At 61.1% G+C, this 56,387-nt stretch carries 55 protein-coding genes and 2 tRNA genes (1 of these 57 cut by a window edge); 32 read left to right on the plus strand and 25 right to left on the minus strand.

From position 1 onward, the window contains the following. Positions 1-4 precede the first annotated feature (4 nt). Genes hisF through hisB form a run of 4 tightly spaced genes read right to left on the minus strand, consistent with a single transcriptional unit; the run spans position 5 to position 2,871 of the window. On the minus strand, positions 5-778 hold the full coding sequence (hisF, locus tag D0544_RS11080) for an imidazole glycerol phosphate synthase subunit HisF (protein ID WP_125016130.1): 774 nt from the start codon (positions 776-778) through the stop codon (positions 5-7). 29 nt (positions 779-807) lie between these two features. Next, positions 808-1,539 (minus strand): 1-(5-phosphoribosyl)-5-[(5-phosphoribosylamino)methylideneamino]imidazole-4-carboxamide isomerase, encoded by a 732-nt coding sequence (hisA, locus tag D0544_RS11085; protein WP_125016132.1) that lies wholly within the window; start codon positions 1,537-1,539, stop codon positions 808-810. Between the two features lie 46 nt (positions 1,540-1,585). Further along, positions 1,586-2,227, minus strand: coding sequence for an imidazole glycerol phosphate synthase subunit HisH (gene hisH / locus D0544_RS11090; RefSeq protein ID WP_125016134.1), 642 nt, complete (start codon positions 2,225-2,227; stop codon positions 1,586-1,588). A 50-nt stretch (positions 2,228-2,277) separates the two neighbouring features. After that, positions 2,278-2,871: an imidazoleglycerol-phosphate dehydratase HisB gene (hisB, locus tag D0544_RS11095; protein ID WP_125016136.1), complete on the minus strand. Its 594-nt coding sequence runs from the start codon at positions 2,869-2,871 to the stop codon at positions 2,278-2,280. A gap of 189 nt (positions 2,872-3,060) precedes the next feature. Between hisB and D0544_RS11100 the strand changes: the two genes are divergently transcribed. From D0544_RS11100 to D0544_RS11120, 5 genes are all read left to right on the plus strand, one after another. Beyond that, the gene (locus D0544_RS11100) at positions 3,061-4,179 is read left to right on the plus strand and encodes an NAD(P)/FAD-dependent oxidoreductase (RefSeq protein ID WP_125016138.1); all 1,119 of its coding nucleotides are present in this window, start codon (positions 3,061-3,063) and stop codon (positions 4,177-4,179) included. A gap of 46 nt (positions 4,180-4,225) precedes the next feature. Further along, entirely contained in the window at positions 4,226-6,385 is a 2,160-nt protein-coding gene (locus D0544_RS11105) for an AsmA family protein (RefSeq protein WP_125016140.1), read from the plus strand. Next, complete coding sequence (mutY, locus tag D0544_RS11110; protein WP_243647321.1) at positions 6,382-7,437, plus strand: A/G-specific adenine glycosylase; 1,056 nt, start codon at positions 6,382-6,384, stop codon at positions 7,435-7,437. The genes D0544_RS11105 and mutY overlap by 4 nt, the downstream gene beginning before the upstream one ends. A 50-nt stretch (positions 7,438-7,487) precedes the next feature. Next, on the plus strand, positions 7,488-7,760 hold the full coding sequence (locus D0544_RS11115) for an oxidative damage protection protein (RefSeq protein ID WP_125016142.1): 273 nt from the start codon (positions 7,488-7,490) through the stop codon (positions 7,758-7,760). A 100-nt stretch (positions 7,761-7,860) separates the two neighbouring features. Then, a tRNA-Phe gene (locus tag D0544_RS11120) sits at positions 7,861-7,936 on the plus strand. Positions 7,937-8,120: 184 nt separating this feature from the next. Here D0544_RS11120 and D0544_RS11125 read toward each other — a convergent pair. Beyond that, on the minus strand, positions 8,121-8,867 hold the full coding sequence (locus D0544_RS11125; RefSeq protein WP_125016144.1) for a GGDEF domain-containing protein: 747 nt from the start codon (positions 8,865-8,867) through the stop codon (positions 8,121-8,123). Between the two features lie 39 nt (positions 8,868-8,906). After that, complete coding sequence (locus D0544_RS11130; protein WP_125016146.1) at positions 8,907-9,491, minus strand: NAD(P)H-dependent oxidoreductase; 585 nt, start codon at positions 9,489-9,491, stop codon at positions 8,907-8,909. A gap of 112 nt (positions 9,492-9,603) precedes the next feature. Between D0544_RS11130 and D0544_RS11135 the strand changes: the two genes are divergently transcribed. The 3 genes from D0544_RS11135 (at position 9,604) to D0544_RS11145 (ending at position 13,080) form a co-directional block, all read left to right on the plus strand. Further along, on the plus strand, positions 9,604-10,461 hold the full coding sequence (locus D0544_RS11135; RefSeq protein WP_125016148.1) for a PA4780 family RIO1-like protein kinase: 858 nt from the start codon (positions 9,604-9,606) through the stop codon (positions 10,459-10,461). A gap of 253 nt (positions 10,462-10,714) precedes the next feature. Beyond that, on the plus strand, positions 10,715-12,205 hold the full coding sequence (locus D0544_RS11140; RefSeq protein ID WP_125016150.1) for a SulP family inorganic anion transporter: 1,491 nt from the start codon (positions 10,715-10,717) through the stop codon (positions 12,203-12,205). A gap of 23 nt (positions 12,206-12,228) precedes the next feature. Next, positions 12,229-13,080, plus strand: a complete 852-nt coding sequence (locus tag D0544_RS11145; RefSeq protein WP_125016152.1) for a universal stress protein — start codon at positions 12,229-12,231, stop codon at positions 13,078-13,080. 21 nt (positions 13,081-13,101) lie between these two features. Here D0544_RS11145 and D0544_RS11150 read toward each other — a convergent pair whose 3' ends face one another. Beyond that, on the minus strand, positions 13,102-13,743 hold the full coding sequence (locus D0544_RS11150; protein ID WP_125016154.1) for a DUF4136 domain-containing protein: 642 nt from the start codon (positions 13,741-13,743) through the stop codon (positions 13,102-13,104). Between the two features lie 84 nt (positions 13,744-13,827). Further along, entirely contained in the window at positions 13,828-14,763 is a 936-nt protein-coding gene (locus tag D0544_RS11155) for a 2-hydroxyacid dehydrogenase (protein ID WP_243647322.1), read from the minus strand. Between the two features lie 79 nt (positions 14,764-14,842). Between D0544_RS11155 and D0544_RS11160 the strand changes: the two genes are divergently transcribed. Next, positions 14,843-15,205 carry a DUF2784 domain-containing protein gene (locus D0544_RS11160; protein ID WP_243647323.1) on the plus strand — a complete coding sequence of 121 codons (363 nt, stop codon included), beginning with the start codon at positions 14,843-14,845 and terminating at the stop codon, positions 15,203-15,205. A gap of 43 nt (positions 15,206-15,248) precedes the next feature. After that, on the plus strand, positions 15,249-15,755 hold the full coding sequence (locus tag D0544_RS11165) for a M48 metallopeptidase family protein (RefSeq protein WP_125016160.1): 507 nt from the start codon (positions 15,249-15,251) through the stop codon (positions 15,753-15,755). 6 nt (positions 15,756-15,761) lie between these two features. Here D0544_RS11165 and D0544_RS11170 read toward each other — a convergent pair whose 3' ends face one another. Both D0544_RS11170 and D0544_RS11175 read right to left on the minus strand, forming a co-directional pair. Beyond that, positions 15,762-16,391, minus strand: a complete 630-nt coding sequence (locus D0544_RS11170; protein ID WP_125016162.1) for a LysE family translocator — start codon at positions 16,389-16,391, stop codon at positions 15,762-15,764. An 83-nt stretch (positions 16,392-16,474) separates the two neighbouring features. Continuing rightward, positions 16,475-18,199: a GGDEF domain-containing protein gene (locus D0544_RS11175; protein WP_125016164.1), complete on the minus strand. Its 1,725-nt coding sequence runs from the start codon at positions 18,197-18,199 to the stop codon at positions 16,475-16,477. Between the two features lie 228 nt (positions 18,200-18,427). Here D0544_RS11175 and D0544_RS11180 point away from each other — a divergent pair, with 228 nt between their 5' ends. After that, complete coding sequence (locus D0544_RS11180) at positions 18,428-19,318, plus strand: DMT family transporter (RefSeq protein WP_341538854.1); 891 nt, start codon at positions 18,428-18,430, stop codon at positions 19,316-19,318. A gap of 27 nt (positions 19,319-19,345) precedes the next feature. On the opposite strand, the gene D0544_RS11185 is transcribed toward D0544_RS11180, so the two are convergent. Then, on the minus strand, positions 19,346-19,786 hold the full coding sequence (locus tag D0544_RS11185) for an Lrp/AsnC family transcriptional regulator (protein ID WP_125016166.1): 441 nt from the start codon (positions 19,784-19,786) through the stop codon (positions 19,346-19,348). Between the two features lie 178 nt (positions 19,787-19,964). Beyond that, positions 19,965-20,762 carry an FCD domain-containing protein gene (locus D0544_RS11190; protein ID WP_125016168.1) on the minus strand — a complete coding sequence of 266 codons (798 nt, stop codon included), beginning with the start codon at positions 20,760-20,762 and terminating at the stop codon, positions 19,965-19,967. A gap of 283 nt (positions 20,763-21,045) precedes the next feature. On the opposite strand from D0544_RS11190, the gene dctP reads away from it, so the two are divergent. From dctP to D0544_RS11210, 4 genes are all read left to right on the plus strand, one after another. Further along, a complete protein-coding gene (dctP, locus tag D0544_RS11195) occupies positions 21,046-22,182 on the plus strand; it encodes a TRAP transporter substrate-binding protein DctP (protein WP_125016170.1) in 1,137 nt (378 codons plus the stop codon). A gap of 73 nt (positions 22,183-22,255) precedes the next feature. Beyond that, a complete protein-coding gene (locus tag D0544_RS11200) occupies positions 22,256-22,957 on the plus strand; it encodes a TRAP transporter small permease subunit (RefSeq protein WP_125016172.1) in 702 nt (233 codons plus the stop codon). Beyond that, positions 22,954-24,498, plus strand: a complete 1,545-nt coding sequence (locus D0544_RS11205) for a TRAP transporter large permease (protein ID WP_125016174.1) — start codon at positions 22,954-22,956, stop codon at positions 24,496-24,498. Before D0544_RS11200 ends, D0544_RS11205 begins: the two co-directional genes overlap by 4 nt. 446 nt (positions 24,499-24,944) lie before the next feature. After that, the gene (locus D0544_RS11210; RefSeq protein ID WP_125016176.1) at positions 24,945-26,561 is read left to right on the plus strand and encodes a methyl-accepting chemotaxis protein; all 1,617 of its coding nucleotides are present in this window, start codon (positions 24,945-24,947) and stop codon (positions 26,559-26,561) included. A gap of 65 nt (positions 26,562-26,626) precedes the next feature. Here the strand turns inward: D0544_RS11210 and D0544_RS11215 are convergent, their stop codons facing one another. Then, entirely contained in the window at positions 26,627-27,181 is a 555-nt protein-coding gene (locus tag D0544_RS11215; RefSeq protein ID WP_207905862.1) for a heme-binding beta-barrel domain-containing protein, read from the minus strand. Between the two features lie 277 nt (positions 27,182-27,458). Continuing rightward, positions 27,459-28,214 carry a substrate-binding periplasmic protein gene (locus tag D0544_RS11220; protein ID WP_125016178.1) on the minus strand — a complete coding sequence of 252 codons (756 nt, stop codon included), beginning with the start codon at positions 28,212-28,214 and terminating at the stop codon, positions 27,459-27,461. Positions 28,215-28,365: 151 nt separating this feature from the next. Here D0544_RS11220 and D0544_RS11225 point away from each other — a divergent pair, with 151 nt between their 5' ends. Then, complete coding sequence (locus tag D0544_RS11225) at positions 28,366-29,514, plus strand: MalY/PatB family protein (RefSeq protein WP_125016180.1); 1,149 nt, start codon at positions 28,366-28,368, stop codon at positions 29,512-29,514. A 1-nt stretch (position 29,515) separates the two neighbouring features. On the opposite strand, the gene D0544_RS11230 is transcribed toward D0544_RS11225, so the two are convergent. Both D0544_RS11230 and D0544_RS11235 read right to left on the minus strand, forming a co-directional pair. After that, entirely contained in the window at positions 29,516-30,283 is a 768-nt protein-coding gene (locus D0544_RS11230; RefSeq protein WP_125016182.1) for an SDR family NAD(P)-dependent oxidoreductase, read from the minus strand. 126 nt (positions 30,284-30,409) lie between these two features. After that, on the minus strand, positions 30,410-32,080 hold the full coding sequence (locus tag D0544_RS11235; RefSeq protein ID WP_243647360.1) for an adenylate/guanylate cyclase domain-containing protein: 1,671 nt from the start codon (positions 32,078-32,080) through the stop codon (positions 30,410-30,412). A 137-nt stretch (positions 32,081-32,217) separates the two neighbouring features. Here D0544_RS11235 and D0544_RS11240 point away from each other — a divergent pair, with 137 nt between their 5' ends. Beyond that, on the plus strand, positions 32,218-32,580 hold the full coding sequence (locus tag D0544_RS11240) for a hypothetical protein (RefSeq protein ID WP_125016186.1): 363 nt from the start codon (positions 32,218-32,220) through the stop codon (positions 32,578-32,580). Between the two features lie 99 nt (positions 32,581-32,679). Next, positions 32,680-32,764: transfer RNA gene (locus D0544_RS11245), tRNA-Leu, on the plus strand. Positions 32,765-32,831: 67 nt separating this feature from the next. Here D0544_RS11245 and D0544_RS11250 read toward each other — a convergent pair. The 3 genes from D0544_RS11250 to nudE form a co-directional block, all read right to left on the minus strand. Continuing rightward, entirely contained in the window at positions 32,832-33,575 is a 744-nt protein-coding gene (locus D0544_RS11250; protein WP_164880912.1) for a flagellar brake protein, read from the minus strand. 104 nt (positions 33,576-33,679) lie between these two features. Beyond that, positions 33,680-34,489 (minus strand): 3'(2'),5'-bisphosphate nucleotidase CysQ, encoded by an 810-nt coding sequence (cysQ, locus tag D0544_RS11255; RefSeq protein WP_125016190.1) that lies wholly within the window; start codon positions 34,487-34,489, stop codon positions 33,680-33,682. An 11-nt stretch (positions 34,490-34,500) separates the two neighbouring features. Beyond that, positions 34,501-35,073, minus strand: a complete 573-nt coding sequence (nudE, locus tag D0544_RS11260; protein WP_243647324.1) for an ADP compounds hydrolase NudE — start codon at positions 35,071-35,073, stop codon at positions 34,501-34,503. Positions 35,074-35,148: 75 nt separating this feature from the next. Here nudE and yrfG point away from each other — a divergent pair, with 75 nt between their 5' ends. Both yrfG and D0544_RS11270 read left to right on the plus strand, forming a co-directional pair. Beyond that, the gene (gene yrfG / locus D0544_RS11265) at positions 35,149-35,805 is read left to right on the plus strand and encodes a GMP/IMP nucleotidase (RefSeq protein ID WP_125016194.1); all 657 of its coding nucleotides are present in this window, start codon (positions 35,149-35,151) and stop codon (positions 35,803-35,805) included. 12 nt (positions 35,806-35,817) lie between these two features. Next, positions 35,818-36,216: an RNA-binding S4 domain-containing protein gene (locus D0544_RS11270; protein ID WP_125016196.1), complete on the plus strand. Its 399-nt coding sequence runs from the start codon at positions 35,818-35,820 to the stop codon at positions 36,214-36,216. On the opposite strand, the gene D0544_RS11275 is transcribed toward D0544_RS11270, so the two are convergent. Continuing rightward, entirely contained in the window at positions 36,213-39,269 is a 3,057-nt protein-coding gene (locus D0544_RS11275) for an efflux RND transporter permease subunit (RefSeq protein ID WP_125016198.1), read from the minus strand. The two genes, D0544_RS11270 and D0544_RS11275, sit on opposite strands and share 4 nt — an antisense overlap. Before the next feature lie 15 nt (positions 39,270-39,284). Beyond that, positions 39,285-40,346, minus strand: coding sequence for an efflux RND transporter periplasmic adaptor subunit (locus tag D0544_RS11280; RefSeq protein WP_125016200.1), 1,062 nt, complete (start codon positions 40,344-40,346; stop codon positions 39,285-39,287). 157 nt (positions 40,347-40,503) lie between these two features. Here D0544_RS11280 and hslO point away from each other — a divergent pair, with 157 nt between their 5' ends. The 6 genes from hslO (at position 40,504) to D0544_RS11310 (ending at position 48,295) form a co-directional block, all read left to right on the plus strand. Further along, positions 40,504-41,376 (plus strand): Hsp33 family molecular chaperone HslO, encoded by an 873-nt coding sequence (gene hslO, locus D0544_RS11285; protein WP_125016201.1) that lies wholly within the window; start codon positions 40,504-40,506, stop codon positions 41,374-41,376. A 217-nt stretch (positions 41,377-41,593) separates the two neighbouring features. Beyond that, positions 41,594-43,147: a phosphoenolpyruvate carboxykinase gene (locus D0544_RS11290; RefSeq protein ID WP_125016203.1), complete on the plus strand. Its 1,554-nt coding sequence runs from the start codon at positions 41,594-41,596 to the stop codon at positions 43,145-43,147. A gap of 82 nt (positions 43,148-43,229) precedes the next feature. Then, complete coding sequence (locus D0544_RS11295) at positions 43,230-45,551, plus strand: Tex family protein (RefSeq protein WP_125016205.1); 2,322 nt, start codon at positions 43,230-43,232, stop codon at positions 45,549-45,551. A 65-nt stretch (positions 45,552-45,616) separates the two neighbouring features. Continuing rightward, complete coding sequence (locus D0544_RS11300) at positions 45,617-46,054, plus strand: PaaI family thioesterase (RefSeq protein WP_207905863.1); 438 nt, start codon at positions 45,617-45,619, stop codon at positions 46,052-46,054. A 54-nt stretch (positions 46,055-46,108) separates the two neighbouring features. After that, on the plus strand, positions 46,109-47,680 hold the full coding sequence (gene gshA, locus D0544_RS11305; protein WP_125016207.1) for a glutamate--cysteine ligase: 1,572 nt from the start codon (positions 46,109-46,111) through the stop codon (positions 47,678-47,680). Between the two features lie 12 nt (positions 47,681-47,692). After that, the gene (locus D0544_RS11310; RefSeq protein WP_125016209.1) at positions 47,693-48,295 is read left to right on the plus strand and encodes an acyl carrier protein phosphodiesterase; all 603 of its coding nucleotides are present in this window, start codon (positions 47,693-47,695) and stop codon (positions 48,293-48,295) included. A gap of 16 nt (positions 48,296-48,311) precedes the next feature. Here the strand turns inward: D0544_RS11310 and D0544_RS11315 are convergent, their stop codons facing one another. Next, positions 48,312-48,716 (minus strand): flagellar basal body-associated FliL family protein, encoded by a 405-nt coding sequence (locus D0544_RS11315; protein WP_125016211.1) that lies wholly within the window; start codon positions 48,714-48,716, stop codon positions 48,312-48,314. 173 nt (positions 48,717-48,889) lie between these two features. Here D0544_RS11315 and D0544_RS11320 point away from each other — a divergent pair, with 173 nt between their 5' ends. The 3 genes from D0544_RS11320 (at position 48,890) to D0544_RS11330 (ending at position 51,071) form a co-directional block, all read left to right on the plus strand. Further along, positions 48,890-49,402: a disulfide bond formation protein B gene (locus D0544_RS11320; protein ID WP_125016212.1), complete on the plus strand. Its 513-nt coding sequence runs from the start codon at positions 48,890-48,892 to the stop codon at positions 49,400-49,402. A 143-nt stretch (positions 49,403-49,545) separates the two neighbouring features. Then, on the plus strand, positions 49,546-50,031 hold the full coding sequence (gene rsd, locus D0544_RS11325; protein ID WP_125016214.1) for a sigma D regulator: 486 nt from the start codon (positions 49,546-49,548) through the stop codon (positions 50,029-50,031). A gap of 26 nt (positions 50,032-50,057) precedes the next feature. Then, positions 50,058-51,071 (plus strand): WD40 repeat domain-containing protein, encoded by a 1,014-nt coding sequence (locus D0544_RS11330; protein WP_125016216.1) that lies wholly within the window; start codon positions 50,058-50,060, stop codon positions 51,069-51,071. Positions 51,072-51,309: 238 nt separating this feature from the next. Here the strand turns inward: D0544_RS11330 and bamJ are convergent, their stop codons facing one another. After that, positions 51,310-51,996, minus strand: a complete 687-nt coding sequence (gene bamJ, locus D0544_RS11335) for a BamJ family beta-barrel-assembly machinery protein (RefSeq protein ID WP_243647325.1) — start codon at positions 51,994-51,996, stop codon at positions 51,310-51,312. 188 nt (positions 51,997-52,184) lie between these two features. On the opposite strand from bamJ, the gene D0544_RS11340 reads away from it, so the two are divergent. Further along, complete coding sequence (locus D0544_RS11340) at positions 52,185-52,883, plus strand: ParA family protein (protein WP_125016218.1); 699 nt, start codon at positions 52,185-52,187, stop codon at positions 52,881-52,883. 184 nt (positions 52,884-53,067) lie between these two features. Continuing rightward, complete coding sequence (locus tag D0544_RS11345; protein WP_125016219.1) at positions 53,068-54,975, plus strand: ATP-binding cassette domain-containing protein; 1,908 nt, start codon at positions 53,068-53,070, stop codon at positions 54,973-54,975. Here the strand turns inward: D0544_RS11345 and D0544_RS11350 are convergent. Next, a complete protein-coding gene (locus D0544_RS11350) occupies positions 54,965-55,546 on the minus strand; it encodes a TetR/AcrR family transcriptional regulator (RefSeq protein ID WP_125016221.1) in 582 nt (193 codons plus the stop codon). The two genes, D0544_RS11345 and D0544_RS11350, sit on opposite strands and share 11 nt — an antisense overlap. Positions 55,547-55,665: 119 nt before the next feature. Here D0544_RS11350 and D0544_RS11355 point away from each other — a divergent pair, with 119 nt between their 5' ends. Next, a complete protein-coding gene (locus D0544_RS11355; protein ID WP_125016223.1) occupies positions 55,666-56,304 on the plus strand; it encodes a peroxiredoxin-like family protein in 639 nt (212 codons plus the stop codon). Here the strand turns inward: D0544_RS11355 and D0544_RS11360 are convergent. Further along, positions 56,301-56,387: the 3' portion of a response regulator transcription factor gene (locus tag D0544_RS11360; protein WP_125016225.1), read on the minus strand. Its footprint extends 867 nt past the window's final position; 87 of the gene's 954 nt are visible here — the last part of the coding sequence; its start codon lies beyond the right edge, outside the window — the gene reads right to left on this strand; its stop codon occupies positions 56,301-56,303. The genes D0544_RS11355 and D0544_RS11360 overlap by 4 nt on opposite strands.

A 56,387-nucleotide genomic window follows, 5' to 3' on the forward strand; every position in this document is an offset into this window, starting at 1 on the left:
GCGGTTAAAGGCGCATCTCGATGCCGCGGGCGGCCATATAGGCCTTGGCCTCGGGAACGCTGTACTCGCCGAAGTGAAAAATGCTGGCTGCCAGCACCGCATCGGCGCCCCCTTTGAGGACCCCATCCACCAGGTGGTCCAGGTTACCCACGCCACCGGAAGCGATCACCGGAATGTTGATGCGATCGCTGATCGCCCGGGTTACCCCCAGATCGTAGCCCTGCTTGACCCCATCCTGGTCCATGCTGGTGAGCAGAATCTCACCGGCGCCCAGAGCCTCCATTTTGGCCGCCCACTCCACCGCGTCCAGGCCGGTAGGCTTGCGACCGCCGTGGGTGAAGATCTCCCAGCGTCCGGGCTCGCCGGGACGGCTCACCTGTTTGGCGTCGATCGCCACCACAATGCACTGGGAACCGAAGCGGGCCGCCGCCTCCCCCACGAATTCGGGGTTGAAGACCGCTGCGGTGTTGATGCTGACCTTGTCGGCACCGGCGTTGAGCATGGTGCGAATATCCTCGATCTTGCGGATGCCGCCACCCACGGTGAGGGGGATAAAGACCTCGCTGGCCATCCGCTCGACGGTGTGGACCGTGGTGTCGCGCCCCTCGTGACTGGCGGTGATGTCGAGGAAGGTGATCTCGTCGGCGCCCTCCTCGTCATAGCGCTTGGCCACCTCCACCGGGTCACCGGCATCGCGGATATCGACAAATTGAACCCCTTTTACCACGCGCCCGTTTTCGACATCGAGGCAGGGGATAATGCGTTTGGCCAGACCCATGATACGGCTCCCTAGATTTGCCTGATCGATTAGCCCTGGTCGCAGAAGCGCTGCGCTTCCGCCACGTCCAGGGTGCCCTCATAGATCGCACGCCCGGTAATGGCCCCGAGGATGCCCTGGTCGGCTACCGCCTTGAGGGCACGGATATCGTCCATGTTGGTGATGCCACCGGAGGCGATGATCGGGATCTTCACGCTCTGCGCCAGCTTCAGGGTGGCCTCCACATTGACCCCCTGCATCATGCCGTCACGGGCAATATCGGTATAGACGATCGACTCCACCCCGTCCGACTCGAAGCGACGCGCCAGCTCAACCACCGGCTGGTCAGAGACCTCGGCCCAGCCGTCGGTGGCGACAAACCCCTCCTTGGCGTCGAGGCCAACGATGACCTTACCGGGGAAGGCGCGGCAGGCCTCACCCACAAACTCGGGTTCCTTCACCGCCTTGGTACCGATGATGACGTAGGAGACACCGGCGCGAATGTAGGATTCGATGGTCTCCAGGGAGCGGATTCCACCGCCGATCTGCACCGGCAGGCCGGGGTAGGCGGCCACGATCTCACGCACCACCTCGCCGTTGACCGGCTCGCCGGCAAAGGCACCGTTAAGGTCCACCAGGTGCAGGCGGCGACAGCCCGCATCCACCCAGCGCCTAGCCGCATCGGCGGGGCGGTCGGTGAACACGGTTGCGTCCTCCATCAGCCCCTGGCGCAGGCGCACGCAGGCACCATCCTTAAGATCTATGGCGGGAATAATCAGCATGGTTCGGTTCCTGAAATAGTCGCAAAAAAGGGGTCACCGGCCAGCCTCAGGGGCGCCAGTTGACGAAATTCTCAAGCAGCTTCAGCCCCACGGCGGCACTTTTCTCGGGGTGGAACTGGGTGGCGAACAGGTGCCCATCGGCCACCATCACATCGCAATCGACGCCGTAGTGGCAGTTACCCACCACCGACTCGCGCTGTTGGGCACGGACGTAATAGCTGTGCACGAAGTAGAAGCGGGCAAGGTTGTCGATACCGGCACAGAGCGGGTGCTCGCGTAGCTGCTCCACCTGGTTCCAGCCCATATGGGGAACCTTGAGGCGCTCGCCGTTGGCTTCCGCCAGTTCGCGGCCAAAAAACTTCACCTCTCCGGGCAGCAGGCCGATGCAGTCAACACCGCCGTTCTCCTCGCTGCGCTCAAACAGCGCCTGCATGCCAACGCAGATCGCCAGCACCGGCTTGTGACGCACCACCTCGCGCACGATCTCATCCACCCCCAGGCGGCGAATCTCGGCCATGCAGTCGCGGATGGCACCGACCCCGGGAAACAGCACCCGATCGGCGGCCAGAATGGTGTCGGCGTCTGGGGTCACCACCACCCGGGTATTGGCATCACTCACGTGCTCCAGCGCCTTGGAAGCAGAGTGCAGGTTGCCCATGCCATAGTCGATTACTGCGATTGTTTTCATCGTTTAGCTGTCCACAACAGAGAGGTCTGCGTCCGCATCCTGCCGCGGAGTCAGAGAGTACCTTTGGTGGAGGGCATCACCCCTGCCATCCGTGGATCCGGCTCAACCGCCATGCGCAGGGCCCGGCCAAAGGCCTTGAATACGGTCTCGGCCTGGTGGTGGCTATTGGTGCCGCGCAGGTTGTCGATATGCAGGGTCAGCAGGGCATGGTTAACGAAACCCTGGAAGAACTCCTGGAACAGGTCCACATCGAAGTTGCCAATACGGGCACGGGTGAAGGGCAGGTTGTAGACCAACCCCGGGCGTCCGGAGAAATCCACCACCACCCGTGACAGGGCCTCGTCCAGTGGAACGTAGGCGTGGCCATAACGGGTGATCCCCTTCTTGTCCCCCAGCGCCTTGGCGAACGCCTGCCCCAGGGTGATACCGATATCCTCGACGGTATGGTGATCGTCGATCTCGTTGTCGCCCTTGGCGGTTACCTCGATATCGATCATGCCGTGGCGAGCAATCTGGTCCATCATATGGTCGAGAAAGGGCACCCCGGTGTCGAACTGGCTGGTACCGTTGCCATCAAGATTGATGACAACACGAATCTGGGTTTCCAGGGTATTGCGTTCAACGCTGGCGACTCGGCCGCTCATTATGACTCTCACTCCATGGATGGGGACGCCGTACGATGCGGGCCCGGTTGATCAAGGGCTGGAATTATAAGGCTTTACGGGCAGCGGTGCTACGTTGCCGGCCGCTGGGGTTGTGCCCCCTGTTCCTGCAACCCGGCGCTGGGTACACTGGAGCCCTGTTCTTGAGCAATAACCCGGAGAGACGACAAGGTGGAATCGGTGGATCTGGCGATCATAGGCGCCGGGGTGGTGGGCCTGGCCGTCGCCCGGGCCCTGGCGCAAGCCGGGAGGGAGACCTTCGTTCTGGAGCAGCACCAGCAGGTCGGGTTCGAAACCAGCAGCCGCAACAGCGAGGTGGTCCACGCCGGCATCTATTACCCCACCGGCAGCCTCAAGGCCCAGCTCTGTGTGCGTGGCAAGGCGCTGCTCTACGACTACTGCCAGCAACAGCAGATCCCCCACAGCCGATGCGGCAAGCTGATCGTCGCCTGCGAAACCGACGAGCAACCACAACTGGTGGAGATCGAGCAGCGCGCCCGTGCCAACGGGGTCCATGACCTCGAGTGGCTGGACGCTGGTGCCCTGCGCGAGCGGGAACCCGAACTGCGCGCCTGCCAGGCACTCTGGTCCCCCTCTACCGGCATCGTTGACAGCCACGCCCTGATGCAAAGCTGCCAGTTCGATGCCGAGCGGCAGGGGGCCATGCTACTGCTGGACACCCGGGTGGTCTCCCTCAAGCGCCGGGCGGAGGGTTTTGTGGTGGGTGCGGTCACCGCCGGCGAGGAGTATGAGTTTGCCTGCTCGCAACTGGTGAACTGTGGCGGCCTCCACGCCCAGGCGCTGGCGGCCACCTTCGAGGGCTACGACCCTGGCCTTATCCCCCCGTTGCACTACTGCAAGGGGCACTACTTTTCCCTCAGCGGCGCACGCCCCTTCAGCCACCTCATCTACCCGGTGCCGGAGCGCAATACCACCGGTCTCGGGGTACACGCCACCCTCGCCCTGGACGGCCAGGTCCGCTTTGGCCCCGATACCCTTTATATCGATGCGATCGACTACACGGTCCCTCCTGAGCTCGCCGACCGCTACTACCGCACCATCCGTCGCTACTACCCGGGCCTGGCTGATGGCAGCCTGCAAGCCGACTACGCCGGCATCCGCCCCAAGCTGCAGGGACCGGGTGAACCCTTTGCCGACTTTTGCCTGCAGGGGCCCGCCGACCACGGAGTCCCCGGCCTGGTTCAGCTGTTCGGCATCGAGAGCCCCGGCCTCACCGCCTCCCTTGCGATCGCCGAACGGGTTGCCCAGCTGCTCAAGCAGCACCACTGACACTACACTCATACAGAATTGCCCATCCAACAAAGGAGTCCCTCCCATGAAAGCGCTGCTCAAAGCCGGCCTGATCGCCCTGCTACTGGCCATTGTGTTGCTGGTTGCCGCCCTGGTGATCATTCCCCTGCTGGTAAACCCCAACGACTACAAGCCGCAGCTGCAACAGCTGGTGCGCGAGCAGAGTGGGATGGAGCTGCTGATCGACGGCGAGATCGGCCTCTCCATCTTCCCCACCCTCGGCTTTACCCTGCAGCAGGTCTCGCTGGCCAATCAGGGCCAGCCCCTCGCCAGGCTTGAGCAGGCGCAGATGGCGCTGAAGCTGCTGCCCCTGCTCGGAGGCAAGGTGGAGGTGCAGGCCCTGGCCCTCGATGGCTTGGACCTGCAGCTGGTGAAAACCCCCCAGGGGGAAGCCAACTGGGTGCCAAAACCGCCTTCAGGGCTGGGCACCGCCAGTACCGCCACCCCCGATACCCCTGACCAGCCAGCCGCTGCGCAAACGCCGGCAGGGGGAAGCGGCGAAATACGTCTCAGCGTGTCCGAGATCCGTATTCGCGATATCTCTCTGCACTACCTCGACCAGCAACAGGGCAAGGAGTACCGCCTCGAACAGATGAGCCTGCTGACCGGTGCTATCGAGCCGGGACAGCCCTTTCCACTGGAGCTGAACTTTAACCTCGACAGTCGCGATCCCGAACTTAGCCTCAAGACCCGCCTCACTGCCGAGGCCAGCCTTGATCTCGCCCGTCAGCACTACCGTCTGCAGCAGCTGGTGCTGGACAGCCAGCTCAGCGGCGCCACCACCGGTGGCAAGTCGGTTCCCCTGCGCCTTGCAGGCAACATCGACGCTCAGCTCGGCGAGGGTCGCATTCAGCTCGACACGCTAAGCCTGGGGCTCGCCAACCTGACCGCCAACGCCGATCTCAAGGTGACCGCCCTGCAGCCGCTGCGCTACGAGGGCAGCCTGCAACTGCCGGCCTTCGACCTCAAGGCGCTGATGAGCACCCTCGGCCAGCCGGCACTCGACACTCAAGACCCGGCGGCCCTCAAGGCGATCGCCCTCAGCAGCCAGCTTAGCGGCAGCGACCAGTCCATCGAACTGTCCGGGCTCCAGCTCGGCCTCGATGGCAGCCGCTTTAACGGCCGCATTGCTATCCCCTCTTTTGCCAACCAGGCGCTGCGTTTCAGCCTTAAGGGTGACAGCCTCAACGTCGATCGTTACCTGCCGCCCGCCCCGGCCAAGGGGGGGAAGGGAGAAGCCTCCGCTCCGGCCACCCCCCCCCCCGCCGCTGCCGCCAGCAGCGAGTGGGATGACTCCCCCCTACTACCTGTGGAAACCCTCAGTGCGCTGGACCTGGTGGGCGAGCTGCAACTTGGCCGCCTGGTTGCCAGCGGCGTCACCATCAGCGACGCCAGCCTCAAACTCAGTGCCCGTAATGGCCTGCTTAAACTGGAACAGCTCAAGGGCGGAGCCTTCGACGGCCAGTTCAGTAAAACCGCCAGCCTCGACCTCAACAAGAGCCCCATCAGCCTCAACGCAACGGTTGATATGGAGAAGGTCGATATCAGCGAGGTGCTCAAGCTGGTGAACCCCGATAAACCCGCCGCCCGGGGGCGCGCCAACATCAGCACCCGGCTGGATGCCCGTGGCAACAGCCAGCGCAAACTGGTTAACAGCCTCAACGGCACCACCCGCTTCTCAATCGACGACGGCGCCCTGCTGGGCACCAACCTCAACCAACTGGTGTGCCGCGCGGTTGCCAGCGTGCGCAAGAAGACTCTGGCCGAGCAGAGCTGGCCTCAGGAGACCCCCTTCCGCAGTCTGGGCGGCAGCCTCAACATCCGTAACGGCGTCGCCGGTAACAATGACCTGATCGCCGCCATGGACAATCTCAAGTTGAGCGGTGATGGCGAAATCAACCTGCCCGCCAAAGCCCTCGACTATCGCCTGGGGCTGACCATTGTCGGCAACGGGGCGGATCAGGACGAAGCCTGCCAGATCAACGAGAAGTACGCCAACATCGCCTGGCCGGTGCGCTGCAACGGCAGTTTCGTCGGCGACAAGCGCCTGTGTGGGATCGACAGCCAGCGCATGGGCGCGGTGGTGGCAGGGATCGCTGGCCAGGAGGTGCAGCAGAAGATCAACAAAAAGCTGGAAGAGAAGCTGGGCAGCGGTCTCAAAGGGCTGTTCGACAAGCTGCAATGATGATCAGTGCCGACGCCTTCAGCCGCGCCCTGCTGGCCTGGTTCGACCAGCACGGGCGCAAACACCTGCCCTGGCAGCAGCAGATCTCCAGTTACCGGGTCTGGGTCTCCGAGATCATGCTGCAGCAGACCCAGGTGGCCACGGTGATTCCCTACTTCGAGCGCTTTATGGCGCGCTTCCCCACCGTCGATGCGCTGGCGGCAGCTCAAGAAGATGAGGTGCTGCATCTTTGGACCGGTCTCGGCTATTACGCCCGGGCCCGCAACCTGCACGCCGCCGCCAAAAAGATCCAGGAGCTGGGGGCGTTCCCCCAGGGGGTGGAAGCCCTCGAGCAGCTGCCGGGCATTGGGCGCTCCACCGCCGGCGCCATCGCCGCCATCGCCCAGGGGGTTCGCGCGCCGATCCTCGATGGCAACGTCAAGCGGGTGCTGTGCCGTTTCGAAGCGGTCAGCGGCTGGCCCGGCAAGAGCGACACCGCCAAACGGCTGTGGCAACTGGCGGAACACTACACCCCCCATGAGCGCTTCGCCGACTATACCCAGGCGATGATGGACCTGGGGGCCACGCTCTGTACCCGCAGCCGGCCGCGCTGTGACCAGTGCCCACTGCGTACCGATTGCATCGCCCAGCGCAGCGGCAATCCCACCGCCTACCCCGAGCCCAGGGCCGCAAAGCCCAAACCCCTGCGCCACAGCCACCTGCTGATGCTGGTCAGTGAGGGGGGTGAGGTGCTGCTGGGTAAGCGCCCGCCCACCGGCATCTGGGGCGGACTCTGGAGCCTGCCGGAGCTGCCCCCCGAGGCGGACCCGGTGGGTTACGCCGGCGAGCGCTGGCAGCTGGAGATCAACCCGGCCCAGCGCTGGGAAAGTTTTATCCACACCTTCAGCCACTACCAGTTGGAGATCACCCCGCTAGTGGCGCAGCTGGCGCGCCCATCCGCGCAGGTCATGGAAGAGGGGCGCTGGCTCTGGTATAACATGCATCGACCGCAGGATCTGGGGCTGGCGGCGCCGGTCAAGATGCTGCTGGAGAAGCTGGCCAACCAGCTCTGACACCGGGTCTACCGTTGCCCGAAGTCCCCCACCCCACCGAGGAGAACAGCATGTCCCGCACCGTATTCTGCGCCAAACTGAAAAAGGAGGCCGAGGGCCTCGCCCTGCCCCCCTACCCCGGCGCCAAGGGCCAGTGGATCTACGAAAACATCTGCGAACAGGCGTGGAAGGAGTGGCAGGATCACCAGACCCGTTTGATCAACGAGAAGCAGCTGAGCATGATGAACCCCGCCGACCGCAAATTCATCATGGAGCAGATGGACCGTTACTTTGCCGGTGAAGCCTTCGAAGAGGCCGAGGGCTACGTTCCCGAGAAGAAATAGCCTTCAGGTGGGTGTTTTCTGGCCACCCCGTTAAGGGCCCAAAAAAACTTTCACCCCCCCTTGACTCGGCGCAGCCTGAACGGTTTAATAGCGCCCCGTCGCCCAGATAGCTCAGTCGGTAGAGCAGAGGATTGAAAATCCTCGTGTCGGTGGTTCGATTCCGCCTCTGGGCACCACATATAACCCTACACCGAAGGGGTTAACGAAAAGCCTGCTAGCCATAGCGGGCTTTTTTGTGTCTGCGCATTGAGCCCCCTGTCGGTGGTTCGCCGCTTCACAAGACCTTGCCTCCGGGCACCACCTTTAACCCTTAACCGAAGGGGTTAACCAAAGAGCCCGCTAGCCATAGGTTTTTCCCGGCTATTCGGAAAACAAAAACGCCCCCTTCCCCCCCTGTTCCTTGATGCGGTACATGGCCGCATCGGCCTGGCGGGTGATCATCTCAGCGTCGAGCCTGGCGCCGAAGCCAAGCAGGCAGGCGCCCACACTGGCCCCTACCCGGATCTCCGTGCCATCAATCAGGACCGGCTGCGCCACCCTTTCGATCAGCTTGTCGGCTATTCCCCGGGCCGCCACAAGGGCCTTGCCTTCGTCAGCCCCCAAGCGGTGGATAAGTACCATAAACTCATCGCCACCGAGGCGGCCCACCAGGTCTTCACCCCGAATTTCGGAGCGTAACCGCTTGGCCACCTCTACCAGCACTGCATCCCCCGCATGGTGACCGTACTGGTCGTTCACCTGTTTGAAGCCATCGAGATCGATCAGCAGCACCGCTCCCCCGATCCGGTTACTACCCACCTGATCGATCAACAGCTCCATTCGGGAAAACAGAAAGCGACGGTTAGCCAGGTGGGTCAGGGGGTCGGTATTGGCCAGTCGGTTCACCTCGCTCAGCACCCGGTCGTGGGCCAATACAAAGGGCTGGATCACCCAGAGATAGATGACCGGCGTCGTCAACAGCGCCAGTAGCAGGGTGTCAATCAGTGGTACTGGGTAATTGCTCCACGCCTGCGGCAGATGCGGCAACAGCAACATGATCACCAGCTCCACCAGCGAGATGGTGAGCACAATCCTGAACACCACCTGGCGGGTGCTTAACCTGGCCATAGGACCTCCTTTTCCTTCACGCTAAGGGGCATCACCCCCTCAGCTCAACAGCAATCGGCGTAGATGATCCCGCCAGCGCTGCTCGGCCCGCTCGTAATCAGGCTCGCGTACCACGTTATAGACCGCAAAGCTGGGCAACGCCTCCATACCCACGTAACGGTGCGCCTGGTGCATCGCGATCATCGCATCATCCAGCGTAGCACCCTGGTAGAAGGTAGCGGGGTCAGCAAAGGCGCTCTCGGGCGCATTCCAGGTGGTGGAGAGCAGGTAACGCTTGCCACCCATCAGGCCACCGGTGCCGTAGGGGAGCTTGCGCTCAAAGAAGACCCCGTGGGCAAAAACCCGGTCGATGTACTGCTTGACCGAGGCAGGGCAGTTGAACCAGAAGACAGGAAACTGCCAGATCACCACCTGCGCCTGGCGGAACTTCTCCTGCTCCTGTTCGACATCGTAGCCCGCTTCAATGGAGGTAGTGAGGAGCCGGTAGTGCTCACCCAACAGCGCTTCAGCAGCAGCGGCCAGGGAGCGGTTGTAGCGGCCCTCGGAGATGCCCGCCCGTTCGGCGCCGCAGATAATCAGGATGCTGTCCATCGATCGTCCTTGAAGGGTAGAACGGTTGATCATCTCACCTCCCAATTCCCTTTGACAACTATCCGGCACCCCGCTGATCACTAAACAGCCAATTTTTTCCGCCTACCTATTCCATCCGCATCGCCTTCCCTGTATAAGGGCCGCCATGAAGATCCCTAAGCGCATTCAACCCCTGTACGAAGATGGCCTCGTTGACGAGGTGCTTCGCCCCCTGATGAGCGGCAAGGAGGCCTCGGTCTACCTGGTGCGCTGCGGTGACGAGACCCGCTGCGCCAAGGTCTACAAGGAGGCCAGCCAGCGCAGCTTTCACCAGGCGGTGCAGTATCGGGAGGGGCGCAAGGTACGCAACAGCCGCCGAGCCCGTGCCATGGAGAAGGGCTCCCGGTTTGGTCGCAAGCAGCAGGAGGATGCCTGGCACAACGCCGAGGTGGACGCCCTCTACCGCTGTGCAGAGGCCGGTGTGCGGGTGCCCCAGCCCTACGGTTGTTTTGATGGGGTACTGCTGATGGAGCTGATCACCGATGGCGAAGGCGGCGTCGCGCCTCGTCTCAACGATGTCTCCATGTCCGCCGAGCAGGCACTGGAAGACCACGCCTGCATCGTCCGTGATGTGGTGCGTATGCTCTGCGCGGGGCTGGTCCACGGCGACCTGTCGGAGTTCAACGTGCTGGTCGACCCCGACGGGCCGGTCATCATCGACCTGCCCCAGGCGGTGGATGCCGCTGCCAACAACCACGCGCAGTGGATGCTTGAGCGCGACCTCAACAACATGCGCGACTATTACGGCCAGTACGCCCCCGAGCTGCTCGAGACCCAGTACGCGAAGGAGATCTGGGCGCTCTACGAGGCGGGTGAGCTGACCCCGGACAGCGAACTGAGTGGCCGCTTCAAGGAGAGCCAGAAGGCCGCCGATGTGGATGCGGTGCTGCTGGAGATCAAGGCCGCTTTCGCCGCCGAGCAGGCACGCCTGCAACGGCTGCGGGAGGCCGACGAGGCCCCCTGAAGCCGACGCCTGCTGGGCGCGGGCCAGCGGACCGCTGCCTCCACCCACCGCTGTACGATTTACAGCCCGTTCAATCTCACGTAGTATGCGCCCCCCCTACTCCTGACCACTTTGCGCTACCTGCTGGCTTTGCCCTTGCCCATAGCGCTGCGGTCATACTCGCGCCCACCAGCTGCCGGCGCCCCCCATTCAAAGCCGATGCTGCCCGCCAACCGGATCGGCGGCCCATCGCCCAGATAGACAGTGATTGCCGATGATCGACACCATCAAACGGGACTGGTTCTCCAACATCAAAAACGACCTGCTGGCGGGGCTTGTGGTCGCCCTGGCCCTGGTGCCCGAGGCGATCGCCTTCTCCATTATCGCCGGCGTTGACCCCAAGGTGGGACTCTACGCTTCCTTCTGCATCGCCGTGGTGATCGCGTTTGTGGGTGGCCGCCCCGGTATGATCAGCGCCGCCACCGGTGCCATGGCCCTGTTGATGATCACCCTGGTCAAGGAGCACGGTCTCGAGTACCTGCTGGCCGCCACCCTGCTCACCGGCCTGCTGCAGATCGGCGCCGGCTACCTCAAGCTGGGCAGCCTGATGCGTTTTGTCTCCCGCTCGGTGGTGACCGGCTTCGTCAACGCCCTTGCCATCCTTATCTTTATGGCGCAGCTGCCGGAGCTGACCAACGTCAGCTGGCACGTCTACGCCATGACCGCCGCCGGCCTCGCCATCATCTACCTGTTTCCTCTGCTGCCCGGGATCGGCAAGGCGGTTCCTTCGCCGCTGGTCTGTATTCTCAGCCTGACCGCCGTTGCCATTTTCCTGGGGCTGGATATCCGCACCGTCGGCGATATGGGTGAGCTGCCCGATACCCTGCCGGTGTTCCTCTGGCCCGACGTGCCCCTCACCTTCGAGACCCTCACTATCATTTTTCCTTACGCCGCCGGCCTCGCCGTAGTGGGCCTTTTGGAGTCGATGATGACCGCCACCATCGTCGATGACCTCACCGACACCCCCAGCGACAAGAATCGTGAGTGCAAGGGGCAAGGAATCGCCAACATTGGTGCGGGTTTGCTGGGCGGCATGGCGGGCTGCGCGATGATCGGGCAGTCGGTCATCAACGTGAAATCGGGCGGGCGCGGACGTCTCTCCACCTTCACCGCCGGCTTCGTGCTCCTCATTATGGTGGTGTTCCTTGACCAGTGGCTGAAGCAGATCCCTATGGCGGCGCTGGTGGCCGTCATGATCATGGTCTCCATCGGCACCTTCTCCTGGGAGTCCCTGCGCGACCTCAGGAAACACCCCCTATCGACCAACCTGGTGATGGTGACCACGGTGGCGGTGGTGGTGGCGACCCATAACCTGGCCATTGGCGTCTTTGTCGGCGTCCTCCTGGCCTCACTCTTTTTCGCCAACAAGATCGGCCGCTTTATGGTGGTCAGGAACCAGCTGGATAGTGACAGCAGTGCCCGCCGTTACCAGGTGATTGGGCAGGTCTTCTTTGCCTCGGCCGACCAGTTCAGCAACGCCTTCGATTTCAAGGAGGCGGTGGAGCATGTCACAATCGACCTTTCCCAGGCTCATTTCTGGGATATCACCTCGGTCGCCGCACTCGACAAGGTGGTGGTTCGCTTCCGTCGAGAGGGAACCCGGGTTGAGGTGATCGGCATGAACGATGCGACCCGCACCGTGGTCGATCGTTTCGGGGTCTATGACAAGCCCGACGAGATCGAAAAAATAGTAGCCGGTCATTAATGGACTTATCGGAGAGCGCAACCATGACCCACATCACCGCCTGTATCGACGGCTCGGCCATCTCCGGTTCGGTGTGCGATGCCGCTGCCTGGGCCAGCACCTGCCTGGAGGTGCCCCTGACCCTGCTGCACGCGCTGGAAAAACCCCACACCCCGGCCAAGGAAGATCTTTCCGGCGCCATTGGGTTGGGCAGCCGGGAGCAGCTGCTCGATGAGCTTACCCGCCTCGACGAGCAGCGCGCCCGCCTGGCCCTCGAACACGGCAGGCACCTGCTGGAGGAGGCCCGTGCCCGGGCACAGGCGCTGGGGGCCTCGGAGGTGCTGCTCAGCCAGCGCCATGGTGCCCTGCTGGAAACCCTGCTCGAGTGCGAAACCAACACCCGCTTGTTCGTCATGGGCCGTCTCGGTCACGACCACGACATCAATGCCCGCGCCCTGGGTGCTCACTTCGAGAGCGTGGTGCGAGCGCTGCATACCCCGATCCTGGTCACCGTAGGAGAGTTTACCCCCCCCAGCCGCTACCTGATCGCCTACGACGGCAGCGACAGTGCTAACCAGGCGATCCAGCGCATCGCCAGCAGCCCCCTCCTCAAATCGATGCAGGGTATCCTGGTGATGGTCGACAGCGACACCGACAGCCACCGTAGCTGCCTGCAGCAGGCCACTGCCCGTCTGCTGGAAACCGGCCATCAGGTGGAGGGGCTGTTACTGGAGGGCTCCCTGCAGGAGCAGCTGGACCGGGTTCGCCGTGAGCAGGAGATCGAGCTGATGGTGATGGGGGCCTATGGCCACTCACGGCTGCGTGAGCTTTTTGTCGGCAGCAACACCTCCAGGCTGGTCAGCAACAGCGGCGTCCCCCTGCTGCTGTTGCGCTGACCCGGAGCTGCTGAAGCCCGCCTAGTGCGCCAGCAGCTCCTGCTTGAGGATTTCGTCGACAAAGGCGCGGATAAAATCCTGCTGCAGCTGGTCCACTGACCCGGTTTCCATATCCGTCGACACCGCCTGCCAGACCCGCTTCTCACCCTCCACCCGATAGAGGTCGGAGATCAGGGTTACCCGGTTGTTACTGGTCCAGACGGCAGGATCGGAATAGACGTTAATCCATTGCCCCCAGCCCCAGCCGACGTCGCGCCCGGTGCTGGCATCGTACAACGGCACCACCGTGTAATAGTCCGTGCCCGGATGGTAGACCGGCTGCTCAAGGGTGCCGGCATACTGGGTCACCAGCACCGCGGCAAGCGAGTTGGCCTTGGCCGCCGCAATGACCCGGGCCCGCTTCGGGTGCTCAGGAATCAGGGTATGGCTGGCCACGGCGCGCACCCCCTGCTGCTCAAGTGCCGCCGCCATCGCCGTTTCAAAGCCGACGCGAAGCTGATGGTGATCCGGTGCTTCGCCGGCAACGGCAATGACCATGACCCCATCGAGTCTGCGCTGCTCGAGGGCGGGGTCAATCCAGGCGTCTGTGATGCGCGCACTGCTGCCACACCCCACCAGTAACCCCGCCAACAGCACCATTAACCAGCGTCCCAAACCTTCCATCCTATCCAACCTCCCTGCTCCCGACTCACCATCAACCTGTGCCCGGCGTCCAGTATCCCCCAGTTGCCGTGCTCTCCCTACACTTTAATAGCCCCGTTGGCGATCCACCGCGGGCAGGGGGGCCCCTGATTCCAGCCGCCCTATTCCCTCCACAATCTGCTCGATGGCCCCTTCGATCGGTGTCGGGGCGGAGATATGCGGGGTAATAATCAGGCGCTCATTGTCGTAGAGGGGGCTGTCGGTGGGCAGCGGCTCCTGTTCAAACACATCCAGCAGGGCACCGCGCAGGTGGTGGCTGTCAAGCAGCGCCAGCAGGGCCTGGCTATCCAGCACTTCGCCTCGGCCACAGCTGATGACCACCGCCCCTTCAGGCAGCCGCTGCAGTCGCTCGAGGTTGAGCAGATGGCGAGTGTCTACCGTCGCCGGCAGAATACTCACCAGCACCCGACAGCGGGAGAGGAATGGGGCCAAAGTTGTTTCACCGGCGTAGCAGTCGACACCCGGGATTGACTTGGGGGTACGGCTCCAACCGCTGACGCTATAGCCTTCCACGCTCAAGGCGGCTGCGATCTCGCTCCCGAGAGCCCCCAACCCCAGTACCCCCACAGGCCACTGGGCTCGATGGCCAATCTCCCTGGGCTGCCAGCACCTCAGCCGCTGTTGCTCACGGTAGCGATCCATATCGCGACCAAAGTGCAGCAGTCCGTAGCGGATATAGTCGAGCATCCAGGCCGCCATGCCCGCATCACGCAACTTGTAGATCGGCACCTCCTCCGGCAGGCCGGGGTTGGCCAGCAGGGCATCTACCCCGGCCCCCAGATTGAAGATGCCCCGCAGCCGGCGCTGTGAGCGCAGCAGCTCCGGCGGTGGCTGCCATAACAGGGCGTAGTCCGCCTGCCAGTCGCTGGTGGCTTCGCCATAAAGGCGGATCTCCGCGCCGGGTAACGCCTGGTGTAGCGCCTCGATCCAGCGGCTTGACTGTCCGCTACGGGAGTAGAACAAAAGCTTTAACGCGCGCAATGGACACCTCTGTGGATGCTGACAACCAGAGTTCCATTGTAGGGACTCTCCTCTACACTGCATACCTATGGACCCCCGTATGCTTGCCGATCTGCTGCTGATCCTTCACCTGCTGTTTATCCTGTTCGCCCTGTTGGGGGCGATACTGCTGCTGCGCTGGCCCTGGCTACTGCTGTTGCATCTGCCGGCCATCGTCTGGGTGGTAATGCTGGAGCTCAATGGCTGGATCTGCCCCCTGACCCCCCTCGAGAACCGGTTCCGCCAGGCTGCCGGCGAGGCCGGCTACAAGGGCGGTTTCATTGACCACTACCTGCTTCCGCTGATCTACCCTGCCGGCCTTACCCCGGAGATCCAGCAATGGCTCGGGTTGGGAGCGCTACTGATCAACCTGGCCCTCTACGGCTGGGTCGCACGTCACTGGCACCGCCGAGGGACGCCCTGACCCCGGCTATGGCATAATGGCAACCTTTAGGGCACGCTCCGAAATGTCATCCACCCCACTGCGCTATCTGCAAGGCTACCCACCGGCACTGGTTGAGCAGGCCAGCGCACTGGTGCTGAGTGGCCGCTTGCCCGACTGGCTGCGCGAGCGCTACCCGCAGCGCCACGCGATCCGTACCGACAAGAGCTTGTACGAGTACACCCTTGGCATCAAACAGCGCTACCTGAAGCAGTCGAATGCCCTCAGCAAAGTGGTGTTTGACGATCGTATCGATGTACTCCACCAGGCGCTGGGACTGCACACCCGAATCTCCCGGATCCAGGGAGGGAAGCTCAAGGCCAAACGGGAGATACGCATCGCCTCGCTGTTCAGGGACGCACCTTCCCCCATGCTGGAGATGATTGTGGTCCATGAGCTGGCCCACCTTCGCGAAGCCGAGCACAACCGTGCGTTTTACAAGCTGTGCTGCCATATGCAACCCGACTACCCCCAGCGCGAACTGGATACCCGCCTCTACCTGACCTGCCTGGAGCGCTTCGGTCCACTCTAGGTAGGGTTAACGTTCCAGCGCCAGGCGAACGCCGAAGCCCACCAGCAGCAGGCCGGTGAGACCGTTCATCACCTGGCCCACCCTCGGTCGGGCCAGCCACAGCCGCGCACGACCCACCAGCAACACCAACGCCCCCTGCCACAGGCTGGCGATCAGGAAGTGGATCGCGGCCATCACCATCGACTGGCCCATCGCCGACTGCTGTGGATCGATAAACTGGGGCAGAAACGCCATGTAGAAGATAATGGTTTTGGGGTTGAGCACGTTAGAGAGAAACCCCTCCCGCAACGACTGCTGCATCGGTACCCGTTGGGGGGCAATCTCGGGCAGGGCGAGCGCCCGCGCCCGCCAGGCGGTGCGAAGGCTCTGCCAACCCAACCACACCAGATAACCGGCTCCCGCGTACTTTAGCAGCAGAAACAGCTGGGCTGAGCCCAGCAGGATCACCGACAGCCCCGCCGCCGAGATCAGGGCATGCACGAACAGGCCCGAGCAGATCCCGGTGCTGGTCAGCAACCCATCGCGCCAGCCACCGCGGGCGGCGTTGCGGATCACCAGCAGGGTATCGAGCCCAGGGGTCAGAGTGAGGGCGGTAATCGCCAACAGGAAGGGCCACCACTGGAAATGGTCAAGCATCGGTTTGTCCGCCGCGGGTATGCAGGTTATCGAGTCGAGCGCCGATCATAAACCAATGCCGGAAACAGGCAAGCCAGTCGCGATCAGGAGGGGCTTAACACTGTATCTTCAAGGGTGTTGTAGTTGCAGAAGCAGTTGCGCCCAGCATGCTTGGCCGCATACAGGGCATGATCCGCCTTGTTCAACACCGAGTCGAGGCTTTCACCGCTGTGAGCGACGTAGCCACCGGCACTGACCTCTATCCTTATTTGCTGCCCCCTGGAATCCCGCAGTGAACCCTGTCGGGAGACCGAGACACGCAGACGCTCCCCCACGGCATTAAGCAGCGCTTCGTCGCAGGTATCGATCAGGATAAGAAACTCATCCCCTCCCCAACGGGCCGCGTAGTCGTAGGCGCGCAGCACCGACTCGATGCTACGGGCAACCGACTTGAGGGCCTGGTCCCCAACACTGTGCCCATACTGGTCATTGATCTCCTTGAACAGGTCGAGGTCGATCCAGATGATGCCAAAGCTGCGCGCCACCCGCTCCCCCCGGCTCACCTCCGCTTCGAGACGCTCGGTCATACCTCGCCGGTTTAAAAGCTCCGTCAAGGGGTCGGTCTTGCTCAGATGCTCCAGAGCCTCGGTTCGCTTCAACACCTTGCGTTCAAGCTCCTCCCGGGCGCTGATGACCGAGTACGCCATCTTGCGAAAGTGTTCGATCAGTCGGGCGACCTCGCCCCGGGACCCCTTGGGCAACTGCTCCTCGCGATAGGTCCCCTCACTCACCTGGTTCATGGCCAGCTCCAGCTGGACCAGGGGCGCCAGCAGGTAGCGCTCAAGCGCCAGGTGAAACAGCAACAGGGCGACCACCAACACCAGCATGTAAAACAGCAGAATGCCGCTAAAGCTGCTCAGCGGAAGCAGCACATTGAGGTCCATGAGCATGATCTCATACCAGCCGACCTCTGGCAGATAGGCCACACTGGCTAAAAAGCGCTGGCCCTGGATCTCCACGAACTGGCTGATGACCCGCGACTCTGTGTCCTCCAGCTGGCGCATCGCATCGCGCATGGCGTTACGATCAGACTCCCGGTCAAACAGTAACTCCAGGGTTTTGTGCTGATCCTGGCGACTAACGCTGGAGAAATCGATCATGCTCTGGTCGCGGTAAACCTGAATAGCCCCCTCGTGGTCCACGAACAGGCTGGTGATGCCGGGCTCCACCTGTTTAACGACTCGCTCGATGAAGCCCGTAAGGTCAAGGCCAGTGCCCACGACCCCCAGTATATCGTCTCCGTCGCGCATCAACACATCGATCCACAGCTTGGTGACCCCCAGATTGTGGTCCAGGTTGACGTTCAGGTGCAGGTCTCGCTGCTGATCCACAATGCTATAGAACCAGCGGTCCCTCTCTCGAGCGGCGTTGAGGGTATAACGATACGGCTGTCCGGCGAACTCGTTGTCCGCATTATTGTGGTAATAGCGACCCGTCTTGAGAAGGGCAACAAAGTAACTGCGATCGGAAAAATTAAGCCGGAAGTTCTCCATCTCGGCAATGGCCTGCGCCGACAGATCGGGGTCATCCGGATTCCTGGCCCACTCCTTGAGTATGCGGGAATCGGCGAACTGTCGTGACAGGGTGATTTCGCGAATAATCGGCTGCAGGGTACGGACCTTGTCGTACAGGACCTGCTTTTCTGCGTAGCGCACCGCCCACTGCTCAATAAGGCTTTCCGCCAGTTGGCGGACCGGTACCCAGGCGACAGCAACCGCCAACACCACCAGCACGGCACTAAAGATAAAAAAACGGAGCCTGAGGTTCATCGCCATCCCTGCACAGGGGACGGCTACAGAACCGTCCGTTGCCCCGCATCATATCCCAGTTTTTCCGAAGGGCTCCACTCAAACATTGTTTTATTAAGTAGACCAAGCCTTTAAAGCCTCTTTTTGATGGTTTTTCCCTTCGTTTCTTAAGGCTGTCTCTCCCATCCACGGGTCGCCACACCCTACAATAGAGCCCTCCCCTAACCGCCGACTACAGGATAGATAATTGTGTTTGCTATTACCCCTTCGCACCTGTTGCTGATAAGTGTTGCCTCCATCTGGGGGTTCGCCTTTGTGGCCCAGAGTGCAGGTATGGACTACCTGGAGCCCCACAGCTTTAACGCCGCCCGCTTCGTACTCGGTGCCCTGTCGCTGGTTCCGCTCTGGCTTATCATGAGTCGCGGTAAAATGCCCCACGGCCGAACCCTCTGGATCGGCGGGCTGCTGGCAGGCTGTGTCATGTTCGGTGGTTTCACTTTCCAGCAGATCGGCCTGCTTCACACCAGCGCTGGCAACGCCGGCTTTATCACCGGCATGTATATTGTCATGGTGCCCATCGTCGGTACCTTGCTGGGTCAAAGCACCAACCCCCAAACCTGGATCGGGGTGGTGCTGGCCGTATTGGGGCTCTACAGCCTGACCATCGGTCCCGACTTCAAGGTCAACTACGGTGACTTCCTCGAGCTGGTGGGCGCCCTGTTCTGGACCGCCCACGTTCTGATCATCGGCTGGCTGTCACGCAAGGTAGACGCCATCAGCCTTTCCATCTGCCAGTTTGGGGTGGCGGCCGTTCTGGCCGCACTGTTTGCCATCACTACGGAGTCCCCCAGCCTCACCAACTTCCAGGCGGCCTGGATGCCGCTGCTCTACGCCGGCATTGCCTCCAGCGGTATCGCCTGCACCCTGCAGATCATTGCGCAACGCAAGGTGGAGCCCAGCGTAACGGCACTGATCCTCTCCACTGAGGCGGTGTTTGCCGTGATCGGCGGCTGGCTATTGTTGGGGGAGTCGATGGGGAGCAAACAACTGCTGGGCTGCAGCCTGATGCTGATGGGTATGCTGATCAGCCAGTGGCCCGTAGGACGCCAGCGGGCGCTGGCCACCGAGGGTGAGGGTTAATCACCCCTGCGCCCAGTCCCGCGCGGCTTAGCGAAAGCCGCCGGGCAGGGCGCGGTGTACCGGCTCCTTGAGCACCACCATGGTGTTGGTATCGCTAAGGGCACAAATCTCCTCCAGCAAGTCATCGAGCAGGGCCAGAGATTGCACCGCCACTTTGAGGATAAAAGCCTGCTCGCCGGTGACGTTATAGCACTCAATCACCTCATCCCGCTCCAGAATCAAGGCCTTGAGCTCCTGCTCCTTTGAACGGAACACCTTGCACTGCACCAGCGCCACAATGGGGTAACCCAGTGAGTCCAGGTCGACCGTGACCCCGTAACCGGTAATGATCCCAGCCGCCTCCATCTTTCTCACCCGCTCGGCCACCGCCGGCGCCGACAGATGTACCCGCTCGCCGAGCCTGGCGAAGGAGATGCGCGCATTCTCCTGCAGGGCGATCAGTATTTTGCGGTTGATGGCATCAAGCATGGGGGTGGGGGCTCCGTTGGCCTGCCTCTCATAGGATCAGGCGCCAGAGTTTAGCACCTGATTTCCGCTTAAGGCAGGCGAGGGGAGAAAGCGGTTTGAGACAGATCGCACACTCAGGATAACACTGGCCGAGTACCCCTGATCCTGCCCGGGCGTTCAACGCCCACCTTGACGTTGGTCAATCGAGCCCGTCCACCTTCAGCACCTGCGACTCCGGGCCCCGCTTCCCCTGGCCCTGGATAGGCACCCGTTTCAACCCCTGTTTGTCACTCTCCAGCTCAAACATTCGCGCCCTTATGTGGCGAATATGCTGGGCCGCCACCTTGCGGGCCCAGGCCGGTTGGCGGCTGGTCACCGCATGGTACAGCTGGCGATGATGACGGTCGATCTGCTGCTTCTGGGGAGCTCGGTGGTAAAGGTTGTTGACCGACAACAGCACCGTATTGAGGGTAAGTCGGTTCAGGCTTTGCAGGGTATGGATCAGCACCGGGTTATGGGAAGCATCGCTGATGGCGTTGTGAAAGGCATGATCCAGGCGCGCAATCGCCTGCGGGTCCAGGGCGTTTCGCTGTCCGATCAGCATCGCCTCAAAGGCTTTGGTGATGCGGTAGAGGTCCTCGTTGGTTCCGCGCTCGGCGGCTAACCCGGCGGCCTCGGCTTCAAGCAGCTCACGCACCTCAAGCAGGTCGTAGAGGGTGCGGGGGTGGTCCTGGTAGAGGTGGCCCAGCGTGCTGTCGGGGCTGACATCCGGCAGCATCTCTGCCACAAAGGAGCCCCGTCCATGCTGGGTATAGATGACGCCACGCCCCTTCAGCTCCTTGAGCGCCTCCCGCAATATGGTACGGGACACCCCCAGGCGCTCGGAGAGCTGGCGCTCCGACGGCATCCGTTCTCCCGGTACCAGACTGCCTTCGGCAATCAGCTGCTCCAGTCGGCGGGCAATCGACTGGGCTGTGGTCACTGTTCTGGATTCCATGGTACTGCGCTCCGTTTCTCAAGTGGTAGGACCAGTCGACCCTTTACATATACCATCGGACTGAAAAAAATCATAATTATTTGTATTTATTATAAAAATACGCTTATTAAAGGGTCCGGAACCACCAAAAACTGGTAGTACCAGCTATCTTTTAGTTGGCGAAGCGACAAACGCAAAGCAATATCAACGGTTGCGGGCCTGCCCCGAGCCCCTTTGGAGAGGGTAATAAGCCCGTCGCGAGCAAGATTCTAACAACAGAAAAAAAGACATTGGAGTCTGGAAAATGAGCAGCAATGATAACAACAAGTCGCCTGCGCCTCCTGCGGTATCGGAGCGTCGTAAGTTCCTGAAACAAGCCGCCATTGGCGCCACCACGGCGATGGTAGCAGCCCCCTTTGTGGGCAACGCACAAGCAGCATCCACAACCACCTGGAAAGTCCAGTCCACCTGGGATGCAGGTACCGTGGGCTACACCCTCTTCGAGGAGTGGTGTAATGCAATGGTGGAGGCATCCGGTGGTGAGCTGGCGATCAAGCCTTTCCCTGCCAAGTCGGTAGCCGCCGATAACAACGCCCTGTTTGACTCTGTCCGTAACGGTGTTCTGCATGGGATGAACCCCTTCACTCTGTACTGGTCCGGCAAGATTCCCGCCTCCGTATTCCTCTCCTCCTACCCGGCCGGTCCTGACCAGCCCCACCAGTGGGACACCATGTTCTACGCTCTCGGGATGTTGGAAAAGACCCGCGCTATCTATGAAAAGTTCGGCCTCTTTTACGTTGGCCCTATCCACCACGACGCAAACATCATCCACTCGAAGAAAAAGGTAGATAGCCTCGAAGACCTCAAGGGGATGAAGATTCGTCTGCCCGGCGGCATGGTAGCCGAGGTGTTCCAGCAGTTTGGGGTGTCCACCGTGAGCCTGCCCGGTTCTGACATCTTCCCGGCACTGGAGAAGGGCACCATCGATGCGGCTGACTACGTAGGCCCGGCGGTTAACTGGGAACTGGGCTTTGGCCAGGTGACCAAGCACATCCTGTTTGGACCTCCCGGGGTAATGTCGGTCTACCAGCCTGTTGACCTCATGGACCTGACAGTGAACGCTCGTGCCTGGAAGAAACTGTCGCCCAAGATGCAGAAGCTGGTGGAAGACCAGGTCAAGAACTACTCCATGAACCACTACCTGACCATCCAGAAGCGCAACATTGAGGCGCTGCAGAAGTTCAAGGATTCCGGCAGTGAAGTGTCACGGATGAGCCAGGACGACATGCAGTCGTTCCGGCGTGCAGCTATTCCGATCTGGTACAAGTGGGCCAAGAAGGATGCCGACGCGGCTGAAATCTTCAAGATCCATCGTGACTACATGCTGAACGACATCGTCGGCTACATCACCGAGGATGACATCAAGGGGCAGACCCTCTAGACGCATCCTTTTAACTACTGATTGCTGCAGGGAGTCCTGACTCCCTGCGGCTTTGCTATGGGAAGTAAAAAAAGTGTCTGATCTCGAAGGCTTTGGTTTTGTCATGCCCCATTGGCTCTATTGGGGGTGGCTGGCAGTCATGCCACTGATCATGATCTATCTCGACCGCCGCTCTCCAGAATCGCCCAGCCCGGTGTCTGAGGCGGAGCAGAATGTCGAAAAGTTGCTCTTGGAAGAGGATCCTCTCGAAAAATTCAAGGATGTCAGCACTCCCGTAACCCGGGTGATCGACTGGATCTCTGAGCATTCCGGAGTGTTTGTCGCTTTCTGGACGGTCAATGCGGTCTGCTTCTATTTCTTCGAAGTGGTCATGCGTTACCTCTTTAATATGCCCACCATCTGGGTACACGAATCCTCCTACCTGATGCTGGGGATGCAGTACCTGATGGCAGGCAGCTACGCCATGCTTCACGGCGCCCATGTCCGGGTTGACGTGGTCTACAACAAACTGCCCATTCGGGGGCGGGTCGGGATGGATATCTTCACCTCCCTGTTCTTCTTTATCTTCGCACTGGCGCTGGCGGGTACCTCCTGGACCTTTTTCCTTGACTCTTTCAACATGAAAGAGACCACCGTGGAAACCTGGGGCATCCAATACTGGCCGGTTAAAGGCATGATGTTTGTGGGCTCCAGCCTCATCCTGCTGGCGGGAATATCCAAACTCATCAAGGACATCATTGTGTTTATTCGACTTGGTCAGGAGGCACGTTCATGAGTACGCAGTCTGTGAACAACAGCCCGGCAAACCGATCATCCCTGAGCGGGTCTCTCGGTACCCTGTTACTGGTAGTGGCCACCCTTGGCCTCGGGTTCGTGGTGTTCGTCGAGGTGATCAACGCGATCCTTTACGACTCCTGGAGCGAGGAGTATTTCCTCTTCCGTCTCGCAGGTAGCCTGGAGAATCTCGAAATCGGCCCGCTCACCTACCTGATGTTTGGCTCCCTTCTGGTCGCCCTCATGATGGGCTTACCACTGGCCTTCGTAACCGGTGGACTGGGGGTTGTCTTCATCTATCTGGTGGGCGATGCCACCATGCTCAACATCATTCCGGGACGCATCTTCCCGATGATGACCAACTCCGACCTGGCGGCCATTCCGCTGTTTATCTTTATGGCTTCCATGCTTGAGCGGGCGGGCCTGATCGAGGAGATGTTCAACGTCGTCTACAAGTGGATGGGTGGCGTGGGCGGCGGCCTGGCCATGGCCACCATCATCGCCTCCACCATACTGGCGGCCATGGTGGGCGTCATTGGTGCGGCCGTGGTGACCATGGGTATCATTGCCCTGCCGGCCATGCTCAAACGCGGTTACGACCATAAAATCGCTCTGGGCTCAATCATGGCAGGGGGTACTCTGGGCATCCTGATCCCCCCCTCCATTCTTGCGATTCTCTACGCTGTGGTCGCGCAACAGTCCGTGGGTGAGCTTTACCTGGGCGCCATCATTCCGGGTCTGCTGCTCTCCGGCATGTACCTGCTCTACGTCTGGGTTCGCACCCGCATCAATCCCGAGCTTGGGCCTCCGGTTCCCGAGGAGGAGCGCATCAGCCTCAAGGAGAAGCTGCTGCTGTTGAAGGACCTGATCGCGCCGATCATTCTGGTCATGCTGGTACTGGGTTTGCTGTTTGGCGGTATTGCGACGCCAGTAGAGGCGGCCGGTATCGGTTCGTTCGGCGCCATGATTGTGGCCGCCATGCACGGCTCTTTCAGTATCAACGCCCTGCGTGAGGCATCGGTTACCACCGCCAAAGCGTCAGCCATGGTGCTCTGGATCATGTTCGGTGCTTCGGTCTTTGTCGGCTTCTACATTCTGCAAGGGGGCCAGGACTTCATCACCGACTCCATCATAGGCACCGGCATGTCGGCTTACGGCATCCTGTTCCTGCTGATGGTGCTGCTGGTGATTCTGGGGATGTTCCTCGACTGGGTGGGCATTTTGCTACTGGCAGTGCCGATCTTTATCCCGATCGTTAAGTCCCTCACCTTCGACGGCCTGTTTGGCCTGCCGGCGGTCCCCGGAGAGGATGTGGTGCTCTGGTTTGGGGTGCTCTATCTGGTCAATATGCAGATGTCCTTCCTGAGCCCACCCTTTGGCTATGCGCTCTTTTATATCCGTGGCGTCTGCCCGCCGGAGATCAGCATGGCAACCATCTTCCGCAGCTCGCTGGTGTTCCTGGCGCTGCAGGCTGTGGGTCTGCTCCTGTGCATTATGGTTCCCGGGTTGATCACCTGGTTACCTAATCTGGTGTACGGATAATCCCTCCTTCTGCGGCCGGCCCCCCGGGCTGGCCGCAGCCTCTTTTTCCTCCCCCTCACTCTGCACCATTGAGCGGCCAAGGTCGCGACTCCCAATCCATACTCAACCCTTCAGCTGTCCCGGCGCCCCCCAAGCACTTCTACCTCCGTTGTCCTCATTTCCTGTTGTATCGTTAATACCTTTAAAAATAACTCCTGTTCACCACCAGGGATTTTTGTTGGTAAACTGGCGCTTTAGCACTCTGTTTCGGTACGGCTCCACCGGGCTTCGACGTACCGCTTTATCGCACATACGCCTAAGCGGCAGGACTTAGTACCATCAAAGGAAATTTAGACTGAAGTTTTCGCAAAAGCGGCCGTAAATCTACCTATAGCCTTCAAGGGAAAAAGCGCACTAAAGTGGACGGTTCAAGATCCACCTCGCGCCCACTATTCGCAGGGACCATTATGAAGTTTCATCAAAGCCTTCAAGCCAAAATTTTTGCCCCTCTTCTTATCATCTTTCTGGTGATCCTTGGCACCGCCATCTACCAGACCCAAACCGGTCAAAGCCGGCTTGGCCACGAACTGGCCGCCGAGAAGGTCCAGGTAGCCGCCAACTCCTACATCGACCAGATCAATATCCTCATGGACCTTGGTGAAATGGGGCTGCGGGAGATCGTACAGGAGAAGCTGACCGCTGAAGAGGGCATTATCGAGGCACATCTGATCCGCTCCGACCTCATCAACGAGAAGTATGGCCCAGGTAATCCCGACCAGCGGGTCGCTGACGATCTGGACCGTAGGGCAATGGCTGGCGAAACCATCAACCAGCTGCAGATGGTTGACGGCAAAGAGGTGTTTACCCACATTCGTCCGATCCCTGCCCTGGAGGAGTACCGCGGTAGCTTCTGCATGTCCTGCCATGAAGAGGATGGCGCCAAGGTGGGGCAGATCCTGGGGGCGGTTCGTATTAGCTACGACCTGAGCGAGGTGAATGACCATATTGCGGACAGCGTCGCCTCAACCACCCTGATTCAGGTCATCATCTTTATCATCGCCTTTGCGGTGCTGGTGTGGTCCGCGCGCCGTACCGTGACCCAGCCGGTGGAGCTGATTGACCGCGAGCTGCAGGAGATCACCAACAACTTCGACCTGGTGCACCGCATCAGCTACCGCAGCAAGGACCAGCTGGGCAGCCTGAGTCACTCCATGAACCGGATGTTGCAGGCCTTCCACGGCAGCATCAGTAAAGTGGCCACCGCCACTACCCACATCAGCACCACTTCCAACCAGATCGCCGATCTCGCCCGCTCGACCCAGGAAGCGACCTCCCGCGAGCACCAGGATACCGAGGTGATCGCAGCCGCCATTGAAGAGATGGAGGCGACCTCCCAGGAGCTCCAGCGTAGCGCCGAGCAAACCGCGCAAAACTCCAGCGAGGCCGACGCCGCCGCCGGAGAGGCCGACCGCCTCTCTACCGTGGCCACCGCTGAAATCAATGACCTGCAACAGGTGCTGACCAAACTGGAGGATGTATCTCGTAACCTCGGTGAGCGCTGCAACAACGTCGGCTCGGTGCTGGTTGTGATCAAAACCATCGCGGAGCAGACCAACCTGCTGGCTCTCAACGCCGCTATCGAGGCAGCCCGGGCCGGGGAGTCAGGACGTGGCTTTGCCGTGGTGGCCGATGAGGTGCGTACCCTGTCCCAGCGTACCCACGAAAGCACCGACGAAATCGAGTCGATGATCCAGCAGCTGCAGAACGAATCCAGCTCGCTGGTCAACTACATGAACCAGGCCAGCGCCAAGGCCGATAGCAGCGTGGATAAGGTGGCACAAACCGTTCAGGCCCTGCACCAGATCACCACCAAGGTATCGGAGATCAACCTCCTGAACGACCAGGTTGCTACCGCCGCCGAGGAGCAGTGTGCGGTCAGCAGCGATGTCAGCCGCAACATCCACCAGATCCGCGAAGTCTCCGATGGCACCCTGCGCCAGGCCCAACAGTCGGCAGAGGCGGCCGAAGAGCTGCTTGAGCGGTTCCGGGAGCTGGACGAGGTGGTTCAAAGCTTCAAGCTCTGATCCAGCTGACCCAAAAAAGGCACCTCCGGGTGCCTTTTTTATGACTGCCAGGTTAGCCCTGGAGGCTAATTACTGCGCCGCAGACGATTGCTGTCGCTGTGTTCAAAGCGCTCACCGTAGATATCCAGCAGTGTCGTCTGCTCATACACCAGCTCATCCCCCTCCAGCCAGAGGCGCCGGTCGAAGGCCAGGGTTTTCGCTTTTTGTTGCATAAAAGGCGACTGAACAATGCCCCACTGCTGATCGCCGGCCGCTGCCCGTACCTGCAACACCCCGCCATCCGACAGCTGCCCCCCGGCCAGTACGGCCACCCCCCGAGGAATACTGAATGACTGCATCAACAGGCCACTGGCGCGCTCCCACATCCAGTAGCCCGATTCATTATGGAACACCTCATCGTTACTTTTTCGGCTCACCAACTGGTGGTATCGCAGCGCGACCAGCTCCTGCTGCTCGGCATTGGTGGTCAGGCCTGCCGCCTCAAACACCAGGGTTTCGTAGTACGCGCTCTGCTCCACTCCATCCGGCTCGGGAGCCCGATCCTGGCCACGATCACCATGCCAGCGCCCCAGCAGTGGGGCCAGGGGTCCGTAGTCCAGGTTTTCGCTTTGCATGCTCATGTTTTCACTCCTGTCATTCATTGTGACCGCTTCCAGTCCCGCTCGTTAGTCGCTCCGGGAGCACCTGCCCCCATCCTTGCCTTATACAGTGCCATACCGGTTTCATCTATCAACCCCTCCCGGTCAGTGCTACCCCGATCGAGAGCGTAACCGTAGGTGTCATTGATGTATGCGCAGTGGTCGATATCATAACAGGGCATCACCCCTTCGCGCGGATTACGCTCGCAGGGCTGGAGCGGCTTGGCGACAAGGGAAATTCAGCTCGTCAGGAGGCTTTTCAGCGCTTCAGGTAGTGGTCGATGATCTGTTGGTAACGGCCGTTTTCACGCAGCATCCTTAGCCCTTCGTTAAAGTCGTCCCGGATCGCTTCATCCCTGAACGCCACCTTATAGTGGGTCGGTGGAAACAGGGCATGCACCCTGACCTCTGCCAGCTGATCCCCTTCGCGCTCCGCCTCCTTGCTGTAATACTCGAATATATGGCGTTCCAGTACGACCAGGTCGACCCGTTGCCAGTACAGCATGCGAACCTGGGAGAGCTGATTCGGAATCTCCTGATACCGCGCTGAGGCCTTTGCTGCCGCCGCGAACTCGTTGCCCAATAGCAGCCGTGCATTAGGGAACGCCAGCACAGAAAGCCTCTGCTTGGAGATATCCTCCATCCGGGTCACGTGCAGGTTTTTCGTGGCCAGGCTCACCCCGACATTGTGAAAGGTCACGTGGGAGTCGGAAAAATGAACCCCTTCAAGCCCCAGTTTTTCATTGGACAACAATACGCCATCAACGGATTGGGATGACAGCTGTTGCTTCAGTCGGGTATAGGGCAGGTATACAGGCACCAGTTGATGTCCCCTGTAGGCCAACGCTTCACGCACAATATCCAGTTCAATACCCCGGTTATCTTCGGCGATCGCCCAGGGCGAGATGCGGGATCGCACCCCCATTCGCAACTCTGCTGCAACGCTGACGCCCATCTCCAGCATCAGGCCCAATACCAGGGTCCATACCAGCCCCCTTACACTGCGCTGCCCCATTCGTTCCCCCACCGTCAACGACGCTGCCTGCCCACCTATTCAAGCACAAAAACCGCCCTTTCACCCCGCCCCCGGCTGGCGGCACTCCCGGCAACTGATTACCATAGGGGCCCAATCCAACACAGCCTTTCATTCTGCCCCCGGATACCCCATGAGCGATTTTGACCGCCCCATCGACCGCCGCTTTACCCACAGCCTGAAATGGGAAAAGTATGGCGATAAAGACATTCTCCCCCTGTGGGTGGCCGACACCGATTTCATGGCGCCGCCGGCTATCATAGCCGCGCTTCACGAGCGGATAGAACATGGCGTTTTTGGTTATACCCTGGTCTCGGATGAGCTGGAGGCGATCATCGCCCAGCGCCTGCAACAACGCTACCGGTGGACCATCCGGCCGGACTGGCTGGTGTGGATGCCGGGGATGGTCAGCGGGCTTAATATCGCCTGCCGCGCCACCGGCCAGTCCGGCAGCGGCGTCATCAGCCCCAAGCCGGTTTACCCTCCCTTCATGTCCGCTCCCAGCCTCTCCGACCGCCAGCTGATCAGCACCCCGATGGTTGCCGACGGTGATCGCTGGGTCATCGACTTTGATGCCCTGGAGCAGGCGATCACGCCCGCCTGCGAGTTACTGCTGTTCTGCAACCCCCATAACCCCGGCGGCACCGTCTACCGGCGCGAGGAGCTGGAACGGCTGCTGGCAATCTGTACGCGTCACGACCTGGTTCTGTGCAGCGACGAGATCCACTGCGACCTGATTCTGGAGCCAGGTATCGAACATATTCCGCTGGCGTCACTCGACCCGGAGCTGGCCAAACGCACCATCACCCTGATGGCCCCGAGCAAGACCTACAACATCGCCGGCCTGGCCTGCTCCTTTGCGGTCATCCCCGACCCGGCGCTACGCGCCCGCTTCCGCCGGGTAATGAAGGGGATAGTGCCCGATGTCAATCTGCTGGGCCTCACCGCAGCGCTGGCCGCCTATCGCGATTGCGAGCCCTGGAGCCAGCAGCTGCTGGCCTACCTGCGGGGTAACCGGGACTATCTCGTGGAAGAGATCAATCGCATCCCCGGCCTCAGCCTGCGCCCCTTCGAGGCAACCTACCTGGCCTGGATCGACGTATCGGCGCTGGCGCTGGACAACCCTCCTGCGTTTTTCGAGGCCGCCGGGGTCGGCCTCTCGCCGGGCGCGGATTTTGGCGATGCGCGCTTTATGCGCCTCAACTTCGGCTGCCCACGCACCACACTGGAAACCGCCCTGTCGCGTATTCGCGCTGCCATCGAGGGGCGCGTCCAGGGGTGAACTACAACGCGCAGTAGCCGCCGTCCACCTTGATCTCGGCACCGCTCATATAGCTGTTATCCGGATGGCAGACCATCAGCATGGCGCTGACCACTTCGTGGGCCGTTGCGGCTCGGCGCAAAGGGGCCGGTGCGGTCAGGCGCGCCAGCGCCTCCTCGCGGTCAGGCATCAACGCCAGCGTACGCTCCAGCATGTCCGTTTGGGTGATGAAGGGGCACAGCGCATTCACGCGCACGTTGCTCTTTCCATACTCCACCGCCGCCGACTTGGTCAATCCGATCACCGCGTGCTTGCTGGCGGCATAGTGGGACATGGTGGGTGCCCCACCCAGCCCCGCCACCGACGACACATTGAGGATCACGCCACCGCCCTGGGCAACCATCTGCGGCAGCTGCTGTTGCATACAGAGGAAAACGCCACGCACGTTAACCGCCATGGTGGTATCGAACGCCTCCAGGGTCACCTCCGCCAGCTTGGCATGGCTCAGCTCGACCCCCGCATTGTTGATGGCGATATCCAGTCGGCCAAAGCGGTCGACCACGGCATCAACAAAACGGCTGACCTGGTCCGGCTCGCGCACATCGCAGGGCACCGCCACCACCTCGGCTCCCGCTTCACGAATCTGCTCCGCGCAAGCGTCCAGTGCCGACTGATCAATATCGCTGATCCCCAGCCGCGCGCCCCGGGCAGCAAACTGTAGAGCGGCTTCGCGCCCGATGCCATTGGCGGCTCCGGTAATCAGTACGACCTTACCTTGAAAATCACTCACGGCTTTCTCCTGTCGATTCCTCTCCCCCGCGCCACGCAGAGGCTTTAGCCCATGCTAGCCAATCGCCAGTGGGTCGCCTATCAGCAGCAGAGGGGAAAATGACAGTCCATTAGTTTGCTGAATGGATTAATCGTAAGAGGCCAGCTTTCGCTCCAGTCCACTCCAAAGTTCATCCTCGGGTGACAGCGCAAAGACCTGCACCTCCTGTTGACGACCGCGCACCGGCAGGGTGTGGATCCACTTCTCATCCAGGCCCAACCCCGCCATCTGCGCCAGCTCCCGGGAGATCACCAGAGTCTTGCCCAGCGTTTTGCACGCCTGCTCCAGTCGTGCGGCGCTGTTGACGGTGTCGCCCACCGCCGACAGAATCGGCGAGGCCGGCGGCCCCATGGTGCCAACGATAGCGTTACCACAATGGACCCCCACCCCCATTTGCAAAGGCTCTCGCAACTCGGCCTCCAGCCTCTGGTTGAGACTGTCGAGCCCCTGTTGCATCGCCATGGCGCCCCGCAGTCCGTCACGGCAGGCCCGCGCGAGGTCGCCCTCGATACCGTACAGCGCCATCAGTCCATCGCCGTTGAACTGCGCGTAATGACCCCGGGTCTTCTCCAGCGCTTGCGCCAGCTCGGCAAAAAACTGGTTGAGGATAAAGACCACGTCGTAGGGTAAGCGCTGTTCCCCTAGCGCCGTGGAGCCACGCAGGTCCGCAAACAGCACCACAACGCTTTTTTCAAACCCCGCTACGCCGCCGGGGCGGTTCATCTGGTGCAGCCCACTCCCCGGTTTGAGAAGGGGTTCGATACTGAGGGAGTCGGTCACCCTCAGCTGGCAGGCCAGCCGCACATCCTCCCCTGCGCCTATACTTTCGAGAACCCGATGCTCGGCGGCCGAGCGGGGGGGCAGATTGGGGAAGCCATCCCTCACCCGAACCCGGCAGGTGGTACAGCGCCCTCGCCCACCACACACCGCCGAGTGGGGTATCCGGTGCTGGCGCAACAGTTCCAGCAAGGTCATGCCCGGTACCACCTTCAGGACTCCCCGCTGGGGATGGTGCAACTGGATACTGGTGCGCTTTGTACGCCGGTAGAGACGAACCCCATGGAACAAAACCACCCCCAGCAACAGCCCCCAGAACAGGTTTTCCAGCCACAGGCTGGTGTGATTGGCCCACGCGACCGCTCCCTCATGACCGGTCGCGACCCGGACCCAGCGGGCCGACAGGTCGACGCTGCCGACATCTGCAACCGCCCGGTAAAAGCCCAGTAGTGCCAGGATGGGCAGTAGCAGCGCCAGCAACTGCCACAGGAGTTTGCTACGCTGGTACCCCTGTCGCACACGCAACCAGTAATGCAACCCCACCGCCAGGTGGCTCCAGACGATCAACAGCAGCAGAGTCTGCTTGACCATCAGCCCTTCGGTATTGCCCATCGAGGCCAGGGCCCATCCATACCCCCCCTCCACCGAGGGCAGTAGGGCGGGTAACAGCCGGGCGCCGACAATGTGGGGAATCAGAAGAAGCGGGATACTCAACCCCAGCAGGTACTGGGCAATCTGCCACCAGGGCATATTCCAGGTGGTACGGCGGCAAAAGGCGACAAAGGCCAACAGGAAGTGGGTCAGCAGCGCACCGTAGAGCAGCACCAGCATCGGCCAGCTGTGCCAGATGGGCGCCAGCGCGAGTTGCATGGCCTCCATAGCCGGCAACCCTATGAGCCCCAGGCTGTGGTTGAGCAGGTGCAGGATGACAAAGAGTGCCACCACCAGCGCCGACCCCAACCTCAGGTTTCTTTCCAGCATCACCTCGATACCCTCTTTTCTCTGGCAGCTGCGGACTCTATCACCGGTATAGCGGTATCTACGTCTAGGCGCACCCTTCGCCAATGACTACTATGGGCATTAGAGCGGCACCCGCACCAAAGCGCAAGGAGTGACCCATGGATCAGAAACCCAGCCATCAACCCGAACCCGCCAGCGGCGCAAAGTCACCGGGGCTCAGGGACCTACTATTCCGGCGCATCCGCTACGAACGTTATAAAGAGGTCCCCCTGCACCGCAACAAATACGTCGCGCTGCTGGCCTCCTTTGCCATCAGTCCGCTGATCGGGCTTTACCTGATGGCGACCGGCCTTTTTTCTGACGATAGAGGTCAACCCCGCCCGGCCGGCTGGGGTATCAAAGCGGCGATCCTGGCCCTCAACCTCTGGTTGGTGTTCTGCGTTGCCACCCAGAGCGGCCTTTACCGCTATGGTTACCTGTCGGTACCCACGCCGCCACCCGCGGTACAGCAGCAACCCTGAGATCCCTCGCCGGTGATTCTGAAGGGAGAAAAAAGTTTTCAGCGCAGCATAAAAATAGGGTTGACAGTGAAACCGCCCTCTATATAATTGCGCCCACTTGCCGAAGTGGTGGAATTGGTAGACACGCAGTGTTCAGGTCGCTGTGCCTTCGGGTGTGAGAGTTCGAGTCTCTCCTTCGGCACCAATTCAAAAAAGGGGAATCGCCATGCGATTCCCCTTTTTTATTGCCCGCTCTCCGGCGGCATCGCAAGCTACTCCAGATCAAACGCCTGCTGATGATGGTTGCGCCGCTGCTCTCGCTGCAAGGTCGCGATGTAGCGATCCAGCTTGGTCTGCAGCGCCGAATCCACACCCACCAGCTCACAGCCTAATATCGTATGCAGGTAGGGGCGGCGCGCATAACTGCTGTTGCAGATCCGCAACTGGCAGCGAATGCGACTCTCCTCCAGGGTAAAGCGAACATCGGGAATCAGAGTGCCAGGCCCCAGCCCTTCCAGGCGCGACCCGCCAACATGAATGCGGACCCCGCTGGAGGAGATATCCACAATAACGCCGCTGAGGGAGACGCCGCCATACCCCCCCAGCATGACGGGCATACGTGACGCCGCAGGCACCTTGACCCTATAGGCGGCCCGGCGCTGGTGATGCTCGACATAGTCGGGCACCGTCAGCCGGTACACCGGAAAGCCGTCATTCTGCTCCTCACCGATAAGGCTGGCGGAGAAGCTGATGTTGTACCCCCCCTCACGGCAGTCGATATCAAACCGGCGCCCCTTGCTCAGGCGCAGTTCATCATTACCGGGAAACAGCTCATCAATCAGGATGCTGTCCTCCTCCACCGCCAGCACCAGGCTGCGGAAGTGTCGGTCACTTCCCTCAAGGCTCACCTCAATAAAGGTATGGTTCTGGCTCAGGCGTTTGAGCAGGGCACGACCCTCCTCACGCTGCTGCTTAGCCTCGCTGTCCTGATTGCGTTTAAATAACCAATCGAGCATCCCGACCTGTTCCTGTTCCCCGATGCGGAGCATAGATTGCCCTAAGGTTAGCTGATCCACCGGGCACTGAATAGTTATCGGCCTGCGGTGCCTCCCCTTGAGGCCTAGCTGCCGAGCAGGCTTTTCCAGTGGATTCCGGGATCCCCCACCACATAAAACCAGGGGTTGAGCAGCTCCGCTTTGGTGTTGTACCTGAGGGGATTAAAGTCGGCATCCAGCACGGCCCCTCCCGCGGCTTCAACCACCGCCTGGGCGGCGGCAGTATCCCACTCGCAAGTCGGTGCCAAACGTGGATAAAGGTCCGCTTCACCCTCAGCCACCAGGCATAGCTTGAGTGAGCTCCCCATGCTGGTATCGGTCAATTTGCCCATGCTCGCCAGCCGGTCGAGGCAGCCCTGTAACGCCTCCCCTCTATGGTTACGGCTGGCCACGGCGACTATGCCCTGAGAAGGGTCAAAGGCCCGGGTTTTAATAGGGCTCACAACCCCGTTACGCTCCACACTGGCCCCAGCCCCCAGCACCCCGCGGTAGCAGACCCGCGAAGGTGGAACAAACACAACCCCCAGTACCGCCCGCCGCTCCTCAATCAGGGCGATATTCACCGTAAACTCACCGTTGCGGTTGATAAACTCCTTGGTGCCATCCAACGGGTCCACCAGCCAGTATCTGGACCACTGCTGGCGCTCGGACCAGGGCATATCGGCATCCTCCTCTGACAGTACCGGGATCTCAGGCGCCAGGGCCTTCAGCCCCGCGACAATGATGCGGTGGGCCGCCAGGTCCGCCTCGGTGAGGGGGGATTCATCCTCTTTGACCTGCACCCCGTGATCATCGCGCTGATACACCTGCATGATCGCTTCGCCGGCCTGGGCCGCTATCCGGCACACGCCGGGAAGTAGTTCTGTTGCTTGCATAGTCCTGTCCATTAAATGGTTGATTGCACATCACCCTGGGGGCTGCGCAACAGGTCCCGGGCCATATAGAGCGCCACCATGGCGCGGGCCTCGGTAAAGTCGGGGCGCTGCACCAGCTCCGGCAGCTGGTCGAAATGAAACACATGCACACCCAGCGGCTCAGGCTCGTCGCCCTCCAGGCGCATCTCGTAGAGGTCGCGGGCCACCACCACCTGCATACGGTGGCTCATGTAGTTGGGGGACAGGCTTAGCTCAGTAAGCAGCTCCAGCTTGTGGGCACCGTACCCCGCCTCCTCCATCAGTTCGCGATTAGCCCCCTCAAGCAAGGACTCACCGGGCTCCACCAACCCCTTAGGCAGGCTCAACTGATAGTCCTCGGTGCCCGCTGCATACTCTTCGATCATGACAAACCGCTGGTCGTCGAGCAAAGGTAACACCATCACCGCCGCATGGCCGGTATTAAAGCCAACCAGGCGCTCGTAGGTGCGCTCGACACCATTGCTGAAGCGAAGCCCCATCTCCTCGACACGAAACAAACGGGTACGGGCCACTTCCCGGCTATGCAACACTTTGGGTTTGGACAAGGGACTCTCCTGACTCTGCACTCCATGGTGCGCCGTAGTATACTGCCTTGTCGCCGCTATACAGAAACGGATGCCATGATTGACTGGAAAACCATCGATACCGTGCTGCTCGATATGGACGGTACCCTGCTGGACCTGCATTTCGACAACCGCTTCTGGCTGGAGCACGTGCCCACCCATTACGCGCGCCAGTACGACATGAGCCTTGAGCAGGCCAAAACGGAGCTCTACCGCCGCTTCGAAGACCGCCAGGGGCAGCTCGAGTGGTACTGCCTGGACTACTGGCAAGCCGAGCTCAAACTCGACCTGCTCACCATGAAGCGAGAGCTGGCCCACCTGATCAGCCTGCGCCCTGGCGCCGAAGCCTTCCTGGCTGCGCTGCAACGCTCCAGCAAACGGGTGGTGATGATCACCAACGCCCACCAGCAAAGCCTATCCCTCAAGCTGGAAAAGGCCTCCCTGGGCCAATACTTCGATCTCATGATCAGCTCCCACCAATACGGTTTTGCCAAGGAGCACCCGCAGTTTTGGCCCGCCCTGCAGGCCGATATCGGCATCGACCCCAAACGCTGCCTGTTTATCGATGACAGTCTTCCGGTGTTACGCAGCGGGCAGCGCTGGGGCATTGCCGAACTGATCGCCATCAGCCACCCGGACAGCCAGGGCAGTGCCAAGAACACCGAAGAGTTTGCCGCCGTTAACGATTTTACCGAACTGCTTCCGATCGAATAGAAGGACCCCTCAATGCCCCAGGCCGATGACAGCAAACCCCGCCTCGATAAATGGTTGTGGGCTGCCCGCTTTTTCAAGACCCGCTCGCTGGCCAAGCAGGCAGTGGAGGGGGGCAAGGTGCACTACAATGGCGCCCGCACCAAACCCAGCAAGGAGCCCAAAGTGGGGGATCTGCTGAAGATCCGCCAGGGGCTGGATGACCTTGAGGTGGAGATCGTCGCGATCTCCGAGCAGCGCCGCGGCGCCCCTGAAGCGCAGCGTCTCTACCGCGAAAGCGACACCAGCATCAAAAAGCGCGAAGCGGCCGCCGCCCAGCGCAAGGCGTTGCGGGGGAACTCGCCGGCCACCGCTGGCCGCCCCACTAAAAAACAGCGGCGGGACATTCGCCATTTCCACGACCAGAACCACTAGCCAGACCGCTTGGCAGACTCCGGGGTCATCAGCTTATAGAGTACCGGCACTACGTAGAGCGTCAGTACCGAGGAGGAGATGAGGCCGCCGATAATGGTCCATCCCAGGGGGGCCCAAAGGGTGCTGGAGGAGAGGGTGAGGGGCAGCAATCCACCGACCGTGGTCAAGGTGGTGAGGAGGATGGGGACTAGGCGGGTCTTGCCCGACTCCAGCGCGGCCGCCTGCACCGACAAGCCCCGGGAGCGGAGCTGGTTGGCGTAGTCCACCAGAATAATTGAGTTATTGACCACGATACCCACCAGCGAACTGAAGCCGATAAAGGCCATAAACGAGAAGGTATTGCCGGTCAGCAGCAGGCAGAAGATCACCCCGATGATGGCAAAAGGGATGGCGGCGAACACGATCAACGGCTGCAGGAAGGAGCGGAACTGCAAGACCAGCACCGCGAAGATCCCCAACAGGGCGATCATCAGCGCCTTGGTGATGCCGGCAAAGGACTCCTCCCGCTGCTGCTCCTCTCCCCCGATTCGATACCCGTAACCCGGTGGCCAGTCTACTCCATCGAGCCTGGCGGCGATGTTAGCGGTCACTTCGGCCACCCGGTAGCCGCGCGCCACATCGGCCGTTACCAGCGTGGTGCGCTCCAGGTTCAGGTGGCGAAAGCTGGCCTGTCCCGGCACCGGCAACATACGGGCCACATGCCGCAGGGGTACCGTAGCACCGCCCAGGCCCGTGACGGTCACCCGGTCAAAGTCATCCAGTGAGGGTTTATCGTTGTCGGCCAGTCTGACCAGAATATCGTATTCATCCCCCAGCTCATCGCGCATGTTACCCACCGTGGTCCCCACCAGGGAGGTGCGTACCGAGCGATCGATGGTCACCAGGGGAATCCCCAACAGTCCCGCCTTGTCGCGATTGATGTCCACCAACAGGTCGGTTTTGTAGTTACCGGTCGGGTTATCCACATTAACAGCGCCGGGTTCTCCCCGCACCGCCTCCTCCACCTGCAGGCTGAGTTCCTTGAGGGTATCTATATTATCCCCGACCACCCAGATGGCGACGGCGGCATCAATCGGAGGCCCCTGGGTAAACTCCTTCACCTCAAACTCCACCCCCGGCACCCCGGCCAGCTGCTCCCGCAACTGCTCCACCACCGTCGCGACCTGCGGCTGGTGCTGCTGGTGAAACTGCACAAACAGCTGGGCATAGTTAGGGGTCTCCCGCTTGGGCCTGATGTTGTAGTAGACCCGCGGATTTCCGCGCCCGATATTGGTGGTGACGCTGGCGACCTCCGGCAGGCCGAGCAGGCGCTCCTCCGCTAATAGCGCCAGGCGCCGGGTATGGTCGTAGCTGGTACCGTCGGGAGGGCGTACATCCACCATAAACTGGGGCTTTTCTGCCTTGGGAAACAGGCTCACCCCAACCGCACCGAAAAAGGTAAGGCTGTAGGCAAAGACCGCAAGGGCCAGCGCCAGTAGCAACAGGGGAAAGCGCAGCGAGAGTCCCAGCAGAGGGCCATAGAGGTAACGGATAAAGCGTTCCAGCAACCAGGGGATCGGGTTAAGGGTAAAGCGTCGCGCTGTGGGAGGGCGCAAAAACCGGCTCGACAGCAGCGGGGTAAAGGTGAGCGCCACCAGCAGCGAGGCGGTCAGCGTAAAGACCACCGCCACCGGCAGTGAGCGAATGAACTGCCCGGTCGGGCCCTGCAACATCATCATGGGTACAAAGGCCAGCAGGGTGGTGGCGGTACCGCTGGCCACCGCCCAGCCCATCTGGCTGGTGCCACGGATGGCGGCCTGTTGCGTTTTTTCCCCCTCGGCCAGCAAGCGACCAATGTTTTCGGTGATGACGATGGCATTGTCCACCAGCAGCCCCAGCGCGATCACCAGCCCGGCGATGGTCATCTGTTGCAGGCCATAGCCGGCCACATCGATCCAGCCGATCGCAATCATCATCGACACCGGGATCGCCAGCACCACCACCAGGCTTTGGCGGATACTCAGTACCAGCAGCACCACAATGCCAACCAGCCCCAACCCCTGCAGCAGGTTGCCGGTGAGTACCGTCACCATTTTCTGAACGCTACCGGTCTGGTCGAAGACCACCGCACTGGTCACCCCTTCAGGAAGGTCGTCCTGAAAGCGCCCCAGGGTCTCGCGCACGCCCTCAACCACACTGAAGATGTTGGTGCCATCGCGCTGCGCAACCGATACCAGCACCGCCCGTTTACCATCGACCCGGGCCTCATGGGTGGGATCGGCGTCGGCAAATTCCACCTCGGCGATATCCCCCACAAAGACGATGTGGTCGCCGATCGCCTTGACCGTGGTGCTACGGATATCCTCAATGCTTTTAAAGTCGCCGCTGGTACGCACGGTAAAGCGCCGATTGCCGGCATCCACATGCCCTCCCGGCACGTTAACCGCGGCCGCCTGCACCGCTTCCAGCAGGTTATCCAGAGAAATACCCAGATGCCCCATGCGCTCCAGGTCGGCCCGAATCTGCACCTGCTGATCCGGTATGGCCCAGACGTCCGCCTGCTTCACCCCCGGACTCGCCTCCAGGCGAGTCTCCAGTCGCTCGGCAATCCGTTTGAGGTCCCGATAAGGGGCGCTCTCAGAGAGCAGCGCCACCATCATGATGTTGACGTCGGAAGGGGAGATCCTCAGCGCCTCCAGGCGCAGCAGGTCGGCAGGCAACTGATCACGCACCTGCGCCATCGCCTGTACCACATCGTCGTAGTAGTCTTCGGCCTCCTCGAGTTCGTGAAACTCGATGTGGGTGAGGCTGAGGCCATCCTCGATGACGGTTTTGATCTCCTTTACATCATCGAGGCTGTTGAGGGCTTCCTCGATCGGGTCCACCACCAGCTTTTCCATATCCTGGGGGGTAGTACCCGGATAAACCGCGATCACATCGGCCATCGCCAGGGTCACCTGGGGATCTTCGGAGCGGGGCATGGTCAGCAGGGAGATCCCCCCCAGCACGACCCCAAGCAGCACCACCACCAGAGTAAACTGATAGTTGTTGACCGCAAGACGAGGAATCCTCATTCGTGATCCGTCCCCCTAGTGCGACAGTTGCACGCGCAAGCCTTCACGCATATAGGGCGCCCCTTCGGTAACCACCTGTTGGACCCCCTCCAGTCCGGCACTCACCGCCAGTTCGGTATGCACCAGGTCGACGATATTGATGGTGCGACGGCTGACCCGCCCGCTCTGTCGATCGTAGGCGAACACCAGCCCCAGTCGCTCATTGGCTCCCACCAGCGCTTCAATGGGGATATAGGCATACTCGGGGGTGCTACTGGGCAATATATCCACACGCACCACAAAGCCCGAGCGCAAGGGCCGGGTTTCCGCCGGCAGGCTGATCTCTACCTCGAAGGTGCCAGTGGCCGGGTCGGCGGCCGCTGCGATTCGGCTCACCTCGCCCCGTAACAGCTCCCCGGGATAGGGGTCCATCCGCAGCTCGGCGGGATCGCCCAATCGCACCCGCACCACATCGCGATCCGCCAACCCCACCTTGACGATCCAGCCCTGTTCCTCTCCGGCCACTACAAACACCGGCGCACCAGAGCTGACCAGCTCATTGACCTCTATCTCACGCTGCAGCACGCGCCCCGAAAAGGGTGCCTTGATGACCGACAGCCGCCGGTTGAAACGGGCGATATTCAGCGCCGATTGCGCAACCTCGAGTGCAGTCTGGGCATTTTCCAGCTGCTGCAGCGGAATCACCCTCTTTTTATAGAGGTCCTGTAAACGTTTCAGGTCCCGAGCCGCCTGATCCACGCTCGAGGCAGCGGATGCCACCTGGGCATTAAGCTCCTCAAGGTCCAGGGCCGCTAGCTCCTGCCCCTCTTCAATAGCATCGCCGACATCCACCGCCACCGAGGAGACCAGTCCACTGGTCTTGAAGGAGAGGCGAGTTTCGGTCTGGTAGGCGAGCCGGCCGCTGGTTCTGATCGGAAGGCTGCGACTGTCCCGTATCACAGGGGCGATTTCGATGGTGATACTTTTCACCGCCTCGCTGGGCTGGGCCCGCAGACCCGAGACCGGGGTCAGCAGCAGGGCAACCAGCAGACAGGTACTGCACAAGAGCGTCGCTGGGCTATCTGTCGGTATCTGCATCCTGCCTCACAACGGACTCAGGGTCCGCCAGGTTCCTCTGTTCGACCGACTCGTCCCAAGGGGGTACCGAATCGCTCCCACTCGCCGTTCAGGCATTGTAAAACGCTATACTGCTCCCATATAGGGAGCTTCGAATCCCCAACAGTATAGGTAATCCATGAGCAGTCACGACCTCAGCCAGCGATTTATCTTCGACGACACCGACACTCGCGGCCAGCTGGTCCGCCTCGATGACAGCTACCGCGCCGCTCTGGCTGCTCACCAATACCCCCCGGCCATCCACCAGCTACTGGGGGAGCTGTGCGCCTGCGCGGTGCTGCTCAGTGCCACCCTCAAGTTTGAGGGCACCCTGACTCTGCAAGCCCGCAGTGCAGGCCCCCTGAGCCTGCTGATGGTTGAGATCAACCACCATGACCAGTTCCGCGCCCTTGCCCGCTACGAAGGCAGCGATCCTCAGGGCTCACTGCAAACCCTTATGCCCGCGGGACAGCTGGCGATCACCATCGACCCCGAGCAGGGCAAGCGCTACCAGGGCATCGTCCCTTTCGATGGCACCAGCCTGGCGGATTGCTTCAGCCACTACTTTGCCCAGTCAGAGCAACTGCCGACTCGCCTGTGGTTACAGGCTGACGGGCAGACCGCCTTTGGACTGCTGTTACAGGAACTCCCGGCCAGCGAAGGGCGGGATAAAGCGACCGCTGACGATGATTGGCAGCGCCTGGTGCTGTTGGCCGATACCCTCTCGGCGGAGGAGATGCTTGAGCTGCCGGTGGATGAGCTACTGCACCGCCTCTACCATGAAGAGCAACTGCGCCTGTTCGAGCCCGCCACCGTCAGCTTCCACTGCAACTGCTCCCATGAGCGCACCGCAAGGGCACTGTATGGGCTCGGCGAGGAGGAGGTACGCAAGCTGCTGGAGGAGCAGCCGGTGATCGAGGTGGATTGCCAGTTCTGCAGTGCCCGCTACCACTTTAGCGCCAAGCAGGTTGATGAGCTCTTCAACGCCCCTCCCGGTGGCCGGCTGCATTGAGTTTTGCGCCACCCCAAAGCCCCCTGAGACCCCAGTATTGGTGGGCTTTTGGGGGGCTTAATCGGGTAGGTAAATCCGCCCTTCGCACTGGCTCATTTTTTTTGGCATAATTGCCTGCCCTAAATTTTAGTATAGGTCCGCCGGAGTCCCCACAGAGCGACAGTGCCGACCCCAATTCTGCAGATACATCGGCTCAGGCCGGCGAGGAATAATCGATATGACACAGGGTATTGGTGGTAACACCACGCATACTAATCTGACAGCCGCGCAGCTCGTCGAGCTCGCGCTTGCTCGGGGTGAGGGCAAGCTGGCCGCCAACGGATCACTGGTCGTCGAGACCGGTATTCGCACCGGCCGTTCTCCGAAGGACCGCTTTATTGTCGACGAGCCCAGCACCAGTGACCAGATTCACTGGGGGCCGATCAACCGCCCCTTCGACGCTGATAAGTTCGATGCCCTGTGGGATCGTGTGACCCGTTTCCTCTCCGAGCGGGAGTCCTTCGTGCAGGAGCTCCACGTCGGGGCCGATCCGGAGCACTACTTGCCCATCAAGATGACCACCGCGACCGCCTGGCAAAACCTGTTCGGTCGTAACCTGTTCGTGCGCCCCGACGGGTTCAACCCCGCCGGCAAAGAGTGCTGGGAGATCCTCAACGTTGCCGACTTCGTCTGCGACCCTGAGCGCGATGGCACCAACAGCGACGGCGCCGTCATCATCAATTTCGCCGCCCGCAAGGTGCTGCTCGCGGGCATGCGCTACGCCGGCGAGATGAAGAAAGCGATGTTCTCGGTACAGAACTTCCTGCTGCCGGCCAAGGATGTGCTACCGATGCACTGCTCGGCCAACGTGGGCGAGGATGGCGAAACCTGCCTCTTCTTCGGCCTTTCGGGTACCGGCAAAACCACCCTCTCCGCCGACGAGAACCGTTTCCTGATCGGGGATGACGAGCACGGCTGGGGCAAGGGCACCGTCTTCAACATTGAAGGGGGATGCTACGCCAAGTGCATCGACCTCAGCCAGAAGAACGAGCCGGTGATCTGGAACGCGATCCGTTTCGGCGCCATCGTCGAGAACGTGACCATCGACCCGCACACCCGCGAGCCCGACTACAAGGACGTCTCCCTGACGGAGAACAGCCGCTGCGCCTATCCGCTGGAGCACGTCGAAAAGCGGGTCATCGAGAACCGTGCCGGCGAGCCCAAGGCGATCGTTTTCCTCACCTGCGACATGACCGGGGTGCTGCCACCGGTATCCATCCTCTCGAAAGAGGCTGCGGCCTACCACTTCCTTAGTGGCTACACCGCTCTAGTGGGTTCCACCGAGATGGGTGCCGGCCCGGGCCTCAAATCCACCTTCTCCACCTGCTTCGGTGCCCCCTTCTTCCCGCGCCCCGCCGGCGTTTACGCCGAGCTGCTGATGAAACGTGTGGTCGAGTTTGGCAGCCAGGTCTACCTGGTCAACACCGGCTGGACCGGTGGCGCCAATGGTAAGGGCGGACAGCGCTTCAGCATTCCGACCACCCGTGCAGTGATCTCCGCCATCCAGAGCGGTGCGCTGGTGAATGCCGAGACCGAGACCCTGCCGATCTTTAACCTGCAGATACCCAAGCAGGTCGAAGGGGTCGACAGCACGCTGCTCAACCCCCGTGCCGCCTGGTCCGACACCGCTGCCTATGATGCGGCCGCCGCCGACCTGGCCAAGCAGTTTATCGACAACTTCACCAAATTTGAGGTCTCTGCGGAGATCGTCAGCGCAGGCCCGCAACTCTAAGCCTGCTGCCGTGAACGGAAGGGGGCTTCGGCCCCCTTTTTTGATTGTCCCCATGACCCTCTCAGGAACTCCCGACCCGACTATGCAAAGCATTCACCAACGCATCGCCGAAGAGCTCAACGTCCGCCCCCAGCAGGTCAATGCCGCCGTCCAGCTGCTTGACGAGGGGGCCACTGTGCCCTTTATCGCCCGTTACCGTAAGGAGGTCACCGGCGAGCTGGATGACACCCAGCTGCGGACCCTGGAAGATCGCCTGCGTTACCTGCGCGAGCTTGAGGAACGCCGCGAGTCCATCCTCAAAAGCATCGCCGAGCAGGAGAAGCTGACCCCGCAACTGGAAGCCGACATCAAGGCCGCGGACACCAAGAACCGTCTCGAAGACCTTTACCTGCCCTACAAGCCCAAACGCCGCACCAAGGCCCAGATCGCCCGCGAGGCGGGCCTGGAGCCGCTGGCCGATGCCCTGCTGGCCGACCCCACCCTGGACCCCGAGCAGAGCGCCGCCGACTACCTCAACACGGATGCGGGCATCACCGACAGTAAGAGCGCCCTCGATGGCGCCAAGCAGATCCTGATGGAGCGCTTTTCCGAAGATGCCGAACTGCTCGGCAAACTGCGCCAGTTCCTCAAGCAGGAAGCCACCGTCAGCGCACGCCTGGTGGCGGGCAAGGAACAGGAGGGGGCCAAGTTCCGCGACTACTTCGAACACGACGAGCCCCTCAAGGGGATCCCCTCGCACCGCGCCCTGGCGATCTTTCGCGGCCGCAATGAAGGCATTCTCACCATTGCCCTGACCATGGGCACCGAGTCCGACCGCAGCGCCACCCACCCCTGCGAGCAGATGGTGGCCGAGCACTGGCAGGTCAGCGACCAGGGGCGTGCGGCTGATGGCTGGCTGCGGGAAGTGGTGCGCTGGACCTGGCGGGTCAAACTGCTGACCCACCTTGAAACCGACCTGTTGGGTGAGGTGCGAGAAGCCGCCGAGGAGGAGGCGATCAAGGTGTTCGCCAGCAACCTCAAGGATCTGCTGCTGGCGGCCCCCGCCGGGCAGCGCGCCACCATCGGTCTCGACCCCGGCCTGCGAACCGGCGTCAAGGTGGCCGTGGTGGACGCCACCGGCAAGGTGCTCGACCACGGGGCGATCTTCCCGACCCCGCCACAGAACCGCATCGCCGAAGCCGAAGCGGTGCTGGTGGCCCTGTGCAAAAAGTACGACGTGGCGCTGATTGCGATCGGTAACGGCACCGCCAGCCGAGAAACCGACAAGTTCGTCGGTGATATGATCAAATCGCACCCCGAACTCAAGGTACAGAAGGTGATCGTCAATGAGTCCGGCGCCTCCATCTACTCCGCCTCCGAGTTTGCGGCCCGCGAATTCCCCAATCTGGATGTCACCATCCGCGGCGCCATCTCCATCGCTCGCCGCCTGCAGGACCCTCTTGCTGAGCTGGTCAAGATCGAACCCAAGTCGATTGGCGTTGGCCAGTACCAGCACGATGTCTCCCAGAGCCAGCTGGCCCGCTCCCTGGGCGCGGTGGTGGAGGACTGTGTGAACGCGGTCGGAGTTGAGGTCAACACCGCCTCCGCACCACTGCTGGCACGGGTCTCCGGTCTCAACCAGACCCTGGCCAACAACATCGTCGAATTCCGCGACCAAAACGGTCCCTTCCGCAGTCGGGCGGCGCTGATGTCTGTCCCCCGCTTCGGTGCCAAGACCTTTGAACTGGCGGCAGGATTCCTGCGCATCGCTAATGGCGACAACCCCCTCGATACCTCAGCGGTACACCCCGAGGCCTACCCGCTGGTGGAGCGCATCGCCAACCAGAACGCCCGTGAGGTGCGGGGCCTGATCGGCGACAGCGCCTTCCTGCGCAGCCTCAACGCCAGCCAGTACGCTGATGAGCAGTTCGGCCTGCCCACCGTCAAGGATATTATCCAGGAGCTGGACAAGCCCGGCCGCGACCCGCGACCCGAGTTCAAGACCGCCAAATTGCAGGAGGGGGTGGAGAAGGTCTCCGACCTGCGCGAAGCGATGGTGCTGGAGGGCACCGTCACCAACGTCACCAACTTTGGTGCCTTTGTCGATATCGGCGTCCATCAGGATGGCCTGGTGCACATCTCTGCCCTCTCCCACCAGTTTGTCAAGGATCCCCGCGAAGTGGTCAAGGCTGGGGATATCGTCAAGGTGAAGGTGATTGAGGTCGATGTGGCGCGCCAACGAATTGCCCTCTCCATGCGCATGGACGACGAGGTGGGAGCCCGGAGCGCGCGCAAGCCCGCTGCTGACGCCCCACGAGGTTCACAGCGTGCGCCGCGCCAGGGTGCCTCCGCCAAACAGGGCGGCAACAGCAATGGCACCTTTGCCCAGCTGTTTGCCAACGCCAAACACCTGAAAAAGCGTTAACCGGGACTGGGCACTGCCGCCCCCCGGTCGTATGATGGGCGCATCAACCAACAGGAGTGGTTCGCGTGAGCACTTTGATGCGGCAACAACTGGAAAGCGGTGAAATCGCTGGCAGCCCCTTTAGCCAGCACCTGGGTATCCGCTACTGCAGCGTGGGGGAAGGACGCGCCCACCTGCAGCTCAGTACGGCGCCCTTTACCCGCAACTTTAACGGCGTTACCCACGGTGGTGCGCTGTTCTCATTGGTGGATGCGGCCATGGGGGTTGCCCTCTTCTCCCGCACCCCTGAGGGGTTATCGACCGCCACCCTGGAGAGCAAAATCAACTACACCCGCGCCGTGCACGAGGGCACCGTCGATTGCTACAGTGAGGTGCTCCATTTGGGGTCTCGAACGGCACTCCTTGAAGCCCGTATCGAGCAGGATGGCCAGTTGGTCGCCAAAGCCAGCGCCACCTTTGCCCTTATCACCCAGCAGGACCTCAAGCGCAGTCGCAAGAGTTAGCCTCAAGACCGCGCTTCACCCATACTATCCAGAGCCTTCACGAGGATCACCGCCTTGCCCCAGCTATCGCAGCAGATTCTGCACCTGTTCCGTCAACCTGAAGCCCGTGAGCAGCTGACCCACATCCTGCACGGCATCGAAAAAGAGAGCCTGCGGGCAACGGCACAGGCGTCCCTCGCGCAAACGCCTCACCCCCGCGCGCTGGGCTCAACCCTGACCCACCCCAGCATCACCACCGACTACTCCGAAGCGCTGCTGGAGTTCATCACCCCGGTCTACGAACGCGCCGATCAGGCTCTGGAGCATCTGCGCCAGCTGCACTGCTATACCTATCGCCATATCGGCGATGAGATGCTGTGGGTCAACAGCATGCCCTGTCGGCTCGAGGGGGAGTCGAATATTCCGATCGCCTATTACGGAACCTCCAATGTCGGGCGCATGAAGTATGTCTACCGCGAGGGACTGGCCAACCGTTACAACAAGGCGATGCAAACCATCGCCGGCATTCACTACAACTTCTCCCTGCCTGAGGGCTTCTGGCGCTTGCTGCAACAGCACAGGGGTGAGCAGGGCTCGCTGCAGACGTATCAGTCCCGCGGCTATTTCCGCCTGATTCGCAACTTCCGCCGCTACAGCTGGCTGCTGATCTACCTCTTCGGCGCCTCACCCGCCCTCAGTCGCAGCTTTCTCGAAGCGCGCCCCAACGACCTTGAGAGCCTGGACGCGGATACCCTCTACCGCCCCTGGGCCACGTCGCTGCGCATGAGCGACCTCGGCTACCAGAGCAACGCTCAGTCGAGCCTGAAGGTCTGCTTCAATGGCCTGGAAACCTACACCGCAACCCTGCGGGAAGCGATCAGTACCCCCTATGCCCCCTACCAGAAGATTGGTCTCAAGGATAATGAGGGCCACTATCGGCAACTCAACACCAACCTGCTGCAGATCGAGAACGAGTACTACAGCAGTATTCGACCCAAACGCGTGACCCAGTCCGGTGAAAAGCCGGTCTGCGCCCTCACCGCCCGCGGGGTCGAGTACATTGAGGTGCGCTGTCTCGACCTCAACCCCTTTTCTGCCCTGGGTATCTCGGTCGAGCAGTGCCATTTCCTGGATGCCTTCCTGCTCTTCTGCGCCCTCGCCGACAGTCCCCTGATCGACGATGAGGAGTGCATCGAGCTGGACCGTAACTACTCACGGGTGATCAACGAGGGACGCCGCCCCGGCCTGACCCTCAGTCGCCAAGGTCAACCGATTGAGGTCAAGGCCTGGGCCCTGCGCGTGATCGAACAGGTCGCCGGTGCCGCCGGGCTGCTTGACGAAGCCAACAACACCCGGGCCTTCAGCGCCAGCCTGATGGCCGAAAAAGCCAAGGTCGAGGACCCCAGCCTGACCCCATCGGCCCAGGTGCTGGCGCATTTGCAAAACCGCTCGCAGAGCTTTATCGAATTTGGTATCGAAAGCGCACTCGAGCATCGAGCCAGTTTTAGCCAGTGCCACCTGGATGAGGCGCAGCGAGCGGAGCTGGAGCGGATGGCCGAGCAGTCACTGGAGGAGCAACGGGTGATAGAGGAGCAGGACAGCATCGATTTTGATACCTACCTCGAGCACTACTTTGCGCAGACCTGAGCCGGCCGCTCCATGAACTACCTGGCTCACCTGGCCTTGGCCGGGGCGCAGGAAAAACATCGCATCGGCGCCTTTCTGGGGGACTTTGTCAAAGGCCCCCTGCGGGGTGAGTACGATGCGGGGATCGAGGCCGGTATCCGACAGCACCGCGCCATTGACGCCCACAGCGACCAGGATGATCAGTTCACCCGTTGTCGCCTGCTACTGGGGAAGCAGCACCGCCGCTACAGCGGTATTGCCATCGATATTCTCTTCGACCACCTGCTGGCCCGCCACTGGGAACGCTTCTACGCCATTGACTTCAACGACTTTTGCGAGCGTAGCTACCGGGAGCTGCTCGCCCACAAACCCCTGATGCCCGAGCGGGCACGGCACTTTGCCGAGCGGATGCAGGAGCACCAAATCCTGCATAGCTACTACCACCGGGAAACGCTCTCACTCGCCATCAACCGAACCGCGCTGCGCCTGCGGGAGGGGGATCGGCTGGTCGCCCTGATCACGCCCCTTGAGACCCATTACCAGGCGCTGGACAGGGAATTTCTTAAGCTCTACCCGCAACTGCAAAGCCTGGCATCGCGCCTGCTCTTCGATCCGGACCAGACCGAGCCCGGGTAAAACCCAAGAACCCGGGTCAGCGCTGAATCACAAAGCTGGTGAACAACAGGTCCTCCACCAGGGGCTTGCCGGTCTCTGCAGTGAGGCGCTCCTGCAGGACAACCAGGGCATTTTGGCGCAGCTGCTCCCGCCCCTCGGCTCCCTCCACATCGGCAAATTTCTGGGCACTGAAAAGGAGTACCAGGCCGTCACGCAGCAGCGGCATATGGTGTTCAATCTGTTTAACCGCCACATCCCCCCGGGCACGCAGTGAAACATCCGCCTTCAGGTAGGATCGTGTACCCAGGCTCGCGACAAAGGAGGGCTTGAGCGTAATGTATTGGGCGGGTTCTTTGGCCGGGGCGCTGCCCTCCTCTTCGGCCCAGGCCGATGCTGCCAGCCAAAGTGGCAACAGTAGTAATAAGGATGAGAGGTAACGCATCAATAACTCCGGTAAACAATTAACTAAGCACTGCGAGAACGAGTTCCCTTTTCCCCTATTCTATCGCTTAAGCCCCTTTGAATTATACATATATAGCCTTTAGTATGGTTCGTTAACCATTGTCCCCTGTCCTTGATTTTTTGGCGGGGCTTGCCACCAGGAGACCCCCACGCATGAGTATCCCTCCATCTCGCTCCCTCTACCTGCTGGCCGCTCTCTGTTGTGCGGCCCTTATCGGGGCAGCGCTGGTCATGGAGCACCTGCTGGGGCTAGAGCCCTGCCCCTTGTGCATCATGCAGCGCCTGGTGGTGATCAGCCTCGGGGTTCTGTTCCTTATCGTTGCCCTCCACAACCCAGGGGGCAAAGGTTATAAGCGCTACGCCCTGATCAGTCTGCTCACTTCGGCGGGGGGTATGGCGCTGGCAATCCGCCAGCTCTGGCTACAGAGCTTGCCTCCCGAGGAGGTTCCCGCCTGCGCGCCCCCGCTGGAGTATATGCTGGAAAGTTTCCCCCTGATCGAGGTGCTTGAGTTCATGCTCAGCGGGACCGGCGACTGTGCCGAGGTGCAATGGGTTTTCCTGGGGCTGAGTATTCCCGGATGGACCCTGGTCGCGTTCAGCGGGTTTGCCCTATTTTCCCTCTACGAGCTGCTACGCTCGCGGCCCCGGGATCGTCTTTTTTCCTGAAAAAAATTAAATCACCAAATCAACCCGCTGGATCAAACGATTAGACCTTTTAGCACTTGCCCCTCATCGGCCGCTCGCATAACCTAGCAGGTCAAGGGGTAGGAACCCCGCCTTTTTTTCTCACACTATCCAGGGGAAGAACCATGCTGGAACGTTGCAAGTCGGCCAAGGAACGCTGGGGCGGAGTATCCGAGATCATTGACCGCTGGCTGAATGAGCGCCAGCAACTGATCGTTCTTTACTGCGACATTAACGGAATCCACGGCTTCAGGGATGCTGATTCCACCCCGACCCCTGTGCGTATCCAGCGCTTTTGCCAAATCCTGCTCGACTATACCTCGGCCGGCCACTTCGAGGTTTACGAACAGCTGGCCGCTGAGGCCCGTGAGTTCAACGATGATGCAGGCATCCGCCTGCTTGAGCGCATCTACCCCCGTATTGAGCAGATCACCCAGATCTGCGTCGCCTTCAACGACCGCTACGACACCACCGAACACTGTGAGCAGTTGGCCTCTGACCTGCCCAACGAGCTCTCCCGCATTGGCGAGGTGCTCGAGGAGCGTTTTGCGCTTGAAGACCAGCTCATCGAAACCCTGCACGACGCCCACCGGGAACTGGTGGCCTCCTAAACCAGGCCCCCTCCATAGGAATCCCGATGCCTGCCATCCGTCGCGGAGTGCGATACCCTTTTCGACTGGCTACCACTGCCCTGTTGACCACAGCCCTTTTTACGGGAGGCTGCGGTTTTAGCTCCGAAGAGAGCCGTACCGAGCTGGCCATCCAGGGAGTCTATAGTGCGGCCCTTTCAGACAGGGGAGACCATGGTGTTATCGGCTCTATTCTTCATGGTGGCAGCTGGTGGGACCTTAACCAGGGTGAGCGCCTCTTCAACTGGAACCACAAAGCGGGTGAGGCAAGCGAGATCGTGGCCACCGACATCGCCGACGATGGTTCGGTAGCAGCCACCGCCGATGGCCAGGGAACCATCGTGCTTTGGTCCGCCACTGCAGGCGAGTCCCTGGGTTTCTGGAGCGCACCGGGTGAAATTAGGGACTTGGCGTTAACCGAGCGCGGTGATCTGGCTCTGCTTGGCCTGCGGGATAGCCGGGCAGTGCTGTTCAATATCCGCGAGGGCGGCGTGCTCTCAACGCTGCTGCACAATGATATTGTTAACAGCGTTGATATCACCCCTGATGGCAACCTCGCCCTAACCGGCTCCGACGATTACCACGCCAAACTCTGGGATACCAACACCACCCGGCTGTTGCAGGACTGGGATCTGGGGAACAAGCTGGTCACCGTCGCCCTTTCCCCCAACGGGCGTTACGCCTTCACCGCCGCCCAAAGTGGTCGCGCCGTTATCTGGGACCTCAACAGTGGCGACCGGCTTCATGAACTGAACCGGTATTACGACCTTATGCAACGGGGTAGCACCTACACCACAGCTCGCTTTACTGATCAGGACAACCAGCTGTTGCTGGGTACGGCCAGCGGTGAGGTGTTCCTGTTTGATCTGGACAGTGCAACCATTCAACAGCAATGGCAGCTGTCGAAACGTGGCTGGTGGCAACCGACCGGCGTTTCCGTCCTGGCCCTCTCTATGGATCCAACCACCAACAAGGTTCGCGCCCTGGGCTCAAACGGATTCAGCTACCTGCTGGGCTGGTAAGCGGCCAACCAGTACATCCCTTCGATCGCTTCTCGCGATCTACCTACATCCTTTCGATCGCTACCGGCATCCTTGCCTCTCGCGATCTACCTACATCCATGTAGGCATCCCTGGCCCCGTGGCATACGACTGACTGGGGCGTCAGGAGTGCCTGTTGTGCAGGAGCACAGCAATAGGCCCGCACATCCTGTACATAAAAAAAGAGGCCTAAGGCCTCTTTTTTTATCCACCGGTCATCTTATTCAAAGTCGATCAGCTCAACCTTGAATACCAGCACCTCATTGGGGCCGATCTTGCCAGGGATACCACCAGGACCATAGGCCAGCTGCGGGGGAATGTACACCTCCCAGATCGACCCCTTGGGCATCAGCTGCAGGGCTTCTGTCCAGCCGGGAATGACCTGGGTGACTCCGAACTGGGTGGTTTCACCACGCTCATAGGAGCTATCAAACACAGTGCCGTCCAGCAAGCGCCCTTCATAGTGAACGGTGACCTGGCTATCGGTACCCGGCATTTCGCCATCGCCTTTGGTCAGCACCTTATATTGCAGGCCTGTCTCAGTGGTGGTCACATCCTTATTGCTGCCATTGGACGTCAGGAACTCATTACCTGCTTCCAGGTTCTTCTGTGCCATCTCCTGCTGGAGCTGCTGGGCTCGCTCCTGTGCCTGCATCTGGGCCTGCTGAATGGAGGCAATCATCTGCTCACGGGTCAACGACATCTCGCCCCCGTTAATGGCATCCTCAATCCCCTGGGCCAGCGCTTTGACATCAATAGTGTCAAAATCAGCCTTCAGGCGCTCACCCATGATGGCACCCAGGCTATAGCTCAGTTTCTGATCATCCGTAGAGAGTTCAGCGGCCATCGCGCCGCCGGAAAACCCGGCCGTCAGGGCAATAGCTGCAGCAAAGCTTTTTAATTTCATCAGTCTCTATCCGTTGGTTAAATAAGGAAGGCTGTTCTCAAGAAGAGGTGCATCATTGACCAAATGGCCGATGAACGCAAATCTTTGTCCCCAAATACAGCACAGCATCACCCTCTATCCATCGCCCCTTTCATCCCCCATACTGGGGTCAGGGAAACGGAGAATCCCGCCGGAGATAGCGACCCTTTATGCAGAGTTACAAGCTTCATCCCCCCCTGCGCCTACTGATCGCCAACGCTAAAGGCGGCAGCGGTAAGACCACCATCGCCACCAACCTGGCCGCCTATTTTGCCCTGCAGCAGGAGTCCATCGTACTCTACGACCACGACCCACAGGGCTCCAGCCAACGGTGGCTGAAGCAGCGCCCTCCTGAGCTTCCCGCCATCCGCGGGATCGATGCCTGCCAACCCCATAGTCTCAACCAAACCCGCAGCTGGCAGCTGCGCCTGCCCGATGACTGCCGCATGGTGATCATGGACTCACCGGCGGCGATCAGGCTGGCGGAACTGCGCCCACTGGTCCGGCAGGCAGACCTCATTCTGGTACCGGTCCTGCCTTCGGCGATCGACATCCGGGCAGCGGCCGATTTCATCAAATCCCTCATGCTCACCCCCGAGCACTTGCAGCGCCCGGGCCGTATCTGCGTGGTCGGCAACCGCGTCCGCCGCAACACCCTCAGCCAGGAAAAACTGAAAGCGTTTCTCAACTGCCTGTCGATCCCCTTTTTAACCACCTTGAGGGATACCCAGAACTATCTGGCCGCCGCGGAGCAGGGAAGAGGTCTGCACGAGCTAAAGGGTCGCAAGACCCAGCGAGACCTGCAGGAGTGGCAACCCCTGATCGACTGGATCAACCACCTCGGCCACTCCCGCCAGAGGGCTGTTTAGTGGGGTACAGGGTGCCTGCCCGCGACTGGATATTGATCGCTTTGCCCGTATAATGCGCTAGCTGAGAGCCCACCCTGATTGAAACCCACCGAGGGACAAGGCCCTCAGGGTTGGAGTCCCCTCAACACCCTATTGCTCCGCCCGGGGCCCCTCTCCCTGCCCGTTAACCCTTGGAACCCAGACGATGATTCGATTGCAACAGGCCGAGCTGCTCCGAGGGGGAAAACCCCTGCTCGAATCGGCCTCACTGACCATTCATCACGGCCAGCACGTCGGCCTGGTGGGCGCCAACGGCTGCGGCAAGTCATCGCTGTTCGCGCTGTTACGCGGGGAGCTGCACCTGGATGGCGGCGAACTGCGGGTTCCTCCGGCAACGGATATCGCCCATATGGCGCAGGAGATTGAGGCCCTCGATCGCTCGGCCCTGGATTACGTGATCGACGGCGATACGCCGCTGCGCGACATTGAGCGCCAGCTGGCGGAGGCGGAGGCGAAGCACCTCAGTGACCGCATCGCCCCCCTGCACGAGCAGTTGGCGGCCATTGATGGCTACAACGCCACCACCCGTGCCAGCAAACTGCTGAGCGGCCTCGGCTTTGCCAATGAGAGCCTCGACCGCAGCGTGCGTGAGTTCTCCGGCGGCTGGCGCATGCGCCTAAATCTTGCGCGAACCCTGATGTGCCGCTCGCGCCTGTTGCTGCTAGACGAGCCCACCAACCACCTCGACCTCGATGCCATCCTGTGGCTCGAGCAGTGGCTCAAGCAGTATCCGGGTACCCTGCTGGTGATCTCCCACGACCGCGACTTCCTCGACGCGGTCACCGACCATATTGCCCATATCGAGCGCCGTACCCTCAACTTCTACCGTGGCAACTACAGCGCTTTCGAGCGCTTGCGTGGCGAGCAGCTGGCCCAGCAACAGGCCAACTTCGAGAAACAGCAGCAGCAACGGGCCCATATCGAGAGCTATATTCGCCGCTTCCGCGCCCAGGCCACCAAGGCCCGCCAGGCGCAGAGCCGGATCAAGGCCCTGGCACGCATGGAGGAGATCGCTCCGGCCCATGTCGACTCCCCCTTCAGTTTCAGCTTCCCCCCCGCCGACAAGATCTCCTCGACCCTGATCACTCTCGATCGAGCCTCGCTCGGCTACGCGGGCAAGCCGATCCTTAATAACATTAATCTCAGTATCCACCCGGGAAGCGCCATCGGCCTGCTGGGCCCCAACGGGGCGGGCAAATCCACCCTGATCAAATCCCTGGCGGGTCAGCTGCCGCTCCTCAGCGGTGAGCGCAGCGGTGGTGAACACCTGCGCATCGGCTACTTTGCCCAGCACCAGATCGACAGTCTGGATGATGAAGCCAGCCCGCTGCTGCACCTGCAGCGGATCTCACCCGATGCCCGCGAACAGGAGCTGCGGGATTTCCTCGGCGGTTTCAATTTCCGCGGCGATCAGGCCAGCGATACGATCCGGCATTTTTCAGGGGGTGAGAAAGCGCGCCTGGCGCTGGCCATCATCGCCTGGCAAAAGCCCAACCTGTTGCTTCTGGATGAGCCCACCAACCACCTCGATCTGGAGATGCGCCACGCCCTGACCCTGGCCCTGCAGGAGCATCAGGGCGCGATGGTACTGGTTTCCCACGACCGTCACCTGATTCGCAACACCACCGACGAACTGTGGCTGGTGAGTGAGGGGGTGGCCCAACCCTACGAAGAGGACCTGGACCAGTACGCCGAATGGCTGGCCCAGCAAAAGCGGGAGGAGAATCGTCCCGCCGCCGCGCCCGCCGGCCAGGCGCCTGTCGACCGCAAGGAGTTGAAGCGCCGCCAGGCCGAGCAGCGCAAACAGCTGAGCCCCCTGCGCAACCAGTTGCAGAAGCTTGAGCAACAGCTCGACACACTCCACCAGCAAGCGGCGAATCTGGAGGAGCAACTGAGTGACAGCTCAATCTACGAGGAGGGGCAGCGGGATACCCTGAAACAGGCACTGGCGCAGCAGGCCGAGAATCGCACTGCCTGCGAGACGTGCGAAGAGCAGTGGCTGGAGCTACAGGAGCGGATCGAGGAGTTGCAGGCGCAGTTCGCTAGCGAATAGCCTCCAGCAACTGCTCCGCCACGCAGCCGTAGCTGCGCGCCTCCGGGCGACGGGCACTCATCACCCGCATACCCCAGACCCCCGCCAGCAGCAGGGTGGCTCGCTCGGCGGCGGTGCGCCCCGGCCCCAGCTGGCCCGCATCCATGGCGCGCTGCACCTGCTCACGCAGAAGCAACTCGACCCGGTCGAGGTAGAGGCGGACCTGCTGGTGCACCTCAGGGTCGGCGGAGGCAAACTCCAGCAGGCTGTTCACCAGCAGGCAACCCTTCCCCTCGTCGTCATTGCGGCAATCCTGCCCCAGCTGATGCATAAAGCGCTCGATCCCCGTAAGGGCATCGGGTGCCTCGGTAAAGCGCTGTTCGATGCGTTTCAGGCTCTGCTGGGCGTAGCGCTCGAGGGTCAGCAAAAAGAGATTCTGCTTGTTTTTGAAGGCAGCATAGAGGCTACCGGGTTTGAGCCGGGTCGCAGCGACCAGATCAGCAATTGAGGTCGCCTCATAGCCACTGCGCCAGAAGCAGACCATCGCCTGCTCCAGCACCCGCTCCCGGTCAAATTCGATTGGACGCGCCATGGGCCTCTCCAGAGGGTCATCGACTATGGCGCCAGTGTATAACAAGTTTGTTGAATGTTCGATCCATAATCGATAAGGTGTAATGGAATATTCATTCAACAACCTGCGGAAATACCCTAATGACCACCCTAACTGATCAGATCGCGGCCTATGACGTCCAGAAACAACAGAAGGTACCTGCCGAACTCCTGCAGCAGATGGAGGAGGCCACCCGCGCCCTGGTGGCCACCGGCATAGAGCAGCAGGCCCTGAACAGGGGAGACTCCCTGCCCGACATCACCCTGCCTAACGCCCGCGGCGAGCAGGTCCGGCTCTACGACCTGCTGCAACAAGGCCCACTGGTGATCAATTTCTACCGCGGTGGCTGGTGCCCCTACTGCAACCTGGAGCTGGCCGCACTGCAATCCGCACTGCCCGAGATTCTGGCCAGGGGAGCCCAACTGGTGGCTATCTCCCCGCAAACACCGGACCAATCGCTATCCACTGCCGAGAAGAACGCCCTCGCTTTTGAGGTGCTCTGCGATGTTGGCAATCGGGCAGCCGAGCAGTTCGGGTTAGTGTTCGAGCTGCCCGATAGCATCCGCGCCATTTACGACAAGTTCGGTATTGATGTGGTGGCCCACAACGGGGACAGCAGTTTCAAGCTGCCGGTACCTGCCAGCTACGTCGTGAACCGTGACGGGGTGATCAGCTACGCCTTTGTGAATGCCGATTACACCCGGCGGGTCGAGCCCTCCGAGCTGGTGAACGCCCTCTAACTGGTGCGCTCCGCCATCAGGGTAGCCAGCTCATGGCGGCTGGCCACCCCGAGCTTGTGGTAGATACGATACAGGTGGTTGGA

Source organism: Aestuariirhabdus litorea, from assembly GCF_003864255.1.
In the GTDB taxonomy this organism is placed as follows: Bacteria; Pseudomonadota; Gammaproteobacteria; order Pseudomonadales; family Aestuariirhabdaceae; genus Aestuariirhabdus; species Aestuariirhabdus litorea.

Coding starts and splice junctions, on each gene's coding strand:
- hisF (WP_125016130.1), bottom strand. CDS start 778: ATGGGTCTGGCCAAACGCATTATCCCCTGCCTCGATGTCGAAAACGGG.
- D0544_RS11140 (WP_125016150.1), top strand. CDS start 10,715: ATGATCGACACCATCAAACGGGACTGGTTCTCCAACATCAAAAACGAC.
- bamJ (WP_243647325.1), bottom strand. CDS start 51,996: ATGAAATTAAAAAGCTTTGCTGCAGCTATTGCCCTGACGGCCGGGTTT.
- D0544_RS11270 (WP_125016196.1), top strand. CDS start 35,818: ATGCCCCAGGCCGATGACAGCAAACCCCGCCTCGATAAATGGTTGTGG.
- D0544_RS11330 (WP_125016216.1), top strand. CDS start 50,058: ATGCCTGCCATCCGTCGCGGAGTGCGATACCCTTTTCGACTGGCTACC.
- cysQ (WP_125016190.1), bottom strand. CDS start 34,489: ATGCAAGCAACAGAACTACTTCCCGGCGTGTGCCGGATAGCGGCCCAG.
- D0544_RS11150 (WP_125016154.1), bottom strand. CDS start 13,743: ATGGAAGGTTTGGGACGCTGGTTAATGGTGCTGTTGGCGGGGTTACTG.
- D0544_RS11295 (WP_125016205.1), top strand. CDS start 43,230: ATGCAAAGCATTCACCAACGCATCGCCGAAGAGCTCAACGTCCGCCCC.
- D0544_RS11320 (WP_125016212.1), top strand. CDS start 48,890: ATGAGTATCCCTCCATCTCGCTCCCTCTACCTGCTGGCCGCTCTCTGT.
- D0544_RS11355 (WP_125016223.1), top strand. CDS start 55,666: ATGACCACCCTAACTGATCAGATCGCGGCCTATGACGTCCAGAAACAA.
- D0544_RS11275 (WP_125016198.1), bottom strand. CDS start 39,269: ATGAGGATTCCTCGTCTTGCGGTCAACAACTATCAGTTTACTCTGGTG.
- D0544_RS11130 (WP_125016146.1), bottom strand. CDS start 9,491: ATGATCAACCGTTCTACCCTTCAAGGACGATCGATGGACAGCATCCTG.
- D0544_RS11315 (WP_125016211.1), bottom strand. CDS start 48,716: ATGCGTTACCTCTCATCCTTATTACTACTGTTGCCACTTTGGCTGGCA.
- hisH (WP_125016134.1), bottom strand. CDS start 2,227: ATGAAAACAATCGCAGTAATCGACTATGGCATGGGCAACCTGCACTCT.
- D0544_RS11225 (WP_125016180.1), top strand. CDS start 28,366: ATGAGCGATTTTGACCGCCCCATCGACCGCCGCTTTACCCACAGCCTG.
- D0544_RS11240 (WP_125016186.1), top strand. CDS start 32,218: ATGGATCAGAAACCCAGCCATCAACCCGAACCCGCCAGCGGCGCAAAG.
- D0544_RS11345 (WP_125016219.1), top strand. CDS start 53,068: ATGATTCGATTGCAACAGGCCGAGCTGCTCCGAGGGGGAAAACCCCTG.
- D0544_RS11250 (WP_164880912.1), bottom strand. CDS start 33,575: ATGCTCGATTGGTTATTTAAACGCAATCAGGACAGCGAGGCTAAGCAG.
- D0544_RS11135 (WP_125016148.1), top strand. CDS start 9,604: ATGAAGATCCCTAAGCGCATTCAACCCCTGTACGAAGATGGCCTCGTT.
- hisA (WP_125016132.1), bottom strand. CDS start 1,539: ATGCTGATTATTCCCGCCATAGATCTTAAGGATGGTGCCTGCGTGCGC.
- D0544_RS11125 (WP_125016144.1), bottom strand. CDS start 8,867: ATGGCCAGGTTAAGCACCCGCCAGGTGGTGTTCAGGATTGTGCTCACC.
- D0544_RS11145 (WP_125016152.1), top strand. CDS start 12,229: ATGACCCACATCACCGCCTGTATCGACGGCTCGGCCATCTCCGGTTCG.
- hslO (WP_125016201.1), top strand. CDS start 40,504: ATGAGCAGTCACGACCTCAGCCAGCGATTTATCTTCGACGACACCGAC.
- D0544_RS11185 (WP_125016166.1), bottom strand. CDS start 19,786: ATGCTTGATGCCATCAACCGCAAAATACTGATCGCCCTGCAGGAGAAT.
- D0544_RS11220 (WP_125016178.1), bottom strand. CDS start 28,214: ATGGGGCAGCGCAGTGTAAGGGGGCTGGTATGGACCCTGGTATTGGGC.
- D0544_RS11105 (WP_125016140.1), top strand. CDS start 4,226: ATGAAAGCGCTGCTCAAAGCCGGCCTGATCGCCCTGCTACTGGCCATT.
- D0544_RS11205 (WP_125016174.1), top strand. CDS start 22,954: ATGAGTACGCAGTCTGTGAACAACAGCCCGGCAAACCGATCATCCCTG.
- D0544_RS11235 (WP_243647360.1), bottom strand. CDS start 32,080: ATGCTGGAAAGAAACCTGAGGTTGGGGTCGGCGCTGGTGGTGGCACTC.
- D0544_RS11310 (WP_125016209.1), top strand. CDS start 47,693: ATGAACTACCTGGCTCACCTGGCCTTGGCCGGGGCGCAGGAAAAACAT.
- D0544_RS11280 (WP_125016200.1), bottom strand. CDS start 40,346: ATGCAGATACCGACAGATAGCCCAGCGACGCTCTTGTGCAGTACCTGT.
- D0544_RS11165 (WP_125016160.1), top strand. CDS start 15,249: ATGTCATCCACCCCACTGCGCTATCTGCAAGGCTACCCACCGGCACTG.
- dctP (WP_125016170.1), top strand. CDS start 21,046: ATGAGCAGCAATGATAACAACAAGTCGCCTGCGCCTCCTGCGGTATCG.
- mutY (WP_243647321.1), top strand. CDS start 6,382: ATGATGATCAGTGCCGACGCCTTCAGCCGCGCCCTGCTGGCCTGGTTC.
- hisB (WP_125016136.1), bottom strand. CDS start 2,871: ATGAGCGGCCGAGTCGCCAGCGTTGAACGCAATACCCTGGAAACCCAG.
- D0544_RS11190 (WP_125016168.1), bottom strand. CDS start 20,762: ATGGAATCCAGAACAGTGACCACAGCCCAGTCGATTGCCCGCCGACTG.
- D0544_RS11340 (WP_125016218.1), top strand. CDS start 52,185: ATGCAGAGTTACAAGCTTCATCCCCCCCTGCGCCTACTGATCGCCAAC.
- D0544_RS11350 (WP_125016221.1), bottom strand. CDS start 55,546: ATGGCGCGTCCAATCGAATTTGACCGGGAGCGGGTGCTGGAGCAGGCG.
- D0544_RS11210 (WP_125016176.1), top strand. CDS start 24,945: ATGAAGTTTCATCAAAGCCTTCAAGCCAAAATTTTTGCCCCTCTTCTT.
- D0544_RS11290 (WP_125016203.1), top strand. CDS start 41,594: ATGACACAGGGTATTGGTGGTAACACCACGCATACTAATCTGACAGCC.
- yrfG (WP_125016194.1), top strand. CDS start 35,149: ATGATTGACTGGAAAACCATCGATACCGTGCTGCTCGATATGGACGGT.
- D0544_RS11115 (WP_125016142.1), top strand. CDS start 7,488: ATGTCCCGCACCGTATTCTGCGCCAAACTGAAAAAGGAGGCCGAGGGC.
- D0544_RS11175 (WP_125016164.1), bottom strand. CDS start 18,199: ATGAACCTCAGGCTCCGTTTTTTTATCTTTAGTGCCGTGCTGGTGGTG.
- D0544_RS11170 (WP_125016162.1), bottom strand. CDS start 16,391: ATGCTTGACCATTTCCAGTGGTGGCCCTTCCTGTTGGCGATTACCGCC.
- D0544_RS11215 (WP_207905862.1), bottom strand. CDS start 27,181: ATGAGCATGCAAAGCGAAAACCTGGACTACGGACCCCTGGCCCCACTG.
- rsd (WP_125016214.1), top strand. CDS start 49,546: ATGCTGGAACGTTGCAAGTCGGCCAAGGAACGCTGGGGCGGAGTATCC.
- D0544_RS11160 (WP_243647323.1), top strand. CDS start 14,843: ATGCTTGCCGATCTGCTGCTGATCCTTCACCTGCTGTTTATCCTGTTC.